This window comes from Methylobacterium durans (assembly GCF_003173715.1).
In the GTDB taxonomy this organism is placed as follows: Bacteria; Pseudomonadota; Alphaproteobacteria; order Rhizobiales; family Beijerinckiaceae; genus Methylobacterium; species Methylobacterium durans.
This window is the reverse complement of sequence record NZ_CP029550.1, coordinates 3,825,172-3,881,553: the sequence shown is the minus strand read 5'-3', so window position 1 is coordinate 3,881,553 and position 56,382 is coordinate 3,825,172. Positions and strand designations below refer to the sequence as shown.

At 67.9% G+C, this 56,382-nt stretch carries 53 protein-coding genes, 1 tRNA gene, 1 pseudogene and 1 riboswitch (2 of these 56 cut by a window edge); of the genes and pseudogenes, 28 read left to right on the top strand and 27 right to left on the bottom strand.

All coding sequences use genetic code 11. The annotated features are described in order from the left end of the window. Positions 1-482 carry the 3' portion of a 4-(cytidine 5'-diphospho)-2-C-methyl-D-erythritol kinase gene (locus DK389_RS17755; RefSeq protein ID WP_109891529.1) on the top strand. It extends 394 nt beyond the left edge of the window, so 482 of the gene's 876 nt are visible here — the last part of the coding sequence; its start codon lies beyond the left edge, outside the window; the stop codon is at positions 480-482. A 12-nt stretch (positions 483-494) separates the two neighbouring features. Here DK389_RS17755 and DK389_RS17750 read toward each other — a convergent pair whose 3' ends face one another. Further along, entirely contained in the window at positions 495-1,517 is a 1,023-nt protein-coding gene (locus tag DK389_RS17750) for a polyprenyl synthetase family protein (RefSeq protein WP_109891528.1), read from the bottom strand. 185 nt (positions 1,518-1,702) lie between these two features. On the opposite strand from DK389_RS17750, the gene DK389_RS17745 reads away from it, so the two are divergent. Further along, positions 1,703-1,936, top strand: coding sequence for a putative signal transducing protein (locus DK389_RS17745; protein WP_109891527.1), 234 nt, complete (start codon positions 1,703-1,705; stop codon positions 1,934-1,936). Continuing rightward, complete coding sequence (locus DK389_RS17740) at positions 1,920-2,690, top strand: tRNA1(Val) (adenine(37)-N6)-methyltransferase (protein ID WP_109891526.1); 771 nt, start codon at positions 1,920-1,922, stop codon at positions 2,688-2,690. The genes DK389_RS17745 and DK389_RS17740 overlap by 17 nt, the downstream gene beginning before the upstream one ends. On the opposite strand, the gene DK389_RS17735 is transcribed toward DK389_RS17740, so the two are convergent. Beyond that, positions 2,684-3,007 carry a hypothetical protein gene (locus tag DK389_RS17735; RefSeq protein ID WP_162560711.1) on the bottom strand — a complete coding sequence of 108 codons (324 nt, stop codon included), beginning with the start codon at positions 3,005-3,007 and terminating at the stop codon, positions 2,684-2,686. The genes DK389_RS17740 and DK389_RS17735 overlap by 7 nt on opposite strands. 200 nt (positions 3,008-3,207) lie before the next feature. Between DK389_RS17735 and DK389_RS17730 the strand changes: the two genes are divergently transcribed. Next, complete coding sequence (locus tag DK389_RS17730) at positions 3,208-4,065, top strand: S49 family peptidase (protein WP_109891524.1); 858 nt, start codon at positions 3,208-3,210, stop codon at positions 4,063-4,065. A gap of 25 nt (positions 4,066-4,090) precedes the next feature. Here DK389_RS17730 and DK389_RS17725 read toward each other — a convergent pair whose 3' ends face one another. Next, positions 4,091-4,339: a hypothetical protein gene (locus DK389_RS17725; RefSeq protein ID WP_109891523.1), complete on the bottom strand. Its 249-nt coding sequence runs from the start codon at positions 4,337-4,339 to the stop codon at positions 4,091-4,093. A 210-nt stretch (positions 4,340-4,549) separates the two neighbouring features. On the opposite strand from DK389_RS17725, the gene DK389_RS17720 reads away from it, so the two are divergent. From DK389_RS17720 to DK389_RS17710, 3 genes are all read left to right on the top strand, one after another. After that, positions 4,550-5,488, top strand: coding sequence for a glycine--tRNA ligase subunit alpha (locus tag DK389_RS17720; RefSeq protein ID WP_109891522.1), 939 nt, complete (start codon positions 4,550-4,552; stop codon positions 5,486-5,488). Between the two features lie 92 nt (positions 5,489-5,580). Then, the gene (glyS, locus tag DK389_RS17715; protein WP_109891521.1) at positions 5,581-7,689 is read left to right on the top strand and encodes a glycine--tRNA ligase subunit beta; all 2,109 of its coding nucleotides are present in this window, start codon (positions 5,581-5,583) and stop codon (positions 7,687-7,689) included. A gap of 81 nt (positions 7,690-7,770) precedes the next feature. Beyond that, positions 7,771-8,469 (top strand): class I SAM-dependent methyltransferase, encoded by a 699-nt coding sequence (locus DK389_RS17710; protein WP_109891520.1) that lies wholly within the window; start codon positions 7,771-7,773, stop codon positions 8,467-8,469. Here DK389_RS17710 and DK389_RS17705 read toward each other — a convergent pair. Continuing rightward, a pseudogene (locus DK389_RS17705) lies at positions 8,453-9,456 on the bottom strand (magnesium transporter CorA family protein). The gene DK389_RS17710 and the pseudogene DK389_RS17705 sit on opposite strands and share 17 nt — an antisense overlap. Positions 9,457-9,680: 224 nt before the next feature. Between DK389_RS17705 and groES the strand changes: the two are divergent. Together groES and groL are read left to right on the top strand one after the other, a co-directional pair. Next, complete coding sequence (groES, locus tag DK389_RS17700) at positions 9,681-9,968, top strand: co-chaperone GroES (protein ID WP_109891518.1); 288 nt, start codon at positions 9,681-9,683, stop codon at positions 9,966-9,968. A 99-nt stretch (positions 9,969-10,067) separates the two neighbouring features. Further along, positions 10,068-11,708, top strand: coding sequence for a chaperonin GroEL (gene groL, locus DK389_RS17695; protein ID WP_109891517.1), 1,641 nt, complete (start codon positions 10,068-10,070; stop codon positions 11,706-11,708). Between the two features lie 114 nt (positions 11,709-11,822). Here the strand turns inward: groL and DK389_RS35000 are convergent, their stop codons facing one another. Both DK389_RS35000 and DK389_RS17690 read right to left on the bottom strand, forming a co-directional pair. Beyond that, positions 11,823-11,957 carry a hypothetical protein gene (locus tag DK389_RS35000; protein ID WP_257791899.1) on the bottom strand — a complete coding sequence of 45 codons (135 nt, stop codon included), beginning with the start codon at positions 11,955-11,957 and terminating at the stop codon, positions 11,823-11,825. Next, positions 11,957-12,538 carry a hypothetical protein gene (locus tag DK389_RS17690; protein ID WP_236960148.1) on the bottom strand — a complete coding sequence of 194 codons (582 nt, stop codon included), beginning with the start codon at positions 12,536-12,538 and terminating at the stop codon, positions 11,957-11,959. Before DK389_RS17690 ends, DK389_RS35000 begins: the two co-directional genes overlap by 1 nt. Positions 12,539-12,920: 382 nt before the next feature. Between DK389_RS17690 and DK389_RS17685 the strand changes: the two genes are divergently transcribed. From DK389_RS17685 to DK389_RS17670, 4 genes are all read left to right on the top strand, one after another. After that, positions 12,921-13,217 (top strand): hypothetical protein, encoded by a 297-nt coding sequence (locus DK389_RS17685; RefSeq protein WP_109891516.1) that lies wholly within the window; start codon positions 12,921-12,923, stop codon positions 13,215-13,217. 187 nt (positions 13,218-13,404) lie between these two features. Next, positions 13,405-15,519: an ABC transporter ATP-binding protein/permease gene (locus DK389_RS17680; RefSeq protein WP_109896518.1), complete on the top strand. Its 2,115-nt coding sequence runs from the start codon at positions 13,405-13,407 to the stop codon at positions 15,517-15,519. 186 nt (positions 15,520-15,705) lie between these two features. Next, positions 15,706-15,999, top strand: a complete 294-nt coding sequence (locus DK389_RS17675) for a hypothetical protein (RefSeq protein WP_109891515.1) — start codon at positions 15,706-15,708, stop codon at positions 15,997-15,999. A 162-nt stretch (positions 16,000-16,161) separates the two neighbouring features. After that, a complete protein-coding gene (locus tag DK389_RS17670; RefSeq protein ID WP_109896516.1) occupies positions 16,162-16,887 on the top strand; it encodes a Crp/Fnr family transcriptional regulator in 726 nt (241 codons plus the stop codon). Positions 16,888-16,907: 20 nt separating this feature from the next. Here DK389_RS17670 and eda read toward each other — a convergent pair whose 3' ends face one another. Next, positions 16,908-17,525: a bifunctional 4-hydroxy-2-oxoglutarate aldolase/2-dehydro-3-deoxy-phosphogluconate aldolase gene (gene eda, locus DK389_RS17665; RefSeq protein ID WP_109891514.1), complete on the bottom strand. Its 618-nt coding sequence runs from the start codon at positions 17,523-17,525 to the stop codon at positions 16,908-16,910. Between the two features lie 35 nt (positions 17,526-17,560). Further along, positions 17,561-19,384 carry a phosphogluconate dehydratase gene (edd, locus tag DK389_RS17660; RefSeq protein WP_109891513.1) on the bottom strand — a complete coding sequence of 608 codons (1,824 nt, stop codon included), beginning with the start codon at positions 19,382-19,384 and terminating at the stop codon, positions 17,561-17,563. Positions 19,385-19,671: 287 nt separating this feature from the next. Between edd and DK389_RS17655 the strand changes: the two genes are divergently transcribed. Further along, the gene (locus DK389_RS17655) at positions 19,672-20,085 is read left to right on the top strand and encodes an MliC family protein (protein ID WP_210206678.1); all 414 of its coding nucleotides are present in this window, start codon (positions 19,672-19,674) and stop codon (positions 20,083-20,085) included. A gap of 148 nt (positions 20,086-20,233) precedes the next feature. Then, positions 20,234-20,746, top strand: a complete 513-nt coding sequence (locus tag DK389_RS17650; RefSeq protein WP_109891512.1) for a hypothetical protein — start codon at positions 20,234-20,236, stop codon at positions 20,744-20,746. A gap of 7 nt (positions 20,747-20,753) precedes the next feature. On the opposite strand, the gene DK389_RS32575 is transcribed toward DK389_RS17650, so the two are convergent. Continuing rightward, positions 20,754-20,897: a hypothetical protein gene (locus DK389_RS32575; RefSeq protein WP_162560710.1), complete on the bottom strand. Its 144-nt coding sequence runs from the start codon at positions 20,895-20,897 to the stop codon at positions 20,754-20,756. 94 nt (positions 20,898-20,991) lie between these two features. After that, complete coding sequence (locus tag DK389_RS17645) at positions 20,992-21,228, bottom strand: hypothetical protein (protein ID WP_162560709.1); 237 nt, start codon at positions 21,226-21,228, stop codon at positions 20,992-20,994. A gap of 413 nt (positions 21,229-21,641) precedes the next feature. Between DK389_RS17645 and DK389_RS17640 the strand changes: the two genes are divergently transcribed. The 4 genes from DK389_RS17640 (at position 21,642) to DK389_RS17625 (ending at position 26,492) form a co-directional block, all read left to right on the top strand. After that, the gene (locus tag DK389_RS17640; RefSeq protein ID WP_236960144.1) at positions 21,642-23,921 is read left to right on the top strand and encodes an ATP-binding protein; all 2,280 of its coding nucleotides are present in this window, start codon (positions 21,642-21,644) and stop codon (positions 23,919-23,921) included. Between the two features lies 1 nt (position 23,922). Continuing rightward, on the top strand, positions 23,923-24,384 hold the full coding sequence (locus DK389_RS17635) for a response regulator (protein ID WP_109891509.1): 462 nt from the start codon (positions 23,923-23,925) through the stop codon (positions 24,382-24,384). Further along, positions 24,384-26,117: a hybrid sensor histidine kinase/response regulator gene (locus DK389_RS17630; protein WP_109891508.1), complete on the top strand. Its 1,734-nt coding sequence runs from the start codon at positions 24,384-24,386 to the stop codon at positions 26,115-26,117. The genes DK389_RS17635 and DK389_RS17630 overlap by 1 nt, the downstream gene beginning before the upstream one ends. 174 nt (positions 26,118-26,291) lie before the next feature. Then, a complete protein-coding gene (locus tag DK389_RS17625) occupies positions 26,292-26,492 on the top strand; it encodes a hypothetical protein (protein ID WP_109891506.1) in 201 nt (66 codons plus the stop codon). A 330-nt stretch (positions 26,493-26,822) separates the two neighbouring features. On the opposite strand, the gene DK389_RS17620 is transcribed toward DK389_RS17625, so the two are convergent. The 7 genes from DK389_RS17620 to DK389_RS17590 form a co-directional block, all read right to left on the bottom strand. Beyond that, positions 26,823-27,964 (bottom strand): IS3 family transposase gene (locus tag DK389_RS17620; RefSeq protein ID WP_109887907.1). Its coding sequence is split into 2 segments (ribosomal slippage): positions 26,823-27,697 and positions 27,697-27,964, totalling 1,143 coding nucleotides; the frame shifts between segments, so codons are not numbered across the junction. A gap of 58 nt (positions 27,965-28,022) precedes the next feature. Further along, a complete protein-coding gene (locus DK389_RS17615; protein WP_109891504.1) occupies positions 28,023-28,223 on the bottom strand; it encodes a hypothetical protein in 201 nt (66 codons plus the stop codon). A 489-nt stretch (positions 28,224-28,712) separates the two neighbouring features. Further along, the gene (locus tag DK389_RS17610) at positions 28,713-29,408 is read right to left on the bottom strand and encodes a recombinase family protein (protein ID WP_109896512.1); all 696 of its coding nucleotides are present in this window, start codon (positions 29,406-29,408) and stop codon (positions 28,713-28,715) included. Positions 29,409-29,845: 437 nt separating this feature from the next. Then, positions 29,846-31,465, bottom strand: a complete 1,620-nt coding sequence (locus tag DK389_RS17605) for a site-specific integrase (protein ID WP_162560708.1) — start codon at positions 31,463-31,465, stop codon at positions 29,846-29,848. An 85-nt stretch (positions 31,466-31,550) separates the two neighbouring features. Then, positions 31,551-31,637 (bottom strand) — tRNA-Leu (locus DK389_RS17600). 34 nt (positions 31,638-31,671) lie between these two features. Then, a complete protein-coding gene (locus DK389_RS17595) occupies positions 31,672-32,859 on the bottom strand; it encodes an FAD-dependent oxidoreductase (protein ID WP_109891500.1) in 1,188 nt (395 codons plus the stop codon). Positions 32,860-32,877: 18 nt separating this feature from the next. Then, positions 32,878-33,135: a zinc-finger domain-containing protein gene (locus DK389_RS17590; RefSeq protein ID WP_109896510.1), complete on the bottom strand. Its 258-nt coding sequence runs from the start codon at positions 33,133-33,135 to the stop codon at positions 32,878-32,880. Positions 33,136-33,359: 224 nt separating this feature from the next. On the opposite strand from DK389_RS17590, the gene map reads away from it, so the two are divergent. Next, positions 33,360-34,190, top strand: coding sequence for a type I methionyl aminopeptidase (gene map, locus DK389_RS17585; RefSeq protein WP_109891498.1), 831 nt, complete (start codon positions 33,360-33,362; stop codon positions 34,188-34,190). Between the two features lie 16 nt (positions 34,191-34,206). Here the strand turns inward: map and DK389_RS17580 are convergent. Next, positions 34,207-35,267 (bottom strand): IS630 family transposase gene (locus tag DK389_RS17580; RefSeq protein WP_109891496.1). Its coding sequence is split into 2 segments (ribosomal slippage): positions 34,207-34,781 and positions 34,781-35,267, totalling 1,062 coding nucleotides; the frame shifts between segments, so codons are not numbered across the junction. A gap of 98 nt (positions 35,268-35,365) precedes the next feature. Between DK389_RS17580 and radC the strand changes: the two genes are divergently transcribed. The 5 genes from radC to DK389_RS17555 all read left to right on the top strand — a co-directional run bounded on the left by radC (position 35,366) and on the right by DK389_RS17555 (position 40,486). Next, the gene (radC, locus tag DK389_RS17575) at positions 35,366-36,103 is read left to right on the top strand and encodes a RadC family protein (RefSeq protein WP_109891494.1); all 738 of its coding nucleotides are present in this window, start codon (positions 35,366-35,368) and stop codon (positions 36,101-36,103) included. 266 nt (positions 36,104-36,369) lie between these two features. Beyond that, positions 36,370-37,800 (top strand): circularly permuted type 2 ATP-grasp protein, encoded by a 1,431-nt coding sequence (locus DK389_RS17570; protein ID WP_109891492.1) that lies wholly within the window; start codon positions 36,370-36,372, stop codon positions 37,798-37,800. An 89-nt stretch (positions 37,801-37,889) separates the two neighbouring features. Further along, complete coding sequence (locus tag DK389_RS17565) at positions 37,890-38,834, top strand: alpha-E domain-containing protein (protein ID WP_109891490.1); 945 nt, start codon at positions 37,890-37,892, stop codon at positions 38,832-38,834. 29 nt (positions 38,835-38,863) lie between these two features. Continuing rightward, complete coding sequence (locus DK389_RS17560) at positions 38,864-39,691, top strand: transglutaminase family protein (protein WP_109891488.1); 828 nt, start codon at positions 38,864-38,866, stop codon at positions 39,689-39,691. A 42-nt stretch (positions 39,692-39,733) separates the two neighbouring features. Then, positions 39,734-40,486 (top strand): proteasome-type protease, encoded by a 753-nt coding sequence (locus DK389_RS17555; protein ID WP_109891486.1) that lies wholly within the window; start codon positions 39,734-39,736, stop codon positions 40,484-40,486. A gap of 4 nt (positions 40,487-40,490) precedes the next feature. Here the strand turns inward: DK389_RS17555 and DK389_RS17550 are convergent, their stop codons facing one another. The 9 genes from DK389_RS17550 to DK389_RS17510 all read right to left on the bottom strand — a co-directional run bounded on the left by DK389_RS17550 (position 40,491) and on the right by DK389_RS17510 (position 51,554). Continuing rightward, complete coding sequence (locus DK389_RS17550; protein WP_162560707.1) at positions 40,491-42,266, bottom strand: peptidase domain-containing ABC transporter; 1,776 nt, start codon at positions 42,264-42,266, stop codon at positions 40,491-40,493. A gap of 112 nt (positions 42,267-42,378) precedes the next feature. Then, on the bottom strand, positions 42,379-43,008 hold the full coding sequence (locus tag DK389_RS17545; RefSeq protein ID WP_109891482.1) for a thiamine phosphate synthase: 630 nt from the start codon (positions 43,006-43,008) through the stop codon (positions 42,379-42,381). After that, positions 43,005-43,811 (bottom strand): thiazole synthase, encoded by an 807-nt coding sequence (gene thiG, locus DK389_RS17540; RefSeq protein ID WP_109891480.1) that lies wholly within the window; start codon positions 43,809-43,811, stop codon positions 43,005-43,007. Before thiG ends, DK389_RS17545 begins: the two co-directional genes overlap by 4 nt. Before the next feature lie 3 nt (positions 43,812-43,814). Next, complete coding sequence (gene thiS, locus DK389_RS17535) at positions 43,815-44,027, bottom strand: sulfur carrier protein ThiS (protein ID WP_109891478.1); 213 nt, start codon at positions 44,025-44,027, stop codon at positions 43,815-43,817. Then, positions 44,024-45,238, bottom strand: a complete 1,215-nt coding sequence (gene thiO, locus DK389_RS17530; RefSeq protein WP_109891476.1) for a glycine oxidase ThiO — start codon at positions 45,236-45,238, stop codon at positions 44,024-44,026. Before thiO ends, thiS begins: the two co-directional genes overlap by 4 nt. Before the next feature lie 71 nt (positions 45,239-45,309). Beyond that, positions 45,310-45,439, bottom strand: a riboswitch (TPP riboswitch). Positions 45,440-45,467: 28 nt separating this feature from the next. After that, positions 45,468-46,736 (bottom strand): adenylate/guanylate cyclase domain-containing protein, encoded by a 1,269-nt coding sequence (locus tag DK389_RS17525; protein ID WP_109891474.1) that lies wholly within the window; start codon positions 46,734-46,736, stop codon positions 45,468-45,470. Between the two features lie 158 nt (positions 46,737-46,894). After that, positions 46,895-48,898 (bottom strand): RNA polymerase sigma factor RpoD, encoded by a 2,004-nt coding sequence (gene rpoD / locus DK389_RS17520; RefSeq protein ID WP_109891472.1) that lies wholly within the window; start codon positions 48,896-48,898, stop codon positions 46,895-46,897. 198 nt (positions 48,899-49,096) lie between these two features. Next, a complete protein-coding gene (dnaG, locus tag DK389_RS17515) occupies positions 49,097-51,007 on the bottom strand; it encodes a DNA primase (RefSeq protein ID WP_109891470.1) in 1,911 nt (636 codons plus the stop codon). Between the two features lie 82 nt (positions 51,008-51,089). Further along, positions 51,090-51,554, bottom strand: a complete 465-nt coding sequence (locus DK389_RS17510; protein WP_109891468.1) for a GatB/YqeY domain-containing protein — start codon at positions 51,552-51,554, stop codon at positions 51,090-51,092. Positions 51,555-51,750: 196 nt separating this feature from the next. Between DK389_RS17510 and carA the strand changes: the two genes are divergently transcribed. The 3 genes from carA to carB form a co-directional block, all read left to right on the top strand. Then, positions 51,751-52,980 carry a glutamine-hydrolyzing carbamoyl-phosphate synthase small subunit gene (gene carA / locus DK389_RS17505; RefSeq protein WP_109891466.1) on the top strand — a complete coding sequence of 410 codons (1,230 nt, stop codon included), beginning with the start codon at positions 51,751-51,753 and terminating at the stop codon, positions 52,978-52,980. A 114-nt stretch (positions 52,981-53,094) separates the two neighbouring features. Further along, complete coding sequence (locus tag DK389_RS17500; RefSeq protein WP_109891464.1) at positions 53,095-53,469, top strand: hypothetical protein; 375 nt, start codon at positions 53,095-53,097, stop codon at positions 53,467-53,469. Between the two features lie 208 nt (positions 53,470-53,677). Further along, on the top strand, positions 53,678-56,382 hold the 5' portion of the coding sequence (gene carB, locus DK389_RS17495; RefSeq protein WP_109891462.1) for a carbamoyl-phosphate synthase large subunit. Its footprint extends 769 nt past the window's final position; 2,705 of the gene's 3,474 nt are visible here — the first part of the coding sequence; its start codon is at positions 53,678-53,680; its stop codon lies beyond the right edge, outside the window.

Here is a 56,382-nt window from a genome sequence, read left to right as displayed (position 1 = left end):
CGGCCCGTGCGACGGGGGCGGACGTGCCGGTCTGCCTCGATCCGCGCGCCAGGATGATGCGCGGCGCGGGGGAGACGATCGGCAGGCCACTCGACCTCGCGGCCCTGCCCGCCGTGCTGATCAACCCCGGCGTCCCGGTGCCGACCGCGCCCGTCTTCAAGGCGCTCGGCCTCTCGCCCGGGGACACGCTGCCCGGCGCGGAGCATCCGGAGGTGGTGACCGGGCTCGGCCTCAACGGGCTCATCGGCCTGATCGGGCCGGCCCGGAACGACCTCGAAGCGCCCGCGCTCACGGTCGCGCCGGTGATCGGCGAGGCGCTCGCTGCGCTTCGCGCGCAAGGGGGCTGCCGCCTCGCCCGGATGTCGGGCTCCGGCGCGACCGTGTTCGGCCTCTTCGCCCGTCGCAGTCAGGCGGCACTGGCAGCCGGCGCGATTGGCCGGGCGATGCCGGGCTGGTGGGTCGAGCCGACGCTGCTGCGCTAGATCGCTGCCCGGTCAGTGCGCCCGGGCGATGCAGAAATCGACGACCTGCAGCAGGGCCGTCTTCGTCCGGCCGTTCGGGAACAGCGCGAGCGCGTCGCGCGCCATCGCGCCGTAATGGCGGGCCCGCTCGACCGTATCCTCGAGAGCCCGATGGCGCCGCAGGATGGCGCGGGCGGTCTCGAGGTCGCCGGCCTCGACCTCGCCCTTCTCCAGGGTCCGGCGCCAGAAGGCGCGCTCCTCGTCGGTGCCGCGGCGGAAGGAGAGCACGATCGGCAGCGTGATCTTGCCCTCGCGGAAATCGTCGCCGACGTTCTTGCCGAGGCTGGCGCTGGTGCCACCGTAATCCAGCACGTCGTCGATGAGCTGGAAGGCGATGCCGAGATTCATCCCGTAGGAGCGGCAGGCCGCCTGCTCCGCCCTCGGCCGGTCGGCGAGGACGGGGCCGACCTCGCAGGCCGCCGCGAACAGCTCCGCGGTCTTGGCGCGGATCACCGCGAGATACTCGTCCTCGCTGGTCTCGGTGTTCTTGGCGGCGGTGAGCTGCATCACCTCGCCCTCCGCGATCACGGTGGCGGCGGCCGACAGGATGTCGAGGGCGCGCAGCGAACCGACCTCGACCATCATGCGGAACGCTTGGCCCAGCAGGAAATCGCCGACGAGGACGCTCGCCTGGTTGCCCCAGTTGATCCGCGCCGCGACGCGTCCGCGCCGCATGTCGCTCTCGTCCACGACATCGTCGTGCAGGAGGGTCGCGGTGTGCATGAACTCGACGCTCGCGGCGAGCTTCACCGCACCGTCGCCGCCCGCGTAGCCGCAAAGGTCGGCGGTGGCGAGCGTCAGGATCGGGCGCAGGCGCTTGCCGCCGGACGCGATCAGGTGGTTGGCCACCTCCGGGATCATCGCGACGTCCGAGCCCGTGCGCGACAGGATCATCGCGTTGACGCGCTCCATGCCGGCGGCGACGAGCGCGACGAGTTCGGTCAGGCTCGCTTCCGGATCGGAGCGACCTTCATCGAAGGAAACGACCACACCCAAGGTCAGATGCCTCCCGGCCAGACAAGCTGCGACGATACGTTCGGCACCCCTTCGCACGCGGCCCGTGGCGCTGCAACACGCCCCGGCCGTTCGCGGAAGGGATCGCCTCGGATATGGCGTGCCGGCACGGGAACCTGTACGCGGCGAAAGCGCCGCCCTTCGCCGCCCTCCTGCCCGGCTGACCGATGATCGAGATCATCCGCACCAACGACATCGTCCTGATCGGATTCGCACGCTCGATCCTGGAGGGTGCCGAGATCCCCGTCCTGGTCGCCGACGAGCACATGAGCCTGATGGAGGGCACGATCGGCGCCTTTCCGCGCCGCCTGCTCGTGCCGGACGACCACGCCCGGCAGGCCCGGCGACTGCTCATCGAGGTCGGGCTCGCCCACGAGTTGCGCGATGCGGCCGGCGGCTGAGCCGGATCTCCTGCTCGGCGGCCGCCTCCGCCTGCACCAGCCGCCCCGCGGCGCCCATCGGGCCGGAACGGACGCGGTGCTGCTCAGCACGATGTTCCAACCCGGCGACGGAGCCCTCATCTGCGATCTCGGCGCATCGACCGGTCTGGTCGGGCTCGCCTGCGCGGTGCGTGCGCCGACTTGTCGGGTCGTCCTGGTGGAGCGAGAGCCAGAACTGGCCGCGCTGGCGCGCCGCAATGTCGCCGAGAACGGGCTCGACACGCGCGTCGATGTCCGCGAGGCCGACATCCTGGCGCCGGCCGGCCTTCGCCGGGCCTCGGGCCTCGGGACGCACCCGGCCGACATCGTTCTGACGAATCCCCCATTCCTGGAGGGCGGGCGGCACCGCCCGTCACCCCATGGCGGAAAGGCGTCCGCCCACAGCTTCGAAGCCGGTTCCCTGGAGACGTGGCTGCGCACCTGCGCGGACGTCGCGCGCCCGGGTGGGCTTCTCGGGCTGATCCACCGGGCCGACGCCCTCCGGGCTTGCCTGGACGCGGTCGGCAACCGCTTCGGCGCGCTCCGCCTGCGTCCGGTCCATGCCCGCGCCGACCGACCGGCGATCCGGATCCTGCTCGCCGGCATAAAGGGGAGCCGCGCCCCCCTCACTCTCCTGCCGCCCCTCGTATTGCAGGATGGGGACGGGCGCTTCACGCCCGAGAGCGAGGCACTCCACCGCGGCGAGGGCGCAGCGATGGAGGTCGTATCTCAGTAGAACGGGCGCCAGCCATAGGCGCGGTGGTGATAGGGGCGGTAGCCCCAGTGCCGCCGGTGGTAGTGGCGCCGGTAATGGTGGCGACGCCAGCCGTGGTGCCGGCGGTAATGGTGGCGGCGCCAGCCGTGGTGCCGGCGATAATGGTGCCGGTGCCAGTGCCGGCGATGACGCCAGCGCGCCTCCGTCACGAGCGCACCCTCGCCGGTGTCGGCGACGCGCGCGGCGACCGGCAACGGCGCCGCCTTCGTCGGCAGGCTGAAGCCCGCCGCCCCGCCGAGAGCGGCGAGGACCAGGAACATCCCTATCAGTATTCGCATGGCGTTTGCTCTCCTCCCAGGATCGATCCGCCCATCGCAGGAACCGCAGGCCCGGGCGGCAGGCGTTGCGACGGGGAGGAACGGCCAAGGTCGAAAATCGTTCGGTCCCGTACGTGCTGCCGATGGCGTGGAGCCTTGCGGTCGATTACGCAGAGCCCCATTGCGGAGGCAGGCCAAGCTCTGCCGCGATGCGAGGACCCATGTCGCACTCCCTCCCCGCGCCCCTCCGGGCGCTCCTGCCGCGGCGGTTTCGGGAGCGGCCGCCGCGGGTGTCGGTGGTCCGCCTGAGCGGGGCGATCGGCGCGGTGTCGCCGATCCGGCCCGGCCTCTCGATCGGATCGGTCGCCGGCAGCCTCGAGCGCGCCTTCACCATGAGGGGCGTGGTCGCCGTCGCGCTCGTCATCAACTCGCCCGGCGGCTCGCCGGCCCAGTCGCACCTCATCCACCGGCGCATCCGGGCGCTCGCGGCGGAGAAGAATCTTCCGGTCTACGCCTTCGTCGAGGACGTTGCGGCCTCCGGCGGCTACATGATCGCCTGCGCGGCCGACGAGATCATCGCTGACCCGACCTCCGTCGTCGGCTCGATCGGCGTGGTCTCGGCGGGATTCGGGTTCGACCGACTGATCGAGCGGATCGGCGTCGAGCGGCGCGTCCACACGCAGGGCGAGGCGAAGGCGATGCTCGACCCCTTTCGGCCGGAGGACCCGGCCGACGTGGCGCGGCTGAAGCGGATCCAGGCCGACGTACAGGAGGTCTTCACGAATCTCGTCAGCGAGCGACGCCCGAAACTGCCGAAGGATGGTGAGAACCTCTTCACCGGCGCGATCTGGACCGGGCGGCAGGCCCTCGATCTCGGCCTCGTGGACGCGCTCGGCGACGTGCGCACCGCGATGCGAGCACGCTACGGCGACAAGGTCGACCTCAAGATGGTGGCGGACGCGAAGGGCTCGCTCCTCGCCCGCCTGCTGAGACGGACGACGCCGGGCGGGATTGGACTCGCCGAGGAGGCACTGTCCGCGATCGAGGAGCGCGCCACCTGGGCGCGCTTCGGGCTGTGAGACGGCCTGAGCGCGCCTGCGCGTTTTAGCGCGCCTGCGCGGCGCAGCCGGCCTGCGGGGCACCGTAGCCGCTGTAGACCACGCGGACCTTCCGGGTGCAGGTCTCGGCGGCGGGCGCCGCGACGGGCGCGATCTCGACCGGCATGATCGCCACCGGCTTCTCGACCGCGGAGGTCTCCTCGGGCGTCGCGAGGGCGCTGGCGCCCATCACGAGCGGCGTGGCGACGAGAGAGGCGGCCACGAGTGCCGCGAAGACAGTGAAACCCTTGCGCATGACTGGTCGTCCGAAGCTTAGTCCGCCCTGAGGCGGAGCATCATCCCCTGGTTGCGTGATAAACTTGGCCGGGGGCTTGGCAGTTCCGGATCTTGACCGAATTGCGACGGAATTGTGTGCGTCGGCGCACGGAACCGCGCGCTTGACACCTCGGGACGCACACTTAAAGGCTCCGCCCCTCCGCTTCCCGCCTCCCGGACCCGTCTCACGATGCCGAGCGACGCCGATCTCTCGCCGAAAGCCTCGTTTCAGGGGCTGATCCTCACGCTCCAGCGATTCTGGGCGGAGCAGGGCTGTGTCATCCTTCAGCCCTACGACATGGAGGTGGGCGCCGGCACCTTCCACCCGGCCACGACCCTGCGGGCGCTGGGCCCGAAGCCCTGGAAGGCGGCCTATGTCCAGCCCTCCCGCCGACCGAAGGATGGGCGCTACGGCGAGAACCCCAACCGGCTGCAGCATTATTATCAGTTTCAAGTGATCCTGAAGCCGAACCCGGAGAACCTGCAGGATCTCTACCTCGCCTCGCTGAAGGCAATCGGCGTCGATCTCGCGCTTCACGACATCCGCTTCGTGGAGGACGATTGGGAGAGCCCGACGCTCGGCGCCTGGGGCCTCGGCTGGGAATGCTGGTGCGACGGGATGGAGGTCAGCCAGTTCACCTACTTCCAGCAGGTCGCGGGCTTCGAGTGCGCGCCGGTGGCGGGCGAGCTCACCTATGGGCTGGAGCGCCTCGCCATGTATGTGCAGGGCGTCGAGAACGTATACGATCTCAATTTCAACGGCGGGTCCGGGGCCGACAAGGTCACCTACGGCGACGTCTTCCTGCAGGCCGAGCAGGAATATTCCCGCCACAATTTCGAGGCCGCCGACACGGCGATGCTGTTCCGCCACTTCGCCGACGCCGAGAAGGCCTGCCGCCTCTACCTCGACGCGGGAGCGCCGGAGGGCGAGGCGGGCCGCCACCGCATGGTGCAGCCGGCCTACGACCAGTGCATCAAGGCGAGCCACGTCTTCAACCTGCTCGACGCCCGCGGCGTGATCTCGGTGACGGAGCGGCAGAGCTACATCCTGCGCGTGCGCGAACTGGCGAAGGCCTGCGGCGCGGCATGGCTCCGGACGGAGGGCGGCGGCGCGACGGCCCCGGCCTGACTGCGCCTTGCCTCGACACCTCGGGACCGGCTCTCTAAACGGGCAGCGGCCCCGCCGATCTCTGACGCGCGGCCGCTGCCGCCGGTGGACCCATGCCTGACCTCCTCCTCGAACTCCGCTCCGAAGAGATCCCCGCCCGCATGCAGCGGCGCGCGGCCGAGGATCTGCGCAAGCTCGTCACCGACGCCCTCGTCGAGCGCGGCTTCCTCTACGAGGGCGCCAAGGCCTTCGCGACGCCGCGGCGCCTCGCGCTCCATGTCGCCGGCCTGCCGCCCCGGGGCGAGGCCGTCCGGGAAGAGCGGCGCGGGCCGCGCGTCGGCGCCCCCGAGGCTGCCGTGCAGGGCTTCCTGAAGAGCGCGGGGCTGGCGAGCCTCGACGAGGCGACGACCGTCACCGACCCGAAGAAGGGCGAATTCTACCTCGCGGTGATCGAGCGGCCGGGACGCGAGACGCTCGACGTGCTGGCGGAGATCCTGCCCCAGATCATCCGCGGCTTCCCCTGGCCGAAATCGATGCGCTGGGGCGCCGCATCGGCCCAGGCCGGTTCGCTCCGCTGGGTGCGCCCGCTCCAGTCGATCGTCGCGACCTTCGGGCCGGAGACGGAGACGCCGGAGGTGGTGCCCTTCTCGGCCGATGGAATCGCGGCCGGCACCACCAGCTACGGACACCGCTTCCTCGCGCCCGAGGCTTTCGAGGTGCGCCGTTTCGACGATTACGCCCCGAGCCTGGAGCGCGCCAAGGTCGTCCTCGACGCCGACCGGCGCAAGGACATCATCCTGCACGATGCCCGCGACCTCGCTTTCGCGCGCGGGCTCGACCTCGTCGAGGACGAGGGCCTGCTCGAAGAGGTTGCGGGCCTCGTCGAATGGCCCGTCGTGCTGATGGGCTCGTTCGACGCGAGCTTCCTCGACATTCCGGCAGAGGCGATCCGCGCCACGATCCGCGCCAACCAGAAATGCTTCGTGCTGCGCCAGGGCGGCTCCGAGGCGCTGGCACCGGCCTTCATCCTCGTGTCGAACCTCGTGGCGAGCGACGGCGGCGCTGCCATCACCGCGGGCAACGAGCGCGTGGTGCGGGCCAGGCTCTCGGACGCGAAGTTCTTCTGGGAGACCGACAAGGCGGTGCGGCTCGAGGACCGCCTGCCGAAGCTCGACACGATCGTTTTCCACGAGAAGCTCGGAACGCAGGGCGAGCGGGTGGCGCGCATCGCCGCGCTCGCGCGGGAGATCGCGCCCCTCGTCGGGGCCGACCCGGATCTCGCCGAACGCGCCGCGCGCCTCGCCAAGGCCGACCTCGTCACCGAGATGGTCGGCGAATTCCCCGAACTCCAGGGCCTGATGGGACGCACCTACGCCAAGCTCCAGGGCGAGCCGGACAGCGTCTGCGCGGCGATCGAGGAGCATTACAAGCCGCTCGGGCCGACGGACCGCGTCCCGACCGATCCGGTCTCGGTGGCGGTGGCGCTCGCCGACAAGCTCGACACGCTGGTCGGATTCTGGGCGATCGACGAGAAGCCGACCGGGAGCAAGGATCCCTACGCGTTGCGCCGCGCCGCGCTCGGCATCATCCGGCTCGTCGTCTCGGGCTCTTGCCGTCTGCGCCTTTCCGAGATCTTCCGGCGGGCCGGCGCCTTGCACGCCAAGGCCGGCGGCCTGGGCGAGGGCGCCGGTGCGGATCTCCTCGCCTTCTTCGCCGACCGCCTGAAGGTTTATCTCCGCGACCAGGGTGCCCGGCACGACCTCATCGACGCCGTCTTCGCCCTGCCCGGCCAGGACGATCTCCTGATGATCGTCCGGCGGGTCGAGGCCCTCGGCGCGTTCCTCGACAGCGACGACGGCCGCAATCTCCTCGCCGGCGCGAAGCGGGCCGCCAACATCCTGCGAATCGAGGAGAAGAAGGATGGGCGCGCCTACGATTCCGAGCCCGACGCCGCCCTGATCGCGATGGGCGAGCCCGAGGAGAAGGCTCTGGCCGAGGCGCTCGCGAAGGCTCGGGCAGAGGCCTCTGCGGCGGTGGCGGCGGAGGATTTCGAGGGCGCGATGCGGGCCCTCTCGACCCTACGGGCCGCCGTCGACGCCTTCTTCGACAAGGTGACGGTGAATGCCGAGGATCCGGCGTTGCGGGCGAACCGCCTCGCCCTCCTCAACGCCCTGCGCGCCGCGACGCGGGAGGTTGCCGACTTCTCGAAGATCGAGGGGTAGTGCGCCCCCCTTCGATTCGAGCCTCCGGCAACCTGTGCTATCAGCGGTCGGGCGTGAATCCGCCGCGGGGGACAGGGCGCAATGCATCACGAGCGGATCAACAGTCTGGCCCGGATCTGCGGCGCGCGGCGCTACCTCGAAGTTGGCGTCTTCCGAGGGGAAACGTTCTTCAACGTGAACGTCGACTTCAAGGTCGCGGTCGACCCGAGTTTCCCGTTTGACGCGTCCGCGCACGAGACCGACCGGACCCGGTTTCACGAGGTCGGAAGCGACGCGTTCTTCCGATCCGCCCCCTACGAGCCCTTCGACCTGATCTTCCTCGACGGACTGCACACCTTCGAGCAGACCCTTCGCGACTTCCTGAACTCGATCGCCTTCGCGCACGACCGCACGATCTGGCTGTTCGACGACACCGTTCCGAACGACAATTTCTCCGCCCTGCCCGACCAGGAGCGATGCTACCGCCTACGCCGCTCCCTCGGGAACGGAGACGGGGCCTGGATGGGCGACGTTTTCAAGGTCGTCCATTTCATCCGCAGCATGATGAAGATCTACCATTTCCGCACCTTCGGCGGTCACGGGCAGACCGTGGTCTGGCGCGACCCGCGGCATTACGACGAGCGGTTCGGGACCCCGCTCGCGGAGATCGGCCGGATGCCCTACGAGGATTTCATCGAGACCTACGGGGCGATGATGAACCTGGCGGACGACGAGCAGATCTACGCCACGATCGAGCGCTTCATCGCCGACGCGGACGGTGGCCTCAGAACCAGCCCTTGACCTTGAAATAGATCATCGGGACGAGCGCACTCGTCGCGATGAGCGCGAGGCCGTACGGGTAGCCGTAGAGCCAGTCGAGTTCGGGCATGTGCTTGAAGTTCATGCCGTACATCGACGCGATCAGCGTCGGCGGCACGCCGACCACCGAGACCACCGTCAGGATCCGGAAGGTGTTGTTCTGCTCCATGTTGATGAGGCCGAGCGTCGCGTCGAGGAGGAACTGGACGTTCTCGGTGAGCCGCGTCTCGAATTCGTCGAGGGAGGCGATGTCGCGCTGGATCGTCTCGAAGCGGGCGTCGGCGTCGCCCTCGGCGAAGCTCCCGCACTCGGCCGCCACGAACGGCACGATGCGCTGAAGCCCCAGCAGGCTCGCGCGGAGCTTGCCCAGAGCCTTCCCGCGGCGCCCGACGCTGCGCAGGATGCGCCGCAGCGCGATGTCCCGCCGGCGCGGGGCCCGGCTGTCGCCCGGCCGCGCCCCGGGCCGCGCGCCCGCGTCGAAATCGAAGACCCGGGTCGACAGGGCGTCGAGGTCGGCGCCCATCTCCTCCAAGGCGTCGGCGAGGCTGTCGACCAGCTCTTCCATCAACAGGAGAAAGATCTCGATGCTGCGTGTGGCGGGCCCGTCGCCGTTCGTGAGGCGCGCCTTGACCTCGGCGTATGCACGCAGGTCGTGAAACCGCACGGTGATGAGCCGGTCTTTGGTCAACACGAAGCCGAGGGGCTTCAGCTGCGAATCCGCCTGGTCGAAGGTGATCATCGGTGTCGACAGCGACAATCCGTTGCGCAGCCGTCGCAGGCGGCTCGAACTCTCGACCTCGCTGAGCGCCTGCCGCGACGGCACGCGCAGGCCCGTCGTCTCCTCGACGAGCTCGGCTTCCTCGGCGGTCGGATTCGCGAGATCGATCCAGATCGCGTGCGGCGGCAGGTCCGTTCCGTCCGGCGTCGCGGCGTGCTCGACCGCGCCCTCGGGCCGTGAAGGCTCAGCATGGGGTCTCGGATTCCGTGGAGTTCGGGTGGGTACGCTGTCGACGCATCGACATCGGGCCGTCACGGGTCAGGGATAGGGCCGCGACAGCCTTGACTCGAAAAACGCCCGCGCCTATCTCGCCGGCAGCTTTGGCACTCGAAACCCGCGAGTGCTAACAGCCGGTGTTCGAGGCGGTTCCGGCCGCATGAACGCCACCTGAGAATTTGAAGCAAGAGGGCAGCTCATGAAGTTCCGTCCGCTGCACGACCGTGTCGTCGTCCGCCGCATCGAGGGCGAGGAGAAGACCAAGGGCGGCATCATCATCCCGGATACCGCCAAGGAGAAGCCCCAGGAGGGCGAGGTCGTCGCCGTCGGCCCCGGCGCCCGCGACGAGCAGGGCCGTGTCAACGCTCTGGACGTGAAGGCCGGCGACCGCGTGCTGTTCGGCAAGTGGTCGGGCACCGAGGTCAAGATCGACGGTCAGGACCTCCTGATCATGAAGGAATCCGACATCATGGGCATCGTCGCCTGAGGGCGGCCCGACCCACGGATTCTTGAACGACGCCCTTCGAGGCCGCCGGCAGGCGGTGCCTCGGGGCTCTCATCCATTCCAACCTAAGGATCTCTGCACATGGCAGCGAAAGACGTACGTTTCTCGTCCGATGCCCGCGAGAAGATGCTGCGCGGCGTCGACATCCTCGCCGACGCGGTCAAGGTGACGCTGGGCCCCAAGGGCCGCAACGTCGTGATCGAGAAGAGCTTCGGCGCGCCCCGGATCACCAAGGACGGCGTCACCGTCGCCAAGGAGATCGAGCTCTCCGACCGGTTCGAGAACATGGGCGCCCAGATGGTGCGCGAAGTGGCCTCGAAGACCAACGACATCGCGGGTGACGGCACCACCACCGCGACCGTGCTCGCCCAGGCGATCGTCCGCGAGGGCGCCAAGTACGTCGCCGCCGGCATGAACCCGATGGACCTGAAGCGCGGCATCGACCTCGCCACGCAGGCCGCCGTCAAGGACATCACGGGCCGCGCCAAGAAGGTCGCCTCGTCCGAGGAAGTCGCCCAGGTCGGCACGATCTCGTCGAACGGCGACAAGGAAATCGGCGAGATGATCGCCCACGCCATGCAGAAGGTGGGCAACGAGGGCGTGATCACGGTCGAGGAGGCGAAGACTGCCGAGACCGAACTCGACGTCGTCGAGGGCATGCAGTTCGACCGCGGCTACCTCTCCCCGTACTTCATCACGAACGCGGAGAAGATGGTCGCCGAGCTCGACGACCCCTACATCCTGATCCACGAGAAGAAGCTCTCCTCGCTGCAGGCCATGCTCCCGGTCCTCGAAGCCGTGGTGCAGACCGGCAAGCCGCTCCTCATCATCGCCGAGGACATCGAGGGCGAGGCGCTCGCGACCCTCGTCGTGAACAAGCTGCGCGGCGGCCTCAAGGTTGCGGCCGTCAAGGCGCCGGGCTTCGGTGATCGCCGCAAGGCCATGCTGGAGGACATCGCGATCCTGACCTCCGGTCAGATGATCGCCGAGGATCTCGGCATCAAGCTCGAGAACGTGACCCTTCCGATGCTCGGCCGCGCCAAGCGCGTCCGCATCGAGAAGGAGAACACCACGATCATCGACGGTGCCGGCGAGAAGTCGGACATCGAGGCCCGGGTCGGGCAGATCAAGGCGCAGATCGAGGAGACCACCTCGGACTACGACCGCGAGAAACTCCAGGAGCGTCTGGCCAAGCTCGCGGGCGGCGTCGCGGTGATCCGCGTCGGCGGCGCGACCGAGGTCGAGGTCAAGGAGAAGAAGGACCGCGTCGACGACGCGCTCAACGCCACCCGCGCCGCGGTGGAAGAGGGCATCGTCCCCGGTGGCGGCACCGCGCTGCTCCGCGCCAAGAAGGCCGTCTCCGGCCTCTCCAGCGACAACGCGGACGTCGCGGCCGGTATCAAGATCGTTCTCAAGGCGCTCGAGGCTCCGGTCCGTCAGATCGCCCAGAACGCGGGCGTCGAAGGTTCGATCGTCGTCGGCAAGATTTCCGACAACACGGGCTCCGAGACCTACGGCTTCAACGCCCAGACCGAAGAGTACGTGGACATGATCCAGGCGGGCATCGTTGACCCGGCCAAGGTCGTGCGCACGGCGCTCCAGGACGCGGCCTCGGTCGCCGGCCTCCTCGTCACCACCGAGGCGATGGTTGCCGATGCGCCGAAGAAGGAGACGCCTCCCCCGATGCCGGGCGGCGGCGGCATGGGCGGCATGGACTTCTGAGTTCGCCGGCTCGATAGCCACAGGAAGAGGGGTCGCCGAGAGGCGGCCCCTTTTTCGTTGGGAATCGGGACGGTGCCGGGACCGGGTGCTGTCCGTCGCGTGCGTTTCGTCCCGCTACCCCGCCCGCCGTGGGCAGCGCAGATAGGACGAGCTCCCTTTGGCGCTCGACCAGGTCAAGCGGTCGCCCTCGACGAGGAGGCGCACCTGCGAGGTCCAGCGGCGGCCCCGGTCGTTGCAATCGGCCGCCATCACCCAGGCGTTCCCGCTTCGGGTTCGATCGTGGAAGCTGCAGAACGTGCGCCCGGCCCGGGCACCGTCCGCCGTGATCCGCGCGGGCAGGTAGCCGCGTCGCCGGGAGCGCATCCCGCAGGCAGCTTCGGTCGGTCCCCAGGTGCCGATATAGTCGAACCGATCGAGGGGGCGGCAGCGGGGATCGCGGCCGTCCGGATCGGGGCGGCCTCGGGCGCGGCGGCCGCGGTGGAGGCTTCCGCCAGCATGAGGCGGGACGCGGGCCGCTCGACGGCCTCCGGTGCCCGCGCTTCGGGCCGGCGCTGAACCGCCGTGCCGGAGGTGCGCATCAGTTCGGGCGGCAGTTCGAAGGTCGAGGTATCCTCGGGCGCCGATCCGATGCCCGGCCGCGGCGAGACAGGGCGGAGCGGCAGATCCTCGGCGAGAAAGACAACGCTGTAGCTGAACAGGGCGCCCCAGCCGGCGGCGAGCACGAGCAGCAGCACGAGCCAGCGCACCGACCCTCCGCGGACGTCGTGAACGGCCGCGTTCGCCGCCCCTACGCCCGTGTCGGCCAGGGCCCGATCGATCCCCACCGCCATCCCGGCTCCCCCAAACGTTCCATCAGCGACCTGCGACCGCGACCAGCGGCGACGCATCGTCGCTACCCTCGCCCTTCCGTATCCCTCAGACGCCCCGTCCGATCTTCCGTCGAACTTGGACTCCGACGCGTCCTCTCAGGTCCGATCCGCGTATTCGATCGCGAAGACCGGCAGCCGGACACATGCAGAAGCAGTACCACAGGTCGACCGTTGTTTTGATCGGCACGCGAGAGATCATAATCCCAGTCTCGCGGTTCTCGAAATCCCCTAAATCCTCAGATTGCGGCGAGCGCGCGGCGTCCCCTTACAACCCCTTTCCGCTGCCTGCGGAAACTGCCATGCTTCCGGCCTAGACCCTGCCCCAGGCGCCCGACCCACAGCGATGAGACGCCCTGCCCTCGCCCTTATGCTTGGCATCGCGACGACGATGCCGGCGAGCGGGCAGATCCGGTCCGCGACGTCCCGCATGACCTGCAGCGACGCGATGCGGCTCGTGAAGACGGAAGGGGCGATCGTGCTGAACATTGGCCCTGTTCCCGAGCGCGTGGTGCGCGACCGGAGCTTCTGCGAGTTCACCGAGATCGCGGAGCTTCGCTTCGCCCCGACGCGGGACAATCCGCAATGTCCGGTCGGGTACCGGTGCCGGGAGCCCGGATTCGAGGATTGGGATTGGCCGTAGGCGTTCGGCTCTCAAGAAACCGGGTCCCGACAAGGGGATAGGTGCGACGTCGTTCCGTCGCGCATGACCAAAAATTCACGAGACAGGCGGCCCCCGACGCCACTATCTCGCCACGAGCCGCCGTCACTGCCGGCTCGGGCCGTTCCGCGCTCTGCGCCGGCCCCATGCTCGAACCGGGGAGATGTGCGTGGCCGCAATCAGGAGCGGGCTCGGCATTCAGGCCGTTCTCACCGCGATCTTCGCCCTCGTGCTGCTGGCGGCGCCGGGCGTCCCCTCCCCGCCCCTCTACGTCTCGCTCGCGGGCTTCGCGATGGCAGGCATCCTGCTCGCCTCCGGGCTGCTGTCGGCCTACCTCAAGGTCTTCGTCTCGGTCTACGGTGTCGGCTACCTGTTCCTCGCCGGCGGCAAGACCGTCGCCGCCATGGGCCTGCTGCCGCCGACGCTGGCCGCGCTGCTGCCCCCCTCCTTCGCGGCGACGGGCGCCGTCGTCTTCGCCGGGATCGTGCTGGCCATCTCGTATCTCGAGCCGATCCGGGCGATCACTCTGATCGCCGACCCGTACTTCGCGTCGCGCAGCGAGCCGACCCGCGAGATCGGCCCGTTCCGCTTCTTCGGCGCCACGGAGGGCAAGGTCGGCCAGCGACTTGTCGCGCTCTCGATCTTCATTACCTTCGCGCAAGTTGCGCTCCAGCTGCGCCTGAACTTCTGGTTCCGCGATCTCTTCAATGCCCTCCAGGAATACAATGCGGAGGCGTTCTGGTACCAGCTGATCTGGGTGTTCGGCCCCCTCGCGACGATCTGGGTGATCGTCGGCATGTTCGACACCTTCGTCGACGCGAGCCTGCACCTGCGCTGGCGAACCTGGCTGACCCGGAGCCTCTACGAGCGCTGGCTCGACGGGGGCACCCACTATCGCATCCCGTTCACGGGCGAGCACGCGGACAACCCGGATCAGCGCATCCAATCGGACGTCAACCTGTTCATCTCGCAGACCACGACGCTGTCTATCCGCCTGCTCTCGCAGGCCGCGACCCTCGTCTCCTTCATGGTCATTCTCTGGGGCCTGTCGCGGGACTTCGTGCTGCCCTTCACCGACACCGTGGTGCCGGGCTTCCTCGTCTGGCTCGTCGTGGGCTACGCCGTCGTCGGCACCTGGCTGACCCACCTGATCGGGCGCCCGCTGATCGGCCTCGATTTCCGGCAGGAGAAGGTGGAGGCGGATTTCCGCTTCTCGCTCGCGCGCTCCCGCATCTACTCGGAGCAGATCGCGCTGCTGCGCGGCGAGCGTGCCGAGAGCGTCCGGCTGTCGTCCCTGTTCCGCGAGATCATCGACAACTACCTCGGCATCATCTACCGGCGGATCAAGCTCGGTAGCTTCACGCTCTCCTACAGCCAGCTGAGCGTCGTGTTCCCGTACATCCTGGCCGCGCCGTCCTACTTCCTGAAGAAGATCACGCTCGGACAGTTCCAGCAGACCGGCGACGCCTTTTCCAGCGTGCAATCGTCGCTGTCCTTCTTCATCAACTCGTACGTGACGATCGCGGCCTACAAGGCGAACACGAACCGTCTCGCCTCGTTCAAGCGGGCAATGACGAAGGCGGAGGCTCTGTCTGGTGCCGGCTACGGGCTCGTGCAGGGCAACGAGACGCAGCGAGACGTCACCGCCGCCGACCTGACCCTGGCGCTGCCGGACGGGCGCGAGATCGTCTCGGCCGATAAGCTCGCCCTCGCGAAGGGCGCCGCAACCCTGGTCACGGGCCCCTCGGGCTCCGGCAAGTCGACACTGTTCCGGGCGATCGCCGGCATCTGGCCGTTCGGGAAGGGCCGCGTCGACGTGCCGAAGGACCAATCGGCCCTCGTGTTGCCGCAGCGGCCTTATCTTCCCCTCGGCACGCTGCGCGGGGCCGTCGTCTACCCGAGCACCACGGATCAGTTCTCGGATGTGGCAATCCGCGACGCGCTCGTCGCGGCGCAACTCCCCCATCTCGCAGACCGGCTCGACGAGGTCGACGCCTGGGATCAGCGCCTTTCCGGCGGCGAGCAGCAGCGCCTCGCCATCGCCCGTGCGGTGCTGGCCAAGCCTGACTGGCTGTTCCTCGACGAATCGACCGCGGCGCTGGACGAGGCGAGCGAGGCCGGCATCTACCGGATGCTGCGAGAGCGCCTGCCCGGCACGACGATCGTCTCGATCGGGCACCGCTCGACACTCCTTGAGCATCATGACCGGCGCCTCGACATGCAGCCGACCAACGATGGCCGCTTCGTGCCGCGGGATCTGCGTCACGCCGTGCCGGCGGAATGAACGAGACGTCGATCTCGCGACTGCGAGATCCGAGCCGCATCTTTAGCGCGTCGCAACAATAGAGTGGGCGCCCGACGGGCTCTGAACTGATCACGCGTCGGTCGAAGGCTAGCTTTTCTCGGGATGATTTGGGAACTGCTGTGCCGAATCGTCGTTTGCTCGATGTTAACGACATCGGAGGAACGCATGAGAACGGTCACGACGATTGCCGGCGCCCTGTTGCTGATGAGCTCGGCCGCGATGGCGGCCCCCTGCTCGACCGGAACCACGGTGGGCAACCAAGCGAAGCAGGACAAGAGCTCGAACGTCGACCCGGGTTCAACATCGAAAGTGTCGCCCGGCGCGAAGGCGGAATCGCCCGGGACGGTCGGCGCCATGAACAATGCCGGATCGACCACCGCGACGTCCGCGGCCGACGTGAAGCGCGAGTCGGAGGGCAAGCCGACGGCCCAGCAGCAGGCGTCCAAGGACGATTGCTGAACGCAGCCGCGACGCCATTTCGGAGAACCCGCCCGCCCCAGGCCGGCGGGTTTTCTTGTGCGCACGAGCCTGAGCTTCGCGCCGGAGGCGGCTGTGCCATTGCAGGCGCGGCGGCGCGATGTAGATCAGGGGGGCAGACACACGACGCGCACAGATGCCGACATGACGGACCTGTTTGTTCGGAAGTTGAGCGGTCTCGACCGGCTGAACGACGAGGAGGTGCAAATCCTGCGCGGGTTGACGCCGCAGGCGCGCTCCGTGGACGCGCGCGCCGATGTGATCGTTCAGGGCAGCCGCCCCACCAGCAGCACGCTTCTCCTTGAGGGACTGACCGGGCGCTATCGGATCCTCACGGACGGTCGCCGCCAGATCACCTCGATCGACGTGCCGGGTGATTTCGTCGACCTGCACAGCTTCCCGTTGAAGACGATGGACCACGGCGTGATCGCGCTCTCGGCATGCCGCGTCGCGACGGCACCGCACGCGGAATTGGCGCGGATCACCGAGACGCAGCCGCACCTGACGCGATTGCTCTGGCTGACGACTCTGATCGACGCCGCGATCCACCGGGAATGGCTGGTCGCGCTCGGCCGGATGTCGGCGCTGGAGCGTATGGGTCACCTGTTCTGTGAACTCTACATGCGGCTGAACGCGGTCGGCCTCGCCGACGCGCAGACGCACAGCTTCGCGCTGCCCGTGACTCAGAGCGATGTCGGCGACATGCTCGGCATCACGAACGTGCATGTGAACCGCACGCTGCAGGACATGCGGCGGCGCAACCTCGTGACGTGGCGGGGTGCCACCGTGAGCATTCCGGACTGGGACGGACTGGTCGAGGTCGCGCGGTTCGACGCGTCCTACCTGCATCAGGAGCGCGAACCGCGCTAACCCCCGCGCCGGACGGGCGCTCAGGCCGCGCGAAGGCGCGCGGCCACCTCGGCGGCGCGGCGGATCGTGGCGACGTCGGGTGTGCCGGCCGGGACCACCCAACTGCCGCCGACGCAGAGCACCGGCTTCAGCGCGAGCCAGTCCGGCGCCGTCGCCTCGGTGATGCCGCCAGTGGGGCAGAACCGCACCTGCCCGAATGGGCCCGCGAGAGCCTTCAGCGCCTTGATGCCGCCGGCGGGCTCCGCCGGGAAGAACTTGAACCGCGTCAGGCCGTGATCGAGCCCCCGCATGATGTCGGCGGCGTTCGCCACACCCGGCAGATAGGGGATGCCGCGTTCGATCGCGGCTTCCGTCAGCGGCGCCGTGAGGCCCGGGCTGACGATGAATTTCGCGCCGGCCTCGATCGCCGCGTCGAGGTCGCGCACGTTCAGCACCGTCCCGGCGCCGACGACGGCGCCCTCGACCCGCGACATGGCGCGGATCACGTCGAGGGCGGCGGGGGTCCGAAGGGTCACTTCCAGCGCCGTCAGGCCGCCGCCGACGAGCGCCTCGGCGATCGGCTCGGCGTGGCTCGCCTCCTCGACGACGAGCACGGGGATCACGGGAACCGAGCGCATCAGGGCGTCGATGTCGGTCATCGGCTGCTTCCTCTCCAAGTCGAAGATCGGGTGGGTCAGAGGCCGGCGGCCGCGAGCATCGCCGAGCCGCCCTGCTCCGCACCGTCGGCGCCCAGGCGCATGAAGGCGAAGAGTTCGCGTCCGGTGCCGGCTGCGGGCGGCGGAGGCGACGCGTCCTCGCGAGCGGCGAACTCCGACGCGTCCACGAGCACCTCGAGCCGTCCCTCGGGCCCGCTCAGGCGCACCACGTCCCCGTCGCGGATCTTGCCGATCGGGCCGCCGCCGATCGCCTCGGGGCTGAGATGGATCGCGGCCGGGACCTTGCCGGAGGCGCCGGACATCCGCCCGTCGGTGACGAGCGCCACCTTGTGCCCGCGGTCCTGCAGGACGCCGAGCGGCGGCGTAAGCTTGTGCAGTTCCGGCATGCCGTTCGCCCGCGGCCCCTGGAAGCGCACGACGACGATGACGTCGCGCTCCAGTTCGCCCGCCTTGAACGCCTTCAGGACCTCGACCTGATCGGAGAAGACGCGGGCCGGCGCCTCGATCGTGCGGCGATGCTCCTCGACGGCGCTGGTCTTGAAGGTCGCCCGGCCGAGATTGCCCTTCACGAGCCGCATGCCGCCATCCGGCTGGAAGGGTTCGGTGGGCCTGCGCAGCATGGTCTCGTCGTAGCTCCGTTCGGGCGCGTCCTCGTAGCGGATCTCCTCGCCGTCGAGCTTCGGATCGCGGGCGTGATCGCGCAGCGACGCGCCCGCGACGGTGAGGATGTCGCCGTGCAGGAGACCCGCGTCGAGGAGGCTCGCGATCACGAAACTCATGCCGCCTGCGGCGTGGAAATGGTTCACGTCTCCCGCGCCGTTCGGGTAGACGCGGGCGATCAGCGGGACCACCGCCGACAGTCGATCGAAATCCTCCCAGTCGAGGACGATGCCCGCCGCGCGCGCGATCGCCGGCAGGTGGATCGCGTGGTTGGTCGAGCCGCCGGTGGCGAGCAGCCCGATCACCGCGTTGACGATCGCCTTCTCGTCGACGCAGCGCCCGAGGGGACGGTAATCGTTGCCGTCCGCGCCGATCTCGGTCAGCCGGTGGATGGCCGCGCGGGTCACGGCCTGACGTAGCTTCGTGCCCGGATTGATGAAGGAGGCGCCGGGCATGTGCAGGCCCATCACGTCCATCATCATCTGGTTGGAATTGGCCGTGCCGTAGAACGTGCAGGTCCCCGCCCCGTGATAGGAGGCAGCCTCCGATTCGAGCAGTTCGTCGCGGCCGACCTTCCCTTCCGCGTAGAGCTGGCGGATGCGCTGCTTCTCCTTGTTGGCGAGACCGGAGGGCATCGGTCCGGCCGGGATCAGGATCGTCGGCAGGTGGCCGAAGCGCAGCGCCCCGATCAGGAGGCCGGGCACGATCTTGTCGCAGATGCCGAGGAGCGCCGCCCCGTCGAACATGCCATGGCTCAGGCCCACCGCCGCCGACAGGGCGATCGTGTCGCGCGAGAACAGCGACAGCTCCATACCGCGCTGGCCCTGCGTGACGCCGTCACACATGGCCGGCGTGCCGCCCGCCACCTGAGCGGTCGCGCCGCGCTCGCGGGCGAAGATCTTGATCTGGTCCGGGTAGCGCCCGTAGGGCTGATGGGCGGAGAGCATGTCGTTGTAGGCGGTGACGATGCCGATATTCATCGAACGCCCGGCGCGGATCGCGGCCTTGTCCTCGCCGGCCGCGGCGAAGCCGTGGGCGAGGTTGCCGCAGGCGAGGCTGGGGCGATGCACGCCACTCTCCCGCTCGCGCGCGATCAGATCGAGATAGGCGCGCCGCGTCTCCCGCGACCGCATGATCACGCGGTCGGTGACTGCGGCGACCTCGGGATGGATGTCGGTCATTCCTCGTCCTTCCGTCTTTCCTCGCCGACTTGCCGCGCGAAGGGTGGCGCAGCACTTCTCGTTTGAGAACGGTTCTACGCCGCGCTCGTGCCTATGTAAACGTTTACAAGAGGCAGCCGCGCGATCCTGTGATCGCCCCGAACCCGGTTACGGATTTCCGCCCGCCGATCGGCCTGCAGGTTTGATACCGCACGCGCTACCAGCCGGGAGCTTGCGCCGGCTCCCGGGCTCGGCTGTTCTGTCCCGGTGCGGGCCGGAGGCCGGCGCAGACCTGGGAGCGACGCGCGATGTCCAGCCACCATCCTGTCATTCGCGCCCTCTCGGCAGCCCTGCTCTGCGTCGCGGCGGGCCGGGCCGCGGGCCAGGACGGCGCGGCGCCGAAGGAGCCGGAGAAGGCCCTGACGGAGGCCGTCCAGTCCGAGACTGCCGCGACGCGGCGCGTGCTCTTCGAATGTCCGAAGGGGGCGCTTCTGACCGTCGAGTTCCTGAACTCCGAGCCCGGCCGGCCGGCAGTGGTTCGTCCCGCGAGCGGCGAGGCGGTGACCCTGCAGGCCCAGGAGAGCGGCTCGGGCTTCCGCTACGGCGACGGGACGCGCGAGCTGCGCAGCAAGGGTCGCGAAGTCACCTGGACGGACGCGTCGGGGAGGCCAGTCGTCTGCACGGAGCAGATGCCGACGCCGCTCGGGACGGAGCCGAACTAGCCACGGGCGAGCGCGAAGGCCTTTGGTGCGGACGGCGGGAGACCCTCAGCACCAGCACACATCATTGAAAACGTTGACGATTTCGACGCCTTGTTGGGTGCCTTTGTAGCGCCATTTGTAGTGGCTGTGTAGGGTCACATTGCTGCCGATGACCGTCCTCTTCCCTGACATCGACAGCCCACAGCTTGAGCGTTTCATTGCGCCATTCGGTCGGATGATGCTCGCGTTCGGGAGGGCTCACGAGGCTGTCGTGGAGCTTACCTTGTTGGAGAAGCCTGACGAAGCTGAGGCGCGGGAGTACGTCAGCGGAACGGCGGACCTCCCGAAGAAGATGCGCCGTCTCTTCCGCGAGAAGATCGACACTCATTGGTTCGGCATGGTGGACGTGGCCGTGAAGCGGTTCGCGCGGATCGCAGAGGAGCGCCACCATCTCATCCACGGCGAGTGGTGGTTCGACGAGTTCGATCAGGCGCGGCTTGTGGTGCGTAGGCTGCACAAGGGGCAGCTTCACCACTCCACTGACGTCACGCCCGAGCGTCTTGAGGAGTGGACCTCTGCCTTGGTCGCAGCCGCTGACGATTTCGAGCTTGTCTTCGACGCGGTCAGGATGAGCCGAGAGGCACCTCAATCGGCTGCGGCGCCCAAGCCGGACCGGCTGTAATCCCTCTTCACCGCAACTCATTGAGCGCCCGCTCGATCGCCATCTGACCAACACGCTCGCAGCGGTCTCGGGTCTCGAAGGCTGCAACGGCACCCTCGTCCTTCTGCGGGCCGGAGAAGATCGTCAGGATGAGGAAGAAGCCCGTTTTCATTGGCCGCTCCAGTCAGGCGTCTGCGTCCCTTCTGTGTAGCGGCGTAGCGAGAGGCTGGCGCTACCTCACGGGTGCCTTTCCTTGCCCTTCTATGTCACTGATGCGCCTCGTGCTGTTCGTTGCGCGTGGCAGCAGCCTCGATCTGCGCCCTGTAGTCGAGACCCTTCAACATGACCGAGAGGGCTGTCTCCTCGGCCGCCTTGCCCGCTTCAAACGCCTGTTGGATCGCGTTCTCCAGATCGGTCGCAGCACCGAGTGTCTCCGCCATCGCACGAACGTCGCCAAAGAGCGGGTCGATGAAGGATTGCGGTTTGAGCACGCTGTTGGCCAAGCTGACCACACGATCCTGGTAGGCTTCGTGAGGTGGACTGGATTGAGCGCCTGGCACCTCGGGTGAGGCAGGAGCCGCCTCGGGATGACCTGCAACCTCGTCGCTACGGCCAGTGCGATCGCGTTTCAGAAGTTGTGCCAACATCGCCCCGTCTCATTTTTTGATGGCGGCAGAGGAGCTTAGAGGCGATTGTGTCCATTTTGTGCTGCGAGGTGAGGATCGACAGTCTCGCCTTTGGCAAGGCTGTAGTTCAATTAGATTTCGCCCAGGCGGGTGCGCCGCCAACGGTGCCGGATTGTGAAGGAGCCTCCAAATCTACCGGAAAGCTCCCCGTCAAACTCGGGTCGCCTTGACCGCCGACCCTGTGTATGGTCCCGCACGAACCCAGGTTCGGAGCGAGCGGAGCGCATGGCTTGAGTTCGGCCACACAAACACAGCACGGGGCGGAACTAACAGCCTGCGACCGAGAGCCGATCCACATTCTCGGCACTCTCCAGCCCCACGGCTTCCTGCTCGCTGGCGAGGGGGCTGATCTCCGCATCGTGCAGGCCAGCGCGAATGTACCCGACCGGCCAGGACGCCTCGCGGCCCGCATCCACGGCCAACCTCTTGGAGCCGCATTTCCTGAGATCGGTAGCGCGGCCGCCTCCGACTTGGCGGCGCAATCAGGCCGCGAGGGCGCCAACTACGTCCGGACATTGACCCTCAACACCGTGGATGGGCCGCGGTCCTACGACCTCGCGGTCCATCAGTCTTCCGGCCTGACCATCCTCGAACTTGAGGAGGTGGCGAGCGAGACTGCGTCAGCGCACAGCCTTGATGCGCTTTATCCACTTCTCAACGCCTTCGTCGAGGGTCTGCACACAGCGACCACGGCAGAAGAACTATGTGCCCTGCTCGCAGCGGACATCCGCCACATCACCGGGTTTGATCGCGCGCTCGTCTACCGCTTCGACCGCGACTGGAACGGTACCGTTGTGGCCGAGGACGGCAATGGGGTGCTGCCCTCCTACCTCGACTTGCGCTTTCCTGCCTCCGACATCCCGGCGCAGGCGCGCGAACTCTACCGCCGCAATCGGCTGCGCATCATCCCGGACGCTGGCTACGAGCCAGTTCCCATTGTGCCAAAGTTGACGCCGTCAACGGGTGCCCCTCTCGATCTCAGCCAGTCGGTTCTGCGCAGCGTCTCGCCGGTTCACGTCGAGTACATGCGCAACATGGGGACGATGGCCTCGATGTCCGTCTCGATCCTCGTCGACGGTGCGCTCTGGGGCTTGATCTCCTGCCACAACAAGGCACCTCGTCAGGTGCCGCTCCGAGCCCGCAACGCCTGTGACTTCCTGACCCGTATCTTCGCCCTGCAGCTCGCCGCGAAGGAACGCGGGGCACTCGCCGAGCAGCGGCTGCACCTCGGCGCGATCCAGGCACGCCTCCTCGGCTTCATGGCGGAGGAGGATCAGTTCGTCGACGGCCTTTTGAACCATCCAGAAGATGTTCTCGCGCTGACGGGGGCGAATGGTGCAGCCATCGTGACGGCTGAACATTGCCGCCTGCTCGGAACAACCCCGGCTGAGCGGCAGGTCCGGGGGATTTACGACTGGCTGTCAGTTCATCATGGCGGCGAGCCCGTCTACATGACGGATGCCCTCTCTGCGGAACACCCACCAGCTCGTTCGTTCGCCGACCTCGCGAGCGGCCTCGTCGCCATCTCGATCTCGCAGAAGTACGCGAGCTACGTCCTCTGGTTCAGACCTGAGGTCGTGCAGACTGTGAAGTGGGGTGGCAACCCGACGAAGGTCGCCACTCAAGACCCTACTGGCGGCCCAGACCGGCTGCATCCCCGCAAGTCCTTCGAGATTTGGAAGGAGACGGTGCAGGGGCGATCGCTGCCTTGGTCTGCCCCAGAAGTAGATGCGGCCAAGGACCTACGTTCGGCCGTACTCGGCATTGTGCTGCGCCGGGCTGAGGAACTCGCAGCCCTCAGCGAGGAGCTTCAACGCTCGAACAAGGAACTCGAAGCCTTCTCCTACTCGGTCAGCCACGATCTGCGCGCTCCGTTCCGCCACATCGTCGGCTACTCGGAGCTTCTGCGCTCACGCGAGGGAGACCGGCTCTCCGACAAGGGACGCCACTATGTCGACACCATCATCGAAGCTGCCTTCTCAGCAGGCACGCTCGTCGACAATCTGCTGACCTTCTCGCAGATGGGCCGGAACTCGCTCAACCGGGTCTCGGGCGACATGAACCAGCTCGTCGAGGAAGTCCGCCGCAAGGTCGCTCGCGACGTACAAGCCGAGCGCGTCATCCGCTGGCAGATCGGCTCGCTCGGTCGGGTCTACGCCGACCCGGTCATGCTGCGCCTCGTCGTCGAGAACCTCCTGTCGAACGCCGTGAAGTACACGCGGGACAGGCCCGAGGCCGTGATCGAGGTCGGACGCGAGCCGGACCGTGATGCCGAGGCAGTATTCTACGTGCGCGACAACGGTGTGGGCTTCGACATGGCCTACGTGGGCAAGCTGTTCGGGGTGTTCCAGCGCCTGCACCGGGTCGAGGAGTTCGAGGGAACCGGTATTGGGCTCGCCAACGTGCGTCGCATCGTCGAGCGTCACGGCGGCCGAACCTGGGCTGAAGGTAACCTCGGTCAAGGCGCAACCTTCCACTTCACGTTACCGGTGCGCGGGGGGGCACAATGACATGGCGGACCTGAAGCCGATCCTCCTTGTGGAGGACAATCCGAACGACATCGAGCTGACGCTGGCCGCTCTGGAGAGGAGCCAGTTGGCGAACGAGATCGTCATCTGCCGTGACGGAGCCGAGGCTCTCGACTTCCTCTACCGGCGCGGCTCTCATGAAGGCCGCGACGCTCGCGATCCGGCCGTCGTGCTGCTCGACTTGAAGCTGCCGAAAGTCGATGGTCTTGAGGTGCTGGCCGCCGTCAAGGGCGATCCTCAGACGCGCGCCATTCCCATCGTCATGCTCACCTCGTCGCGCGAAGAGAGCGACCTTGTGCGCTCTTACGAACTCGGCGTGAACGCCTTCGTGGTGAAGCCGGTCGGCTTCAAGGAGTTCTTCGAGGCGATCCAAGACCTCGGGGTGTTCTGGGCGGTCTTGAACGAACCGCCGCCGCATCGGGGAAGCTGGCCATCGAACGTCTGATGGACAGCTCGCTCGAAGACGGTCAGGCGCCGCTCCGCATCCTGCTGCTTGAGGACAGCGACCTCGACGCCGAGCTGCTCTCTGCCGTCCTCGATGATGCTCGCCTACACTGCGAGATCGAGCGGGTGATGAACCGCGGCGACTTCGCCACAGCCACGAGCCAGCGACGGCACGGCATCATTTTGGCCGACTACGTCTTGCCCACCTTCGACGGCCTGAGTGCGCTCGCGATCGCGCGTGAGAACTGCCCCAACGTGCCCTTCGTCTTCGTGTCCGGCACTCTCGGCGAGGAGGTGGCGGTCGAGGCCCTGAAGAACGGAGCCACGGACTACGTTACGAAACAACGGCTCGACCGGCTTCCGCGTGTGATTGTGCGGGCGCTCGCTGAGGCCCGTGCCCACGCCGAGCGACGTGCCGCGGAGCAGGCATTGCGTGAGTTGAACGAGACCCTTGAGGCACGGGTCGCGGAGCGTACCCGCGAACTCGCGGATGCCAACGCGGCGCTGCAGAACCAGATCACTGAGCGCGAGCGTATCGAGGAAGCCTTGCGGCAGGCCCAGCGCCTGGAGGCGGTCGGGCAGCTAACCAGCGGTGTGGCACACGATTTTAACAACCTCCTGACCGTGATTGCCGGCAACATCGAGTTCTTGGAGCAGGCCGTCTCGGATGATCGGTCACGCCGCCGTCTCGACATGATGCGCGGCGCGGCCGAGCGCGGTGCCCGCCTCACTGCACAACTCCTCGCCTTCTCACGGCGGCAGCGGCTTGAGCCCGTGCCAGTTCAGTTGAACCGGACGGTCACCTCGATGCGCGACCTGCTGCAGAGTTCGATCGGCGGCGCCGTGCGGATCGAGATGACGCTGCAGCCGGACCTCTGGCCGGCGCTCGTCGACCCCACTCAGATCGAGCTGATCATCCTCAACCTCGCCATCAACGCCCGGGATGCGATGGCGGTGGGGGGCAGCCTCACCATCGAAACGGCCAACGTGCACCTGACCAGCGAGCCAAGGCGGCCGGAGGAGCCCTCTCCTGGCGACTACGCCATGGTGGCAGTGAGTGACACCGGAACTGGTATCCCACCGGATGTGCTGGCGCGGGTCTTCGAGCCGTTCTTCACGACAAAGGAAGTAGGCAAAGGCTCAGGTCTCGGCCTTGCCCAGGTCTACGGCTTCGCCAAGCAGTCTGGCGGCGGAGTTCGCATCGACACCGTACCCGGTGAAGGCACGACGGTGCGGGTCTATCTGCCGCGCGTAGCTGCGGGCATGGTAGCAGGCGATACACCTCGCGTTGAGGTCGACTGCACGACCATCCGCAAGCCCGGCGATAAGCCGGTACTGCTCGTTGTCGATGACGACAGTGCGGTCCGGGAGATCACCACTACAAAGCTGGCCAGGGCTGGCTACGAGGTCCGCGAGGCAGGATCAGGGCTCGCGGCCATCCAAGCCCTTGAACACGATCCGTGCTTCGACCTCGTCGTCGTTGACTTCGCGATGCCCGGCATGAGCGGCGCCGAGGTTGCCAGCGTGATCCAGCAACGATGGCCAACAATACCAATCGTGTTCGTGACCGGCTACGCGGACCGAACGGCGCTGGGTGAGGTCGAGGCGGCCGGAGAGGATCGGATCGTCCAGAAACCCTTCCGTGATGGCGAACTCGAACGCAAGGTTGCGGCGGCGCTGGTTATTCGTCCTGCTCCAGGCTTGAGGTTAGTCTCAAACCGCAGTGGTCTTTGACAGGCACAAAGCTCGCGCACTGACTGACCGAGCTGTTGTGAGCCCAAGCCTCCTCGCTCGCGATCTTGTCTACGCGGTCGTTCAGGATATGCCCATTGTGCCACGTCAGCTCACCCGCGCTCTGTCTCAGTTGGCCAACGTGGTATGACCCCACTCAACCAGAGGAGGACACCCATGAAGAAGCTCATCGTGACCGCAGCCGCCTTGATGTTGCTGACCGCAGCACCCGCCATGGCCATGAGCTGCTGCGGTGGCAGCAAGGGCGGCATGATGTGCGGCAAGCCCGGAATGGCGACGGGCCACAGCAGCATGAAGAAGGGCAAGGGCGGCTGCTGCTGCGAGAAGATGTCGATGAACATGAGCAAGCGGCGGTGATCACCCATTGGTGAAGATGGGTGACCACATCGAACCTCACTGGCGGCGTAGATGAGCTACGTGCGCAGCCCCTGGTCAACATCACAGTGAAAGCTGGTGGAGGATGCTCTCGGGCGTGTTGTGGGCTTGGGTAATGAACCTCGCTCCACCGGAGGCCACGCATCTTCTTAGAGGCGCATCGAGCTGCGGACCTTGAGGATGTCAGGCAGAGGCTTTGCCTTCGCCAACTCCCACCTTTTCCGCTGCCGTTCCTGTAGGTTGACGTAGCGGCTCACGAGTTGCTGCGACACGTTGACCTGACCGGCATTTTGGACCGAGCCAGTTGCGAGGCTACTGCATGGTAGCGGCCATGGGTAGGCGGAAGGCCAGATCCGGGAAGCTGACGGGCGCGGGCGGTCGATACCCCAAGGACGAGTGCGGCCGGACGCGGTTGTAAGTGGCTTGCCAAAGCCCGATCACAGCTTGTGCCTCTTTGAGCGAGTAGAAGATCTCCTGGCGCAGGCACTCGTCGCGCAGCTTGCCGTTGAAGCTCTCACAATAGCCGTTCTCCCACGGTGAGCCCGGCGCGATGTACTGGATCTGTGATCCAGCTTGGGCGACCCACTTGCGCAGCGCCTTCGCAACCATCTCAGGGCCATTGTCGCAGCGGACGTTCTCCGGGATGCCGTGCAGGCACATCGCCTCCGCCAGCGCCTCGATCACGCCCAGGCTGTTGATGCGCCGCGCCACCTTCAGCGCCAAGCAGGCTCGGCTGTGCTCGTCGATCAGCGTCAGGATGCGCAAGCTGCGGCCATCGTGGGTCTGCGCCTGCACGAAGTCGAAGCTCCAGACGTGGTTGCGATGCTGCGGCCGCAGCCGCACGCAGGAGCCGTCGTTCAGCCACAGCCGGCTGCGTGGCCGGTGCTTGTGCGGGACCTTCAGCCCCTCACGACGCCAGATGCGCTGAACCCGATCCTTGCCCACCTGCCAACCACCTGCCTGCAGCAGAGCCGTGACACGGCGGTAGCCGTAGCGCCCGTACTCGGACGCCAGGCTGATGATGGCGCGGGTCAGCGCATCCTCGTCGGCTAGCACGGTGGGCACGTAGCGCTGCGTGCCGCGGTGCTGGCCGACGATCCGGCAGGCGTGACGTTCCGAGAGGCCGTACTTCTCCCGGATGCCAGAGACCGCCTGCCGGCGTCGCTCGGGGGCTACAAGTTTCCCGCCGCGACGTCCTTGAGCACCTGCTTCTCCAGGGACAGGTCCGCCACAAGGCGCCGCAGGCGGGCGTTCTCACGCTCCAGATCCTTCATCCGACGCGCCTGATCGACCTGCAGGCCGCCGTACTCCTTGCGCCAGCGATAGTAGCTCTGCTCGCAGATGCCCGCCTCTTTGCAGGCAATGGCGATGCTCTTGCCCTGGGCTGTCTGCACCTCGATCTGGCGCAACGTCAGCACCACCTGCTCGGCACTCGGCCTCTGTCCTCTCCTCATTTCCAGCTCCTCCGATCCTGGCTGATCCTCGCAATCAGCCCGGTCCAAAGCCAGCCGGTCAGGTCAGTGTGAGGCGGTGACGATTGTGGGCGCGACCACCCGACACGTAGAGGAAGTCCATCTCCCTCAAGATCGTCCTGACCCGCCGTGCTGTCACGCCCTTCAACTCTCCCAGTTCCGTGATTGTGATCCAATCCCCCGTGCTGAGTTCGGTAAGTTCCCCTGTTCTCCGGTCCAAGACGTGCTCGGTGTAGATCATCGAGACGTCCTCTGAATGTTGTGGGCTTCGGTAATGAACCTTGTTCCACCGGAGGTAGAAGAGGTCGAGTGGACATGGGTCGTCATCGCGCACCTCGTGGCGCACGCAGCGGTGCTGTCATGGAATGTCTCAGGGGTGTGATTGAGTGATTGAGAAAGCGCGCGAACGGCGCCCAAAGGCGGAGTTGGAGCTACCCGCAAAGAAACAGATACGCCCCGCTTGGAGCGTGCGTGCGGCTATTTCCTTAGTGGTCCGAGGAATGAGAGAGCCGCCTTGGTCGCTGTCTTATGGCGAGCAGTCTCTTTTTCTTAGTGTGTCGGGTAATCTCGTCCGCAGGGCTGAAGCTGCTTGCGAATTGGCAACTCGGTGCCACATCCGACCGCCTACACGCGAGCGAACACCCTTGTCTTCAAGTGTGTCGGGTAATAGCGCCTCCAGTTCCTCTAAACGGCGCACCATAGCGGCACGAAGGGGGACGGTGTGGAGGTCCTACACGGCCTTCTCAGCGAGCTTGGCCATCACCCTTGAGACCTGCATCGGGGACCATTCGCCTCCGCGAGCAGTCGGGATGCCGCGCTCGTTCAGGGCTCGTGCAAGGGCACCGTAGGAGGTGACACCAGCCGCGTGAAGCTCCGCGAGAGTAGGCGCGAGGTCGCCCGCACGTTCGTTCGCCTTGGCCGTTCTGGTGGCCCTGCCGGCCTCCCTGATGGCGTCCGTCATCACTACGCCCCGGTTGCCGCCCAGCTTCTTCCCACGGGCCTTGGCGGCTTGGAGCGCAGCCTTGGTGCGGCCTGAGATGAACCCAGCCTCCAACTCCGCTACGGACGCCATCTGCTGAAGGAGGAAGCGGCCTACCGGCCCTTCGATCTCCGGGAGGTCACAGAAGCGTACCTCCGCACCGCTGTCCAAGATGCGGTGAAGGAAGGCCGATGAGCGGGTGAGACGTGAGACGTTCGCTACGATGAGCGGCAGGCGGTGCAGCCGGGAGAACGTGAGGGCGCGGTCCAACTCCGGGCGATCATCGCGTCTCCCACTCTCAACCTCGATGAACTCGGCCTTGATGGTCCAGTCGCCTCCGTTGAGGTAGCGCCGCACGGTCTCCTTCTGAGCCTCCAGTCCCAACCCTGAGGAGCCCTGTCGGGCTGTGCTCACACGATAGTAGGCGACGAACGCACCTTGTGCCATGAGCAACCACACCTCAGTCAACGAGCGTTGACCAGAATGTTACGAAGAGGGCTCCCTACCGTCAAGCCGATGCAGAGCCTCGTCCGCTGATGCGGCAAAGCTCAGGGTATGAGGGTAGGAAGCGCGCAACGACGACCGCCAAACGGAGGGAGAGGGAGGCTCTGCTTCCGAGCGTGGCCCGAGTTGATGCTGGGCGTTCCGGCGCTCGCGCGTTCTGCTCGCGTGGGTTCGGGCGCGATACGGGGTGGGGTACTCGGCGCTGTCCGAAGGGGTGGCGCGGGGGAAATGGCACCCGGCCGGATTGGTCGATGCCGGCTCGAATTTTCGCGATACGCATTTCGCTCTCGCCGCGCTCCGTTGAGCCGGTGATCCGTTGCCCTGAAGCCGCCACCGTTTGGCTCAGGCGGTCCACTTACCGTGGTTGGCGGCTTCGAAGCTCAGGCTTCCAGCGCGAACCGAGGGAACCGCTTCAACTCCTCGGCCATGTCTTCCACTGTGGGTGTCTCGTACTCATCACCCACATCTGACGAACTGTGCCCGCAGAAGGCGAAGCGGATGCGTTTCTCGATCTTCGCACGCGCTGCACGGCGCTTGAACGTGTGGCGCCATGCGTGGTTCGCGCTGATGTTCGGATCATCGACCCCGAGCTTCCTCACCCACTCAGCGAGCTTGTTCCGCTGCTTCACCCACGGTGCTTGGACAGGATTGGTAGGGTCATCCCGCTCAACTCGACTGCCCTCGGGATCGTAGAAGAGCGGCCCCTTCCCGACCTTCTTCACGAAGTCCAAGAAGCCTTGCTCGATGACGTGCGAGTGAACGGGCACAGTACGCGCTTGCCCACCCTTCACCGTGCCGGCCTCCGGGTTGATCTTCATCACCCAGAACCCTGCCTTGTGCAGCTGGATGTCTTCCGCCCGAAGCTGGGTCACCTCTCCAGGCCGTGAACCCGTGTAGGCGCAGAGCCACGGCACCCACCGCCGTGCTGCCACGTTGTGCGTGGCCATGCGGGCAGGCTGAGGGGCTGTAGTCGCCCGCAGGATCGTCGCCCACTCGTCATCCTCGAACTCCCGCTCACGGACCTTCGGAGCAGCCTTGCCGACCGCCACGGAGACCTTCTCAAAGGGGTTCAGCGCGATCTTCTTGTTGGCGACTGCCCACCCGAAGTTCACGCGAGCGGCACGGAGCCACACATCGTTGACGACACCGGCAGACCGCTCTGGGGTGACGAGGGTGTTCTTCCAGGCAAGGGCATCGTCAGCCGTGATCCCCGCGATGTCTCGGTTCTCAAAGAAGGCGTCCAGAGCACGAAGCACCACTCGCCAGCGGTTGACAGTGGCAGTGCCTGGCTTCCGCTCCTTCACCCACGCCTCGAAGAGGGACCAACACGTCAGCCCGCACTGCTTCACCTGAGAAGCCTGCCGGAACTCCGGGTGCCGGGTGACACGGGGGTCGGGAGCGTAGTCGCCTTCTGCACGTCTCCTCAGCGAGGCGGCAGCAGCCTCTAACTCGCTCTCAATGATGTCGAGAAGGGTTTCGTTTGCGTCCTGCGTGAGCACGATCCCCTTCTCACCCAGGAAGCTGGCAACCTTCCCAAGCTCCATGACCGTCTGTCGAATGTGGCGTCGAACGGCCGGGTGCTCCACCGCCTCCTCGAAAGGATCATCATCGTGACTGCCGCGCCAACGAGTGCGTGCGTCATCGAGTTGTTCGTATAGTTGATCCCACTGCGCCGGTTGTCCCGGCTCCTGTTCGTGCTTGGCCACGAACCATGCGTACCACTGACCGGCCAGCCCGTGCGCTTCGCGGTGAGTGAGCCCTCTGCCCTCACCTCTTGCGGCCGCTCGTAGAGCCTCAATGCGCCCCGTGACGGTCGCATCCCAGTCTCGTAGCTCGACCTTCGCAGCGCCTGTGGACAAGCTCGCAGGACGCCTAAACCGCTCCTCCTGAGCGACACCGAACGCCTTCTTGTAGGCTTCACGCACATCCTTCGGGATGCCCTTGCGGGCGAACCAATCCCCATTCGGGGCACGGCTCAGGGAGGTCATCGGAACGGCCATTTGTAGCGCCCTTTGTAGTGGTGGGGCGCCGAAAAGCATCAGAACACCAGCATCTTACTGGCGGTACTCACATTTTCAATGAGGTTGGTGCGGACGGCGGGACTCGAACCCGCACGGCCTTGCGGCCGCAAGATTTTAAGTCTCGTGCGTCTACCGATTCCGCCACGTCCGCGCGGCGCCTGCGGTAGCGGCACGCGCGCGACAGATCAAGCGGCGGCGTCCGGCCGCCAGCCGTAGAGCCAGGCGTAGCGGTCGCGCATCCCGTCCGGGCCGAGGCGGCGCATGACGAGGTCGCGCGCCGTGCCGACGAGGGCGCCCGCGTGGTAGCTGCGCCCGTTGCCGCGGGCCGCACGCTGGACCCGACGCGCCCGTTCGGCCCGCGCCGCCTCGTAGGCAGCCAACGCCTCGGGTACCGAAACGGCCCCGAGGCAGGCCGTCAGCACGGCGGCGTCCTCGATGGCGAGCGCCGCGCCCTGCGCGAGGAAGGGCAGCACCGGGTGGGCCGCATCCCCGAGGAGCGCGACGCGTCCCCGCGCCATCGGCCGGGCCACGGGCCGCTCGACGAGGGACCAAACGAGCCAGGAATCCGGCAGGCCGAGAAGCTCCGCGATCGGCGCCGCCGCATCGCGAAATTGGGCGCGCAGCACCGCCGGCTCGCCGAGGCGGCCCCAATCCTCGTCGCCCTGGCGCTCCGGCACGATGGCGACGACGTTCAGCCGCTCTCCGCCGAGGATCGGGTAATGGACGACGTGGCGACCGTGCCCAAGCCAGAGCCCGGTCTCCGCCCCCTGCAGCGCGCCGGGCGCCGCCTCGCGCGGCACCACGGCGCGCCAGGCCGCCATGCCGCCGGAGGCGAGCGGCCGGCCGTCGAGATGACCGCGGATCCGCGAGCGGAGGCCGTCCGCGCCGACGACGAGATCGGCGCGAACCGTCTCGCTCCGCCCGCCCGCCGCGCTCTCCAGCGTGAGGTCGACGGCCTCTTCCGTCTCGGAGAGGCCGATTACCTCGCGTCCCACGAGGAGGCGGATGCCCGCCCGAGAGCGCACGGCATCGAGGAGCAGCGTCTGCAGGTCCGCCCGGTGAATCACGTAGTAGGGCGCGCCGTAGCGCTCCCGCACCTTGGCGCCGAGGCGGACCGAACCAATGGTCCGCCCTGACCTCAATCCCCGCACCGTCACGCCGGGCGGCTCGCAGGCGGCCCGGCGGAGCGGCGCGCCGAGGCCGAGGCCGATCAGGATGCGGCTCGCATTCGGCGAGAGCTGGAGGCCGGCGCCGACCTCGCTGAAGCCGGTGCGGCGCTCGATCAGGGTGACGGCGTGGCCCGCCTCGCTGAGGGCGAGCGCCGCCGTGAGGCCGCCGATCCCGGCACCGACAATGGCGACAGCGAGACCCACCGGGGGCGCGGGGCCCGCCTACTCGGCCGCGACCTTGGCGCGGTCGTCCCAGACGCAGGACGCCGGATCGGCCTGGCCGGCCTTCAGGCTCGGCCGGTAGCGATAGAGCGTCGAGCAGTACTGGCAGATGATCTCGTGGTCGGCGCCCATGTCGAGGAAGACGTGCGGGTGATCGAAAGGGGGCAGCGCCCCGATGCACATAAACTCCCGCGAGCCGACCTCGATGGCGCTCACGCCGAGATCGTTGTGGAAGTGCGGTACCGCCTTTTCAGCCATCGCGCCGTCCTGCCCTGCGCCAGGCACCGGCCGGGTGGCCGGACCCGCGATCAAGCGAATCTCGCCCGTCAGCGCCGCGCGCTCCGGACACGGCCATGCCTCTAGCCTCTCCCGGCCCGCAATCCTAGGGGTACGGCACCGTTGCGCGCGCTCGGGTTGGCGTCTCCGCGCGCAGACCGTACATAGGGTGTCCGCCACAGCCGCATCCCGCAAGACATCTCCCGATGAACCAGCAAGACCAAGTCGCCGCGCAGGGTGCCCGGCGCGCCCCGGAACCGCCGATCCACGGTCCGGACGATTTCGAGGGGATGCGCCGCGCCGGCCGCCTCACGGCCGAGGCCCTCGACCTCCTGATGGAGGCGACCCAGCCCGGCGTGACCACGGAGCATCTCGATCGCCTCGCCTACGAGTTCGCGATGGACCATGGCGCCTACCCGGCCTCGCTGTTCTACCGCGGCTATCCGAAGTCGATCTGCACCTCGATCAACCACGTGGTCTGCCACGGCATCCCGAACGACAAGCCGATGCGCGAGGGTGACATCGTCAATCTCGACATCTGCCTGATCCTCGACGGCTGGCACGGGGATTCGAGCCGCATGGCCTATGTCGGCGAGGTGCCGCGCAAGGCGCAGCGCCTGTGCGAGATCACTTACGAGGCGCTGATGCGCGGCATCGCCGCGATCAAGCCCGGTGGATCGACGAACGATATCGGGCGTGCGATCCAGGCCTACGCGGAATCCGAGCGCTGCTCCGTGGTGCGCGACTTCTGCGGGCATGGCCTCGGCCGCACCTACCACGATGCGCCGACGATCCTGCACTACGTCGAGCCGAGCTACGACGTGCCCCTGAAGCCGGGCCAGTTCTTCACGGTCGAGCCGATGATCAACCTCGGGCGCCCCGCCGTGAAAGTCCTGTCCGACGGATGGACGGCCGTGACGCGCGATCGCTCGCTCTCCGCGCAGTTCGAGCACACGGTCGCGGTCACTGAGACCGGCGTCGAGATCTTCACGGTCTCGCCGACGGGCCTGCATCAACCCTCCTCATCCGCCCTCTGATACCAATCGGTGGTGATCATAACTGATAGGCCCAGTCACGCAGGCCGATGGACATGATCTTCCAAGGCTGGTCGATGAACCGGTTCCAGACCTGACAGCACTGCTCGACAATGTCCTCGTAGGACGAGAAGACGCGGTCGCCGAGCCAGTTGTCGCGCAGGAACTGCCAGACATTCTCGACCGGGTTGAGTTCCGGGGCGCAGGCTGGCAGCGGCAGCAGGGTGATGTTGGCGGGCACGACGAGGTCGTGGGCGACGTGCCAGCCCGCCCCATCGAGGATCAGCACGGCGTGGGCGCCTTCCTCGACGCTGCAGCTGATCTCCCTGAGGTGCTCGTTCATCGCCGCGGTATCGCATCTCGGCATGATGAGGCCGGCACCCTTGCCCTTCTCGGGACAGATCGCTCCGAAGATGTAGGCGTGGGCCGTGCGTTGGTCCTTGGGCGCCGAGGGCCGGCTGCCGCGGCGCGCCCAGCGGCGGGGCAGCGTGTTCTTCTGGCCGACCCGAGCCTCGTCTGACCACCACACCTCGATGGCCGCGCCAGCCGGCAGCCGGGCTCGGATCGCCCTCACCTCGGCTGGCAAGTTTTTTTGAAGGCTGCCAGTGCGGCCGGGTCCTGCTCATGATGGCGCGGGCGTGCCGACAGCTTGCGGAAGCCGAGTTGTTTCACCGTGCGGCCCACCGTGCTCTCGTCCAGGCTCACGCCGAAGCTGGCGTAGATCCAGGCGGCGAGATCCTTCAGCCGCCAGCGCACCACGCCGTGTCGATCCGGGTCCGGCCCGCTCTCGACGATCTGCGCCAGCGCTTGACGCTGCGCATCGCTCAACTTGGCTGGGTTGCCCGGGGCCTTGCGGTTGATCAGCCCGGCCGGGCCAGCTGCGTTGAAGGCGAGCACCCAATCGCGCACCGTCTGCAACCCTACCACCCCGATCCGAGCCGCATCCGTGCGGCTGCTGCCCTCGTAGATCTCGGCCAGCGCCAGCAGCCGGCGGCTCTGGCCCGCGTCTCGGCTGGCCTTGGCCAGACGTCGAAGATCGTCGGCGTTGAAATCCTCACGCAGAGCAACCGCAGCGGACATGGCAAACCCTCCCGGTTTGCCTCATCGAACCAGATCCGCCGCCGATACGAAACCTCGTGAGTCGCTATCACCGTCGACCGGTATGAGACACGAAGGCCATGCGCCACCGCCCGTCGTCCGATCTCCCGGTCGAGGCGGGCGGCCCGGCTCCCGCGGGGGAGGACGGCCCGCATTATCTGGGGCACCGCGAGCGCCTGCGCGCCCGCTTCGCGCAATCGGGCGCCGACGCGTTGCCCGACTACGAGCTTCTCGAACTCGTGCTCTTCCGGGCGATCCCGCGCCGTGACGTGAAGCCCCTCGCCAAGGCGCTGATTCGCCGCTTCGGCAGTTTCGCGGAGGTCGTGAGCGCCGAGCCCTCCCGGCTCGCGGAGATCGAGGGGATCGGGCCCGGCATCGTCGCCGACCTGAAGCTCATCGAGGCGGCAGGACATCGCCTCGCCCGCGGCGCGCTGAGCGACCGGCCCCTCCTTTCCTCTTGGACCGCTGTCCTGGACTATTGCCGCACCACAATGGCCTTCTCGTCGCGCGAGCAGTTCCGGATCCTGTTCCTCGATAAGCGCAACCATCTCATCGCCGACGAGGTGCAGGGCCGCGGCACGGTCGACCACACCCCAGTCTATCCGCGCGAGGTGGCGCGCCGCGCCCTCGAACTCGCGGCAACCGCGATCATCCTTGCCCACAACCACCCGTCCGGCGATCCGACCCCCTCGGCGACGGATGTGAAGATGACGCGCGAGATCATCGGTGCGCTTGATCCGCTCAAGATCGTGGTCCACGATCACATCATCGTCGGGCGGGACGGTCACGCCAGCCTGAAGGGGCTGAAGTTGATCTGATCTCGTCAGGATCGACTTCCCGCAGGTGCGAGAAGCGGTTTCGCAGGAATCTGCGCGCCACAGCTTGGCAGTTCAGAGATAGTACAACCCTGTCGTTCCCGGCTCAGTCAGCATGCGCGTGTCCTGAAGTTCTGAACTTTTCCTTCGAGCCGACGAGACGTCGATAACAAAGCGGCGATTCTCTCCCATGCACCACTTTCGTTAGTGTCTTTCCCTTTGCGTGGCGCGCCTCTTGCCTCTAGCGTGGCAGGCCAGGGAGGCAGACAATGACAGGCGTCGCGTTCGATGAGATGAGCGGTCTGGAGAGCGGCCCGGCTGCGATCCGTGAAGCCTACGGCGAGCTCAAATCCTGGCTCGAAGCCACCCCGCCCGAGCATTTCCACACCCGCCGCAGCCAGGCCGAACTCCTGTTCCGGCGGATCGGTATCACCTTCGCGGTCTACGGCGACAACGAGTCGACCGAGCGGCTGATCCCCTTCGACATCATCCCCCGGGTGCTCACGAAGCCCGAATGGAGCTTCCTCGAGCGAGGACTGAAGCAGCGCGTCACCGCGATCAACGCCTTCCTCAACGACATCTACGGCGCCCAGGAATGCTTGAAAGCCGGCATCATCCCGGCCGACCTCGTCTACCGGAATGCGCATTACCGGATGGAGATGCGCGCCTTCAAAGTCCCGCACGACCTCTATGTCCACATCGCCGGCATCGACATCGTGCGCACGGGCGAGAACGACTTCTTCGTGCTGGAGGACAACGCCCGCACGCCGTCCGGTGTCTCCTACATGCTGGAAAACCGCGAGGTCATGCTGCGGCTATTCCCAGACCTCTTCTCCCGGCACCGGGTGGCGCCCGTCGAGAACTATCCGGACGCCCTCCTCGCGACGCTGCGCAGCCTCGCCCCGACGACCGCCACGCGCGACCCGACCGTCGTTCTGCTGACACCAGGGCGCTACAACTCGGCTTTCTACGAGCACTCGTTCCTGGCGGATAAGCTCGGCGTCGAGCTCGTCGAGGCCTCCGACCTCTTCACCAAGGACGACACCGTCTACATGCGCACGACCGAGGGGCCGCGCCGCGTCGACGTGGTCTACCGCCGCCTCGACGACGACTTCCTCGACCCGCTCGTGTTCCGGCCCGACTCGGTCCTCGGCGTCCCCGGCCTGATGAACGCCTATGAGCGCGGGACCGTGACCCTCGCCAACGCGGTCGGCACCGGTATCTCCGACGACAAGGCGGTCTACAGCTACATGCCGGAGATCGTGAAATTCTTCACCGGCGAGGAGCCGATCCTCCACAACGTGCCGACCTACCGCTGCCGCGAGAAGGACGCCTTCGCCTACGTGATGGACCACCTCTCCGAACTCGTCGTGAAGGAGGTGAACGGCTCCGGCGGCTACGGCATGCTGGTCGGCCCCCACGCCACCAAGCGCGAGATCGAGGAGTTCGGCCGGCGCCTGCGGCACGCGCCGGACGGCTTCATCGCGCAGCCGACCCTCTCGCTCTCGACCTGCCCGACCTTCGTCGCTTCGGGCGTCGCGCCCCGTCACGTCGACCTTCGGCCCTTCGTGCTCTGCGGCGCCGACGAGATCCGCATCGTTCCCGGTGGCCTCACCCGCGTCGCGCTGAAAGAGGGCTCGCTCGTGGTGAATTCCAGCCAGGGCGGCGGGACGAAGGACACCTGGGTCCTCGACGGATGAGCCTGCCGCTTTCCGAGGCAGGCATTGCTGCCTCGAAATGCGGCAGATGATCCGCGGCTCCCCTCAGTCCCATCGCTAGCGAAACGCCCATGCTGTCCCGCACCGCCGACAACCTCTACTGGCTCTCGCGTTACGTCGAGCGCGCGGAGTTCGTGGCCCGCATCCTCGACGCAGCCCACCGCCTCGCCTCCCTGCCGACGAGCTACGGCGGCGGCGAGACCAACGAATGGGCCTCGGCGCTGGCCTCGGCCGGCGACACGGCGGTGTTCAAGCCGCTCTACGACGGGATCAACGCCGACACGGTGAGCAACTTCCTCGCCTTCAGCCCGCACAACCCGTCCTCGATCCGCTCCTGCATCGAGACCGCGCGCGAGAACGCCCGCAGCGTGCGCACCGCGCTCACCACCGAGATGTGGGACACGATCAACGGAGCGTGGCTGGAACTGCGCAATTACGAGGGGCGCGACCTCAACCGCGAGGATTTCTCGCGCTTCCTCGAATGGGTGAAGGGCATCTCTCTGACCTTCGACGGCTCGGCCTACCGGACGATGCTGCGCAACGACGCCTACTGGTTCACGCGCCTCGGCACCGGCCTGGAACGGGCCGACAACACCGCCCGCATCCTCGACGTGAAGTACCAGATCCTGCTGCCCGCCCACGAAAAGGTCGGCGGCAGCCTCGACTACTTCCAGTGGACCACGATCCTGCGCGAGGTCTCGGCCTTCAACGCCTATCACTGGGTCTACCGTGAGAGCATCAAGCCGCTGCTGGTGGCCGACCTCCTCATCCTCAACCGGCAGATGCCGCGCTCGTTTGCCAATTGCTACGGCATGGTGGTGGAGCATCTCGATCTCATCGCCGACGCCTACGGCCGCCGCGGCGCCAGCCAGCGGCTCGCCAGCAATGTGCTGGCGCATCTGGAGAGCGAGGACATCGACCGCATCTTCGCCTCGGGCCTCCACGAATTCGTCACCGCCTTCATCGGCGAGAACAATCGGGTCGGCGCAGCCATCACCGAGCAGTATCTGGTCTGACACCGGGCAACACGGGTAGAACCTTCCGCATGCGCATCCGCGTCGTCCACGAGACCATCTACAGCTACGAGCAGCCGGCCCGCGGCCTGATCCAGGTCATGCGCCTGACCCCGCGCGACCATGACGGTCAGTACGTCCGGCGCTGGCGGATCGAGCCTTCGGTCGACGGGCACCTGACCGAGCGCGAGGATGGCTTCGGCAACATCGTCCACTGGTTCTCGCCGGACGAGCCGGCCGACGCCCTCATCATCCGCGTGACGGGTGAGGTCGACACCAACGAGACGCACGGCATCGTGCGCGGCGCCGTGGAGCGCCTGCCCGATCCGTTCTACCTGCGCGAGACCGACCTGACGGCGCCGAGCGACGAGATCCAGGATCTCGCCCGGCGCGCCGCGGCGGCGGGCGATCCAGCCGTGCTGCCCTGCCTGCACCGGCTGCTCGCCGCCATCTGCGACGCGATGGCGTTCGAGCCGGGGCCCGCGAGCTCCAGCTCCACAGCCGCGAAATCCTTCGCGAACGGCAAGGGCGTCTGTCAGGATCTCGCGCACGTGTTCATCGCCGGAGCGCGGCACCTGGAGATCCCGACGCGCTACGTCTCGGGCTATTTCCGACGCGAGGACGGCGAGATCGAGCAGAAGGCGGGTCACGCCTGGGCGGAGGCCCTTGTGCCGGATCTCGGCTGGGTCGGGTTCGACCCGTCGAACGCCATCGGTACCACGGAGGGCTACATTCGAGTCGCCACCGGCCTCGACTACCTCGGCGCGGCGCCGATCCGCGGCAGCCGGACGGGCGGCGGCACGGAGACGCTGGACGTGCGCCTTCGGGTGGAGCAAGCACAGGCCACGGCGCAATCCTGATCCGGTCCTCGTCGCGGGCGGCGCCTAGGAAAGTACCAAGCCATGACCTACTGCGTCGGGGTCCTCGTGGAGGACGGGCTCGTGATGATCGCCGATACCCGCACAAACGCCGGGCTCGACGACATCTCCACCTACCGCAAGCTGCATCACTTCAACGTGCCGGGCGAGCGCGTGATGATGCTGGCCTCGGCCGGCAACCTCTCCGTGACCCAGTCCGTGCTCAGCCTGCTGGCCGAGGGCGTTCCGGCGGATGCGGAGGGCGAGGCGCCGATGCGCTTCATAGAGGCGCCGACCATGTTCCAGGCCGCCCAGCTCGTCGGCCGCGCGATCCGGCACGTGCGAGGTATCGAGCGGGAAGGGTTCGCGGCCGCGAATCTCCGCTTCGAGGTCTCCTTCCTGTTCGGTGGTCAGATCGGAGCGGAGCCGATGCGGCTGTTCCTGATCTACTCGGCGGGCAACTTCATCGAGTGCAGCGTCGACGCGCCGTTCCTGCAGATCGGCGAGCACAAGTACGGCAAGCCGATCCTCGACCGCGCCATGACCTTCGCGACCGACCTCTACGATGCCCTGAAGGTCAGCCTCGTCTCGATGGATTCGACCATGCGCTCGAATCTCGGCGTCGGCCTGCCGATCGACGTGGCGGTGGCGCGCCGCAATGCCCTCGACCTCGAGGTCAGCCACCGGATCGAGGCGGGCGAGCCCTATTTCCACGACCTGCGCGAGCGCTGGTCCGCCGCGCTCCGCGCCGCCCATCGCGCGATCCCGCGGCCGCCCTACGGCCCGGCGGTGCGCTGATCCGTCAGGCGGGGATTGGCGCCCTGTCGGATCCCGCACCGGCATGCTCGCGGAGCGAGCGGGTGTGGTCATCCCACAGGGACGCGTAGACGGGCACGCGGCGGATCAGGTCCTCGTGCCGGCCCGCTCCGAGTACGCAGCCGTCGTCGAGGACGACGATCTGGTCGGCCTGTCGCACCGCGGCGAGGTTGTGGGTCACCAGGATCAGGAGGCGGTCGCGGCCCCAGGCGGTGAGGTTCCGCTCGAGCGCCAGAGCCGCCTCCGGATCGAGGAAGGCGGTCGGCTCGTCGAGGAAGGCCAAGGCCGGGTCACGGATCACCGCTCGTGCGATCGAGAGGCGCTGCCGCTGGCCGCCCGACAGGCTGCGCCCGCTCTCGCCGAGTTCCGTCGCGAGCTCCTCCGGCAGACCCTCGACGGTGTCGAGGACGCCCGCGAAGCGCAGCGCGTCGCGCAGGGCCGCCCTGTCCTTCCGCCGTTCCGCGAGATTGTCGGCTACGCTGCCCGAGAACAGCACCGTGTCCTGATCCACCGCGCCGATCCGGCCGCGCAGCCAGCGCGGATCGTAGTCGCGCAGGTCTGCCCCGCCGACCTCGATACGTCCCAGGTAGTCGCGCTGCAGCCCGAGCAGGATCCGCAGAAGCGTCGACTTGCCGGACCCGTTGCGGCCGACGATGGCGACGATGCCGCGTTCCGGCAGATCGAGGCTGACGTCACGCAGGGCAGGCTTGTCGGAGCCCGGATAGGTCAGCGAGACGCCCTCGATCCGGATTCCGCCCGGCCCGAGCCGGCGCAGGGGCGGGTGGAGACGGGCGCGCTCCGTCGGCAGGCGCAGGAGCTCACCGACCTGGCCGATCGCCACGTTGACCTCCTGCGTCATGCGCAGGATGTCGGCGCTGCCGAGAACCGGGCCGGTGATCCGCGCCGCCACGACCTGGATCGCCAGGAACTCGCCGACCGTGAGGTGGCCGCCGTACATGCGCCAGCAACCGACGCCGATCACGAGCAGCGTCATGCCGCGGGAGACGGCCTGCGCGTGCACGCCGTAGCGCCGCTGAAGGTCCATCACGGCGCGCAGCTCCGCCAGCGCCTTGGCGGTGACGCGCTCCCACCGCCGCATCCGCGACGCTTCGAGCGCGAGCGACCGCACCGTGACGAGCCCGTTCACCGTCTCGGCCAGCGTGCTGTTCCGGTTCCCCGTCGCCTTGTAATAGGCCTCCGCCGATTTCCAGATCTCGCTGATCTGGTTGCTCGCGACGAGAACGATGATGGGCGCCGCCGCGACGAGAGTGATGGCGACCGCCGCGTCGTAGTGCAGGACGAGACCGAGGGCCACGACGGCACCGCCCGCGTCGATCACCGCGTTCGGCACCTGATGCAGGACGAAGTCCCGGATCTTCGTGACGTGCTGGAAGTGGTTGATGATCTCGCCGGAGCGGAAGCGGGCGCCGTCGAGCCGGACGCGCAGCAGATGCGCGAAGACGCGCCGCGAGATCCTTCGGTCGAGAAAGGTGCCGAGCCCGATCACAAGGGTCTGACGCCGGGAGAACAGGGCGACCTCGGCGGTGATGGCCGCCATGGCGAGGAGCGCGAGCCCGGCGAGCGGCAGATCGGCCCGGCCCGCCACGATGGCGTCGACGATGCGCTGGGTCGCGATGGGGAAGACGAGGCCGGCGCCGTAGCCGGCCGCGACCACCATCAGCAATCGTATCATCTGGCCGCGGCGCAGCCGCAGGACACGCGCGATCCAGCGCCAGCCGAAGGAAGTTCGCGCCCTGTGCATCGGTCCCGCCCCCTCTCGGTCGGATCCGCGTATACGCGATGACGGCCCCGCTGCGCGAACGCATAGGGGTCGCCGGACAGCCGGTGGCGTCATCAACCTGCGAGCGTCAGCCTCAGGTTCGCTCCCAGGCGGCGACGAGGTCGCGCGCGGCGCCGGCCGGGTCCGGCGCGCGCATCAGCCCGCCCATCGCCGCGACGGCGACGGCGCCGGCCCGTCGGCACAGGGGCACGGTGGCGGGCGTGATGCCGCCGAGCGCGACGACGGGGATACCGAGGCCGCACGCCTCGAGGAGGCCCGACCCACCGAGGGCCGGCCCGTAACCCGGCTTGCTCAGACTCTCGAAGATTGGGCTCAGGGTCGCGTAGTCGGCGCCACCGGCGCGCGCGCGAGAGAGATCGGTCAGGCCGTGGGCGGAGACGCCGACGAGGGCGTCCTCCGGCAGGATGCGACGTGCGGCCTCGATCTCGGCCGGTCCGGTGCCGCCCGGCAGGTGCACTCCGTCCGCGCCGAGGGCGGCCGCAAGGGCCGCGTCCCGACCGATCGTCAGGTGTCCTCCGCGCGTCCGCACGCGGGCAAGCAGGTCCTCGCCGAGGCGGCGGCGCTCGCCCGGAGCGAGGTCGGTGTCGCGGAACCAGATCCAGCGGCAGCCGCCGTCGAGAAGCGCGTCGACCATCACGCCGAGGCCGTACCGGCAGGCGTGATGGTCGGTGATCGCGAGGAGCGGCGACGGCGGCCGCCTCACGAACCGACGAGGCCGAGCTGCGGGCTCGACGGCTCCGCCCGGCCACGCCGCGGGATGCGGCCGGCGAGATGCGCGAAGCGCCCGGCCTCGACGGCGTGGCGCATGGCGCGGGCCATCCGCACCGGATCGTCCGCCTTGGCCACCGCCGTGTTGATGAGGCAGGCGGAAGCTCCAAGTTCCATCGCGACGACCGCATCCGATGCGGTTCCGATGCCGGCATCGACGATGACCGGCACGCTGGCGCGGCGGCAGATCAGCTCGATGTTGGCGGGATTCGCCACACCCATGCCGGAGCCGATCAGCGAGCCCATCGGCATCACCGCGGCGCAGCCGATGTCCTGCAGGCGCTGACAGACGACCGGATCGTCATTGCAATAGGGCAGCACGACGAAGCCGTCGTCGACGAGATGGCGGCAGGCCTCGATCAGCTCGGCGACGTCGGGATACAGGGTCTCCCGATCCCCGATGACCTCGACCTTGATCCAGTTCGTGTCGAGGGCTTCCCGGGCGAGTTCCGCCGTCATGATCGCGTCGCGCGCCGTCTCGCAGCCCGCGGTGTTCGGCAGGAAGCGATAGCCCTTCAGGGTCCGCAGCGTGTCCGAGCCGTGACCCTGGAGCGATACCCGGCGGATCGAGGCGGTGACCACCTCGGAGCCCGAGGCCGCAACCGCCTCGCGCATGATGGCCTGCGTCGGGTAGCCCGCCGTGCCGATGAGGAGGCGGGAGGTTAGGCTCACGCCCGCGATGACGAGCCGGTCGTCCTCCGAGGGGCGGATCGGCGTCACGGTGTCGGTCGATGTCATCTCTCAGCCTCCCTGCATGGCGCGCACGATCTCGACCCGGTCGCCGTCGCGGACGGGCGTGAGCGCCCATTCCGTCCGGCGCACGACGCGGCCGTTCAGCGCGATGGCGATGCCCTGCGGGCTCTCGATGCCGGTCTCCTCGGCCTCGAAGCGGAACAGGGACTCGATGTCGGCGGCCTCGCTCTCGCGGAGTTGCCCATTGACGGTAAGCTTCATGCGGTGGCCCTGATGCCGTTGGTTTCGCGGAACCGGCCGAGATCGAAGGCGCGCGCGAAGTCGGGCAGCGCGCCCTCGGTGACGAGCGCCGTCACGGCGTCGGCGGTGGCTGGGTTCAGGAGGTAGCCATTGCGGTGATGGCCCGTCGCCACGATGAGGCCGGGCGCGAGCGCGTCGATGATGGGGGCGTCGTCGTCCGAAGTCGGGCGGTAGCCGCTCCAGACCGCCTCGACCTCCATCTCTTCGACGCCCGGCAGGACGCGCCGTGCGCCTTCGAGCAGCGCGTAGAGGCCGCCCGCGGTGACGCCGTCGCGGAAGCCGCAATCCTCGACAGTCGCGCCGACGATCAGGTGCCCGTCGCTTTTCGGCGCGAGATGGACCTGCTCGGTCCAGACCATGCCCGAGAGCGTGCCGGTGCGCCGTGCGGTGCGCAGCGCGAGCGACTGGCCCTTGATCGGCCGCACGGGCAGGGACAGCGCCTCGGGCAGGAGACCGCCCTCCCCGCTCCAGGCGCCGGTCGCCAGGATCACGGTCTCGGCCGCGACGACACCGGCTTCCGTGCGCGCGCCGATCACCCGCCCGCCGGCCCAGTCGAGGGCACTGACGGGCGCCCGCTCGACGATGGTCACGCCCGCGCGCGCCGCCGCCGTGGCGAGTGCCGCCATCACCAGCCGCGGATCGACCTGATGGTCGAGCGGACAGGCGATGCCCGCCGTCACGGTCGGGCGCAGCATCGGTTCCCGGCGGCGGATCTCGGCACCGCTCACCCATTCGGCGGCGACGCCGGAGCGGCGCTGCAACTCGTAGCGGAAGCGCAGCCGCTCCACCTCGTCGCGCCCGACCGCGACGACGAGCGTGCCGTCCGTCCGATAATCGATCCCGATGCCGGAGGCCGCCTGCAGCGCGTCGCGGAAAGCCGGCCAGCGGCGCAGGCTCTCAAGGGCCAACGGCAGAAGCAGGTCGGAGCCGGGCTCGTGCTCCGCGGCTGGCGCCAGCATCCCGGTTGCTGCCAGGCTGGCGCCGGCCCCGAGGGTCTCGCGCTCCAGCACGGTGACCGAGCGGCCGGCCTCGGCCAGCCGCCACGCGATCGAGAGCCCGATCAGGCCGCCCCCGATGACGAGGATGTCGGCGCGCACCGGCAGATCGGCATGCGCGACCGACGCCTGCCCGGCGCGGCGGAGTCCGATGGGTGAGGTCGGCACGGATGCCAAGGATTACCCTCCGCGATGGCCCGCAGAGATTGGTGTCCTCGCGCTTCTCTCGGAAGCAACCGGGCCCTTGTCGGAAACCCGCGGTCCAATCCCTACGCCGGTATGAGCCGGATCAGGTTCGAAGGATTTCCGCGCCGCCGTCCTCGCGAGGACGGCCCATCGGTTTCTCAGCCCCTTGCCGGGGATCTCCCTGGAACACCCCGAGATTTGGACGCTCGGCTGCCCCGGGTCAAGCCCGGTTGCGGCAGGCGGCCGGCTTGGCCGCGGGACGGTAGACCGCCATCGGCTCGGGGAAGCCGTCGAGGCTATGGGTGCCGAGGGGTTCCGGATCGCCCCACAGGAAATCCACGAAGGGCTTCGACATGAGCAGCGGTTCGCCGAGCGTCCGGTTGAGCCGGGCGAGCCGGCTCGCGAGGTTCACGTCGCGGCCGATCACGGTGAAGTCGAGGCGCGTGCCCGAACCCACATTGCCGTAGGCCGCCTCGCCGTGATGGAGCGCGATGCCGGCCGCCACCGGGTTCGCGAAGCGGCCGAGCCCGTTCGCCTCGTCGAGGGCGGCGAGTGCGGCCTGCGCTGCGGTCAGGGCGCCCTTCGCGGCGCCGCCGAGATCGTCGCCAGGCTCGCGGAAGATCGCGAGGAGCCCGTCGCCGAGATATTTCAGGATCTCCCCGCCCTCCCGCTCGATCGCGGGGACGAGGCAGTCGAAGAAGATGTTGAGGAGGTCGACAGCCTCCTCGGGCGTCATGTCGGCGGAGATGTGGGTGTAGTCGCGCATGTCGGCGAACAGGATCGCCGAGCGGATGCGCTGCACGTGGCCGCGGCGGATGGACCCGGACAGGATCGCCCGGTGCGGCTCGTCTCCGACGTAGATCCGCAGCACCTGATCGAGTTGCTTGTTCACGAGGCGCATCTCCATAACGGCCGCCAGCGTCGGCATTACGAAGCGGAGGATTGCGATGTGATCCTCACGGAAACCCTCGGGTGAACGGGTCGCGAAGGTGATGCCGTTGCGCGCGCCACTGGTGAAGATGAGGGGCGCCACGAGGTAGTGGCGGTAACCCGCCGCCTTCAATTCAGGGATGATGGAATAGGTGTCGTCCGCAGTCTCGGCGAGGTTGAGGATCAGCCATTCACCGGTCTGGTGCACGGTGTAGAAGGGGCTCGATTCGTACGCTTTGTCCGAGGCCTCGCCGTGCGGGAACAGGCGCACCGTCGCGCCCTCCTCCCGGTTCCAAGTGCGGCCGACACCGGCATATTCCGAATGCAGGGTGTCGATGGCAGTGCTCGCCCGATCGATGGGCACGTCGAGTTCGTTCAGGCGCTCCGCGAGCCCGGCCAGGAGATCGTCGGCCGCGAGCGTCCGCGTGCCTTCGCTGAGGAGCCAGTCGCGCAAGCCCACGCAATCCTGGAGATGGCCGAACGGCACGCCCTCGGCTTCCGAACCGTCGGCGTCGGCGGTCGGCGAGGACGGCGACTTTCGGGAGCCAGGATCGAGCATACGGCCAAGGTGGTGGTGCGACGCGCGGGCGACAATGGCCGCGCAGGGATTCGCTCGCGGCACACGGACATTACCGGCGCGCGACTGAAACCAGAAATAGCAATTCGGCGCACGGATCTCCTCCCCCCTCCGGGGAGGAGGATTTCCGAGACTGTCGCTCAGTTGTCGAGGAAGCTCCGGAGCTTCCGGCTGCGGCTCGGGTGCTTCAGCTTGCGAAGCGCCTTCGCCTCGATCTGGCGGATGCGCTCGCGTGTCACCGAGAATTGCTGGCCGACCTCCTCGAGTGTGTGATCGGTGTTCATGCCGATGCCGAAGCGCATCCGAAGCACCCGCTCCTCGCGCGGCGTCAGCGAGGCGAGTACACGGGTCGTGGTCTCGCGCAGGTTCGACTGGATCGCCGCGTCGATCGGCAGCACAACGTTCTTGTCCTCGATGAAATCGCCGAGGTGGCTGTCCTCCTCGTCGCCGATCGGCGTTTCCAGCGAGATCGGCTCCTTGGCGATCTTGAGGACCTTGCGGACCTTCTCCAGGGGCATGGCCAGCTTCTCGGCCAGTTCCTCCGGGGTTGGCTCGCGCCCGATCTCATGCAGCATCTGCCGCGAGGTGCGCACGATCTTGTTGATCGTCTCGATCATGTGCACCGGGATGCGGATGGTGCGGGCCTGATCGGCGATCGAGCGGGTGATCGCCTGCCGGATCCACCACGTGGCGTAGGTCGAGAACTTGTAACCGCGCCGGTACTCGAACTTGTCGACCGCCTTCATGAGGCCGATGTTGCCCTCCTGGATCAGGTCCAGGAACTGCAGGCCGCGGTTCGTGTACTTCTTGGCGATCGAGATCACGAGGCGGAGATTGGCCTCGATCATCTCCTTCTTGGCCTGACGGGCTTCGCGCTCGCCCTTCTGGACCATGTTGACGATCTTGCGATACTCGCCGATCTCCAGGCCCGTCTCGGAGGCAAGCGTCAGGATCTGCTCGCGCAGGTCCACCACCTGCCGGCCACCCTTCTCGACGAGGTTCTTCCAGCCCTTGCCGCCGAGCGTGCCGACGCGCTCCATCCAGTTCGGGTCGAGCTCCCAGCCCTGGTAGTGGCGCAGAAATTCGTCGCGGGCGACGCCGTGGCTCTCGGCGTAGCGCATCAGCCGGCCTTCGTGGGACAGAAGCCGCTTGTTGATGTCGTAGAGCTGCTCGACCAGCGCCTCGATGCGGTTGTTGTTGAGCGAGAGCGACTTCACGTCCGCGACGACGATGTCCTTCAGCTCGGCCTGCTTGGACCCTTGTGCCGGCGTGGTCGTCTCGCCGGCCGCCTTGCGGGCGGTCTGCTCGTTCTGGAGCTTGCGAAGCTTGCGGTAATTGTCGGCGATCGCGTCGAACGTCTCGAGGACGCGCGGCTTGATCTCGGCCTCCATCGCGGCGAGCGAGACGTTGTTCTCCATGTCGTCTTCGTCGTCGCCGCCCTCCGGGGGCGCGGCCGCTTCGCCGTCCTCGCTCTCCTCACCCTCCTCGCCCTCGGCGAGCTGCGGCGCGTTCTTGCCGTCGGGGCCCGCGTAGGTCGCCTCGAGATCGATGATGTCGCGAAGCAGCACCTTTCCGTCGACGAGCTCGTCGCGCCAGATGATGATGGCTTGGAAGGTGAGCGGGCTCTCGCAGAGGCCCGCGATCATCGCCTCGCGGCCCGCCTCGATGCGCTTGGCGATCGCGATCTCGCCCTCGCGGGAGAGAAGCTCCACCGAACCCATCTCGCGCAGATACATGCGGACGGGGTCGTCGGTGCGGTCGGTCGGCTCCTTGGCAGTTTCGGAGCGCACGGCGACGGCGCGCGCGGGCGCGACCTCGGCCACCTCCGAGCCCTCCGGGCCGTCGTCGTCCTCCGCGGCCTCGCCGTTGGCCGGCCGCTCGCTCGCCGCCTCGTCGGTCTCCTCCGCCTCGACGACGTTGATGCCCATCTCGGAGAGTTGGGCGAGCACGTCCTCGATCTGGTCGGGATCCGACTGACCGTCCGGCAGGACCTCGTTGACTTCCTCGTAGGTGATGTAGCCGCGCTTCTTGGCGAGCTTCACCATGCGCTTCACCGAGGCATCCGTCAGGTCGAGAAGCGGCCCGTCGGTCTGCTGTTCCGGAGCGGCGTCCGTCTCGTCCCGTTCAGTTGCCTTCGTCGCCATGATCAGCCTATTGTTTTCGTGGCGGAGCGATGCGGGAGCTTTCGGGCCGCTCCGCGCCATCGATGCCGCAATGCGCGTGAACCGCGACCGGTTCGCGACCCGGCCGCTTCGATCCTCAATCCGGTATGCAAGCAAGACGCTTGACCGATTGTTAACTAAGCGGCGGCGGAGCGTCGCCCCGACGCCTTTGCACCACCTTTACGGCGCGGTCGAGTCGGTCGTCTCCGGCAAGTCCGCTTCGGCCTCCGCTCCAGCAACCACAGCCAAGCGCGCTTTGACATCGCAGAGCCACGCGAAATTGGCCTCGGTTTCCTCTTCGACTAATGCCCGTTCAGCCTGACGGAGTTCGCTATGTAGCGCTCCGGCCTTGCGGTGCAAGATCATAGCCTGGCGCAATGCGTCTTCGAGACGCATGGGATCGGCATGCGGATCGAGCGCCCAGCGGTCGCCCGGACGGACACGAACCGCGAGCCGCGCGACCGCGTCCTCGAGGCCGGCCCGGGCCAGTTGGCTCTCGACGAGCGAGGCGTCCGCTTCCGTCGCTTCGGCCGCCCGGTCGAGAAGGAAGGAGCGGAGCGCCACGGCGTCGGCATCTTCGAATTCGAGCTCGGCGAGTTCCTCGACGTTGAGGCCGAGCAGTTCCGGATGGGCGACGAGGCTGCCGACGATCATGGCCTCGCGAAAGGTGCCGCCGCCGGCGAAGCCGGACGAGCGCGCGAGGAGCGGGCTCGGGGCCACGGTGAGGCGGGGCGAGGCCGGCGGGTCGCCGGGTCGGCCCGCGCGGCGCTGGAATCCGTTCGACCGACCGCCCGGCTGAAAGCCCGGCCGCGGCTGGGAGGCGCGCGGCGAGAGTGCCCGCAGGCGTTCCTCGATCTCGTCGCGATAGTATCTCCGAACGGTCTCGTCGCGGATGATCGCGATCATCTCCCGAAGGCCCTTGGCGAGGCCGGCGCGGCGCTCGGGCGTGTCGATGGGACCGGCCTCGACGGCACGCGCCCAGAGCACCTCGACAAGGGGTTTCGAGGCCTCCAGCACCCGGTCGATCGCGGCCGAGCCGCCCGAGCGAAGCAGGTCGTCCGGGTCCTGCCCCTCCGGCAGGAGCGCGAAGCGCAAGGACCGTCCCGGCTCGAGCATCGGAAGCGCCACGTCGAGCGCCCGGAAGGCGGCGCGCTGGCCCGCTCTATCCCCGTCGAAGCACAGGATCGGCTCGTCCGCCTGCCGCCAGAGCAGGCCGAGCTGCTCCTCGGTCAGCGCCGTACCGAGGGGCGCCACGGTGTTGGCATGCCCCGCCATCGTCATGGCGATCACGTCGACATAGCCCTCGACGGCGATGATCGTGCCGCGCTCGTGCGCCGCCTTGCGGGCTTGGTGCAGGTTGTAGAGGCCCTGCCCCTTGTGGAAGAGCGGCGTCTCCGGCGAGTTCAGGTACTTCGCCTTGGCGTCGGCTTGCATCGCGCGGCCGCCGAAGGCGATGACGCGCCCGCGCACGTCCGCAATCGGGAACATGATCCGGTCGCGGAAGCGGTCGTAGGGGACGGTGACGTCCTCGCCCGCGTAGAGGAGGCCGAGCTCGGCCATGAGATCCTTCGGCACGTCCTTGCCCGCGAGGAAGTCGCGCAGGCCGTAGCGCTCCGAGCCCGCGTAGCCGAGACGGAAGCGGGCGCGGATCTCGGAACCGAGGCCCCGCTTGTCCAGGTAGGCCCGGGCCTCGGCGGCGGCGGGCGCGCGCAATTGCTCCTCGTAATAGGCCGCGGCGAGTTCCATCACCTCGATCGCACCCCGCCGTCGCGTCTCCATCTCGCGGGCGTTCTCGGTCGGCGCCGGCAGCGCGACGCCGGCCTCCCCGGCCAGCCGCTCGACGGCCTCGGGAAAGCTCAACCCTTCCGTCTCCATCAGGAAGGTGAAGACGTCGCCGTGCTTGCCCGACGAGAAGCAGTGGTAGAACTGCTTCTGGTCGTTCACGTAGAAGGACGGGGTCTTCTCGGAATTGAAGGGCGAGAGCCCGCGCCACTCGCGGCCGGCCTTCTTCAGCCGCACGCGCCGGCCGATCACGTCGGAGGCCGGCAGGCGGGCGCGGATCTCATCGAGAAGGTGGGGCGGGTAGCGCACGCTCAGGTCCGGTCTGACGAGCCGGACACCATACCGGATCGCGCCGGGAGAGTCCTGAAGCAGCCCTCGCCATGCCCGTGATTCACGCCTTGGCGTTGAGCGCGTCCTTCACCAGCCCGCTCGCCTTGGCGAAATCCATGCGGCCTGCGTACTTCCCCTTCAGGGCGCCGATGACCTTGCCCATGTCCTTCGGGCCGGTGGCGCCCGTCTCGGCGATGGCGGCCTCGATCGCCGCCGTCGTCTCGGCCTCGTCCATCTGCTGGGGCAGGAAGGTCGTGATGATCGCCGCCTCGGCGCGCTCGTTCTCGGCGAGTTCCGGGCGCCCGCCCTGGTCGTAGACGCCGGCAGATTCGTTGCGCTGCTTGATCATCTTCTGCAGGAGCGCCAGCACCTCGTCCTCGGTCGCCTGGCCCTTGCCGGCGCCGCGGGCCTCGATGTCGCGGTCCTTGATCGCGGCCTGGATCATCCGGACGGTGGCGAGCTTCGCCTTCTCGCCGGCCTTCATGGCCTCCTTCATCTCCGCGGTCAGGCGCTCGCGCAGGGACATGGGTCTCTCCAATTCGAAAAGCTGTTGGGTGGCCTGCGATTCCCGGCGGTTGAGCCTCCGGGCGGGCGGGCCCACATTGACCCTGACGCGGACCGCTCGCTAAGAGCGCCCGGGAATTCAAGCCACCCGCACGCGCGAAGGGCCGCCTCTCGGCCTCCCGGCGCCGGGTCGGCCGGACATAAGCGAGATCACGCCGATGCTGCAAGACGATGGCGCGCCCGCGCATGCGAGCCCCGAGCCCTGGGCCGAGCCCCTGGCGACCGCCCTTCTCGTGCTCGCAGACGGCACGATCCTCGAAGGCTTCGGCATCGGCAAGACCGGGATCGCCGAGGGCGAGGTCTGCTTCAACACCGCGATGACGGGCTACCAGGAGATTCTGACGGACCCGTCCTACGCCGGTCAGATCGTCACCTTCACCTTCCCGCATATCGGCAATGTCGGCACCAACGACGAGGATCTGGAGAGCCTCGACGCGGCGCCCGCCTCGGGCGTGCGCGGGGTCGTCATCGCCTCGGCCGTGACGCAGCCGTCGAGCTGGCGCTCGTCGAGCCACCTCGACGCGTGGCTCTCGGCGCGTGGCATCGTCGGCATCACGGGCGTCGATACCCGCGCGCTCACCGCCCGCATCCGCGACAACGGCATGCCGAACGCAGTGATCGCCAACGATCCGGACGGGCGCTTCGACCGGGAGGCGCTGAAGGCGCAGGCCGCCGCGCTGGCCCCGATGGAGGGGCTCGACCTCGTGCCGCCGGTGACGAGCCGCGAGAACTCGGCCTGGACCGAGACCGTCTGGGCGGTGCAGGGCGGCTACGGCAAGCGCGAGCTCGGCCAGGGCTTCCGGGTCGTCGCGATCGATTACGGGGTGAAGCGCAACATCCTGCGGCTTCTCGCCGAAGCGGGCTGCGACGTGACGGTGGTCCCGGCGACGACGAGCGCCGAGGAGATCCTGGCGCTCAAGCCCGATGGCGTCTTCCTCTCGAACGGCCCCGGCGACCCGGCCGCCACCGGTGCCTACGCAGTGCCCGTGATCCGCAAGCTCCTCGATCAGCGCGTGCCGACGTTCGGCATCTGCCTCGGTCACCAGCTCATGGGCCTCGCGCTGGGCGGGCGCACCGTCAAGATGGCGCAGGGGCACCACGGGGCGAACCATCCGGTGAAGGACAAGACCACCGGCAAGGTCGAGATCGTCTCGATGAATCACGGCTTCGCGGTCGATCCCGCGAGCCTGCCCGGCAACGCGGTCGAGACCCACGTCTCGCTGTTCGACGGCTCGAATTGCGGCCTGACGCTCTCCGACCGCCCCGCCTTCTCGGTGCAGCACCACCCGGAAGCCTCGCCCGGCCCGAAGGACAGCCACTACCTGTTCGAGCGCTTCGTCACCCTGATGCGCGAGAACAAGCCCGAGACCGAGATGGCGGGGCGCTGACCGGACGCACGTCATAAAAAACCCGGGATTGCCCCGCATCTGACCGTCCGCGCCCGTCAACGGCGATGCAGCAACGCATCGCCGGCGGAGCGGACAACAGATCGGGGCTGTCGGATGACCTTGGACGAAGCGCGCGACGACTTCTCGCGGCTGCATCGCATATTCACCTTCCATCTCGGCGTCGCGGTCGGCCTGTCGTGGCTGACCACGCTCTACGCGGCCTGCTACGCGCCGTGGGTCCGCAACATCCGCGCCCTCCTCGACCCGACCGGCCTCGACCGCGTCGAGAGCACCCTCTCCTTCCTGTTCGTGCTGCCGGCCGTGCTGACGGTCGCCTGGATCTCGGTCTATTTCGGCCGCGAGATCATGCGCCGGACGCAGACCCTGTCGAACCTGACCCTCGAATTCGCCGCCGCGGCGATGGTCGCCTTCGGCGTGTTCTACCTCTCGATCGACCGGGCGGTCGCCGCCCTCTACATCGGCCTCTGAGGCCGGCACCGACGCCGCATCACGGGCGCGGCCGCAAAGGGCGCGCCCGGCGCGCGTCCCCACCTCGATCCCGCTCTTTCAAACGCGGACGCCTGCGTGTAAACGCGGGGCCCAACGACAATCCACGCCGCCAGCGCTCGCCTCGTTGCCGCTCCGCTTCCCCGGCGCCGCGCGCGGACGAGCGCGCGTGCCTGTAAGAAGGCGTACGATGCCCAAACGCACCGATATCTCCTCGATCCTGATCGTCGGTGCGGGTCCGATCATCATCGGACAGGCGTGCGAGTTCGATTATTCCGGCACCCAGGCCTGCAAGGCCCTCCGCGAGGAGGGCTACCGTATCGTGCTGGTCAACTCGAACCCCGCGACCATCATGACCGACCCGGACATGGCGGACGCGACCTATGTCGAGCCGATCACGCCCGAGATCGTCGCCAAGATCATCGAGAAGGAGCGCCCCGACGCGATCCTGCCGACCATGGGCGGCCAGACGGCGCTGAACTGCGCACTCTCCCTCCAGCGCATGGGCGTGCTGGAGAAGTTCGGCGTGCAGATGATCGGCGCGACGGCGGAAGCCATCGACAAGGCCGAGGATCGGCATCTCTTCCGCGACGCGATGACGAAGATCGGGCTCGAAACCCCGAAATCGGCGCTCGCCAACGCATCGGCCGCCAAGAAGGCCGACCGCGAGAAGTACCTCGCCGAGGTCGCCCGCATCGAGGCCGCGAACCTTGAGCCGCCCGCGCGACGCGCGGCGCTGACCGAGTTCGAGAGAAAGTGGCAGGGCGGCGAGGGCGACCGGCGCAAGCGCTACGCCGAGCACGCGCTGGGCCAGGCCCTCGTGGCGCTCGCCGAGGTCGGGCTTCCCGCCATCATCCGCCCCTCCTTCACGATGGGCGGCACCGGCGGCGGCATCGCCTACAACCGGGAGGAGTTCCTCGACATCGTCGAGCGCGGCATCGACGCCTCGCCGACGAACGAGGTGCTGATCGAGGAGAGCGTGCTCGGCTGGAAAGAGTACGAGATGGAGGTCGTCCGCGACCGGGCCGACAATTGCATCATCGTCTGCTCCATCGAGAACATCGACCCGATGGGCGTGCACACAGGCGATTCGATCACCGTCGCTCCGGCGCTGACGCTCACCGACAAGGAATATCAGGTGATGCGCGACGCCTCCCTCGCGGTGCTCCGCGAGATCGGCGTCGAGACCGGCGGCTCGAACGTGCAGTTCGCGATCAACCCCGAGAACGGGCGCATGATCGTGATCGAGATGAACCCGCGCGTCTCGCGCTCGTCCGCCCTGGCGTCCAAGGCGACCGGCTTCCCGATCGCCAAGGTCGCGGCCAAGCTCGCGGTGGGCTACACGCTCGACGAGATCGCTAACGACATCACCGGCGGCGCGACCCCGGCCTCGTTCGAGCCGACGATCGACTACGTCGTCACCAAGATCCCGCGCTTCGCCTTCGAGAAGTTTCCCGGTGCCGAGCCGACGCTGACGACCGCGATGAAGTCGGTGGGCGAGGCCATGTCGATCGGCCGGTGCTTCGCCGAATCGCTGCAGAAGGCGCTGCGATCCCTTGAGACGGGGCTGACCGGCCTCGACGAGATCGAGATTGAGGGCCTCGGCAAGGGCGACGACCACAACGCCATCAAGGCCGCCATCGGCACGCCGACGCCGGACCGGCTCCTCAAGGTCGCGCAGGCGCTCCGCCTCGGCGTCAGCCACGAGGAGGTCTACGCCTCCTGCAAAATCGACCCGTGGTTCTTGGAGCAGCTCCAGGCCATCGTCGATCTCGAGAACCGGGTGAAGGCCCACGGGCTGCCGACGACGCCGGGCGCCTTCCGGCAGCTGAAGGCCGCGGGCTTCTCCGACGCGCGCCTCGCGGTGCTCGCCAATCTCGAGGAGGCGGAGGTGCGGGAGAAGCGCCGCGCCCTCGACGTGCGCCCTGTCTTCAAGCGCATCGACACCTGCGCGGCCGAGTTCAAGGCGCCGACCGCCTACATGTACTCGACCTACGTGGCGCCCTTCGCGGGCGCGGTGGTCGACGAGGCGCAGCCCTCGGATGCTCGCAAGGTGATCATCCTCGGCGGCGGCCCGAACCGGATCGGCCAGGGCATCGAGTTCGACTATTGCTGCTGCCACGCCTGCTTCGCGCTCTCCGAGGCGGGCTACGAGACCATCATGGTCAACTGCAACCCGGAGACGGTCTCGACCGACTACGACACCTCGGACCGGCTCTATTTCGAGCCGCTGACCGCCGAGGATGTCCTCGAGATCATCGAGACCGAGCGTCAGGCCGGCACGCTCCACGGCGTCATCGTGCAGTTCGGCGGGCAGACGCCCCTGAAGCTCGCCCGCGCGCTCGAGGCGGCGGGCGTTCCGATCCTCGGCACCTCGCCGGACGCGATCGACCTCGCCGAGGACCGCGACCAGTTCAAGCGGCTCCTCGACAAGCTCGGGATGAAGCAGCCGAAGAACGGCATCGCCTACTCCGTCGAGCAGAGCCGGCTGGTGGCAGCCGATCTCGGCCTGCCCTTCGTGGTGCGCCCGAGCTACGTGCTCGGCGGGCGCGCCATGGCGATCATCCGCGACGAGACGCAGTTCGCGGATTACCTCCTCGACACCCTGCCGAGCCTGATCCCCTCGGAGGTGAAGGCCCGCTACCCGAACGACAAGACGGGGCAGATCAACACGGTGCTGGGCAAGAACCCGCTCCTGTTCGACCGCTACCTGTCGGACGCGGTCGAGGTCGACGTCGACGCGGTCTGCGACGGCGAGGACGTCTTCATCGCCGGTATCATGGAGCACATCGAGGAGGCGGGCATCCATTCGGGCGATTCCGCCTGCTCGCTGCCGCCGCGCTCCCTCGCGCCCGAGATCATCGCCGAATTGGAACGCCAGACGAAGGCGATGGC

Bases quoted from the DNA above. Each gene is read 5' to 3' on its own strand.
- DK389_RS17675 (WP_109891515.1), top strand. From the start codon at position 15,706: ATGAGAACGGTCACGACGATTGCCGGCGCCCTGTTGCTGATGAGCTCG.
- DK389_RS17735 (WP_162560711.1), bottom strand. From the start codon at position 3,007: ATGCGAATACTGATAGGGATGTTCCTGGTCCTCGCCGCTCTCGGCGGG.
- DK389_RS17655 (WP_210206678.1), top strand. From the start codon at position 19,672: ATGTCCAGCCACCATCCTGTCATTCGCGCCCTCTCGGCAGCCCTGCTC.
- DK389_RS17525 (WP_109891474.1), bottom strand. From the start codon at position 46,736: ATGCTCGATCCTGGCTCCCGAAAGTCGCCGTCCTCGCCGACCGCCGAC.
- DK389_RS17560 (WP_109891488.1), top strand. From the start codon at position 38,864: ATGCGCATCCGCGTCGTCCACGAGACCATCTACAGCTACGAGCAGCCG.
- DK389_RS17730 (WP_109891524.1), top strand. From the start codon at position 3,208: ATGTCGCACTCCCTCCCCGCGCCCCTCCGGGCGCTCCTGCCGCGGCGG.
- DK389_RS17565 (WP_109891490.1), top strand. From the start codon at position 37,890: ATGCTGTCCCGCACCGCCGACAACCTCTACTGGCTCTCGCGTTACGTC.
- DK389_RS17550 (WP_162560707.1), bottom strand. From the start codon at position 42,266: ATGCACAGGGCGCGAACTTCCTTCGGCTGGCGCTGGATCGCGCGTGTC.
- map (WP_109891498.1), top strand. From the start codon at position 33,360: ATGAACCAGCAAGACCAAGTCGCCGCGCAGGGTGCCCGGCGCGCCCCG.
- rpoD (WP_109891472.1), bottom strand. From the start codon at position 48,898: ATGGCGACGAAGGCAACTGAACGGGACGAGACGGACGCCGCTCCGGAA.
- DK389_RS17555 (WP_109891486.1), top strand. From the start codon at position 39,734: ATGACCTACTGCGTCGGGGTCCTCGTGGAGGACGGGCTCGTGATGATC.
- DK389_RS17625 (WP_109891506.1), top strand. From the start codon at position 26,292: ATGAAGAAGCTCATCGTGACCGCAGCCGCCTTGATGTTGCTGACCGCA.
- DK389_RS17590 (WP_109896510.1), bottom strand. From the start codon at position 33,135: ATGGCTGAAAAGGCGGTACCGCACTTCCACAACGATCTCGGCGTGAGC.
- DK389_RS17610 (WP_109896512.1), bottom strand. From the start codon at position 29,408: ATGGCACAAGGTGCGTTCGTCGCCTACTATCGTGTGAGCACAGCCCGA.
- thiG (WP_109891480.1), bottom strand. From the start codon at position 43,811: ATGACATCGACCGACACCGTGACGCCGATCCGCCCCTCGGAGGACGAC.
- DK389_RS17615 (WP_109891504.1), bottom strand. From the start codon at position 28,223: ATGATCTACACCGAGCACGTCTTGGACCGGAGAACAGGGGAACTTACC.
- DK389_RS17500 (WP_109891464.1), top strand. From the start codon at position 53,095: ATGACCTTGGACGAAGCGCGCGACGACTTCTCGCGGCTGCATCGCATA.
- DK389_RS17745 (WP_109891527.1), top strand. From the start codon at position 1,703: ATGATCGAGATCATCCGCACCAACGACATCGTCCTGATCGGATTCGCA.
- DK389_RS17510 (WP_109891468.1), bottom strand. From the start codon at position 51,554: ATGTCCCTGCGCGAGCGCCTGACCGCGGAGATGAAGGAGGCCATGAAG.
- radC (WP_109891494.1), top strand. From the start codon at position 35,366: ATGCGCCACCGCCCGTCGTCCGATCTCCCGGTCGAGGCGGGCGGCCCG.
- DK389_RS17720 (WP_109891522.1), top strand. From the start codon at position 4,550: ATGCCGAGCGACGCCGATCTCTCGCCGAAAGCCTCGTTTCAGGGGCTG.
- DK389_RS17740 (WP_109891526.1), top strand. From the start codon at position 1,920: ATGCGGCCGGCGGCTGAGCCGGATCTCCTGCTCGGCGGCCGCCTCCGC.
- groES (WP_109891518.1), top strand. From the start codon at position 9,681: ATGAAGTTCCGTCCGCTGCACGACCGTGTCGTCGTCCGCCGCATCGAG.
- DK389_RS17670 (WP_109896516.1), top strand. From the start codon at position 16,162: ATGACGGACCTGTTTGTTCGGAAGTTGAGCGGTCTCGACCGGCTGAAC.
- edd (WP_109891513.1), bottom strand. From the start codon at position 19,384: ATGACCGACATCCATCCCGAGGTCGCCGCAGTCACCGACCGCGTGATC.
- DK389_RS17710 (WP_109891520.1), top strand. From the start codon at position 7,771: ATGCATCACGAGCGGATCAACAGTCTGGCCCGGATCTGCGGCGCGCGG.
- DK389_RS17650 (WP_109891512.1), top strand. From the start codon at position 20,234: ATGACCGTCCTCTTCCCTGACATCGACAGCCCACAGCTTGAGCGTTTC.
- DK389_RS17605 (WP_162560708.1), bottom strand. From the start codon at position 31,465: ATGGCCGTTCCGATGACCTCCCTGAGCCGTGCCCCGAATGGGGATTGG.
- carA (WP_109891466.1), top strand. From the start codon at position 51,751: ATGCTGCAAGACGATGGCGCGCCCGCGCATGCGAGCCCCGAGCCCTGG.
- DK389_RS35000 (WP_257791899.1), bottom strand. From the start codon at position 11,957: ATGGCGGCCGATTGCAACGACCGGGGCCGCCGCTGGACCTCGCAGGTG.
- DK389_RS17635 (WP_109891509.1), top strand. From the start codon at position 23,923: ATGGCGGACCTGAAGCCGATCCTCCTTGTGGAGGACAATCCGAACGAC.
- DK389_RS17690 (WP_236960148.1), bottom strand. From the start codon at position 12,538: ATGGCGGTGGGGATCGATCGGGCCCTGGCCGACACGGGCGTAGGGGCG.
- DK389_RS17570 (WP_109891492.1), top strand. From the start codon at position 36,370: ATGACAGGCGTCGCGTTCGATGAGATGAGCGGTCTGGAGAGCGGCCCG.
- DK389_RS32575 (WP_162560710.1), bottom strand. From the start codon at position 20,897: ATGAAAACGGGCTTCTTCCTCATCCTGACGATCTTCTCCGGCCCGCAG.
- DK389_RS17630 (WP_109891508.1), top strand. From the start codon at position 24,384: ATGGACAGCTCGCTCGAAGACGGTCAGGCGCCGCTCCGCATCCTGCTG.
- DK389_RS17685 (WP_109891516.1), top strand. From the start codon at position 12,921: ATGAGACGCCCTGCCCTCGCCCTTATGCTTGGCATCGCGACGACGATG.
- DK389_RS17725 (WP_109891523.1), bottom strand. From the start codon at position 4,339: ATGCGCAAGGGTTTCACTGTCTTCGCGGCACTCGTGGCCGCCTCTCTC.
- thiS (WP_109891478.1), bottom strand. From the start codon at position 44,027: ATGAAGCTTACCGTCAATGGGCAACTCCGCGAGAGCGAGGCCGCCGAC.
- glyS (WP_109891521.1), top strand. From the start codon at position 5,581: ATGCCTGACCTCCTCCTCGAACTCCGCTCCGAAGAGATCCCCGCCCGC.
- eda (WP_109891514.1), bottom strand. From the start codon at position 17,525: ATGACCGACATCGACGCCCTGATGCGCTCGGTTCCCGTGATCCCCGTG.
- groL (WP_109891517.1), top strand. From the start codon at position 10,068: ATGGCAGCGAAAGACGTACGTTTCTCGTCCGATGCCCGCGAGAAGATG.